Raw genomic sequence first — 52,911 nt, 5'->3', positions numbered from 1 at the left:
GTTGGCGACTTCGTTGTACTTGGTCACCATGCCGACGCCCTCTTCGACGAACTTCTGCCCCGCCTCGGCCAGCTTGGCGTAGCTGGGGAAGCCGAATCGATGCGCGTCGCGCAACTGCTTGTTCACCGCGATCAGGCGACCGGCGATCAGCACCATGCGGCCGAAGCCCTCGTGCGACATTTTCATCATCGGCGTCACCATGACCTTGGTTTCGCGTTCGATGGTGAGCCCCACGGCGTTGAAGAACAGCTCGATGCGCCACAGCGTTTCCGGGTCCGGATCGCCCATCAGCGGCAGCGCGCGGCGCGCCTCGGCGCTCAGGATGTAGGGTTCGAGCAGTTGCGCATCGCTCTTGCCTTCCCACGCGCCGTGCATGTCCTGCGCGCGGAACTGCTTGATCAGCTCGCTCAGGAAGGGGGTTGCCAGTGCCGCACTGTCTTCGGCGGTGATGTCCAGGGTTTCAGCCATTTTGTTCAGCCTCGTCTTCAAAATCGAAATCGCGCCGCGCGTCCTTGTCCAGTGCCTTGCGCAGCCACGGCGGCGGCGTACCGCGCAGCACTTCCTGCAACTTGTCCAGAATGTCCATGATGGGTTCCGGCTGGTTCACCTTGATCGGGTGGATCTTGCTGGCCACCACGCGCGCCGCCGCCGAGCCGCCGATGGCGGCGACATAGACGATGGCGACGTCCTTGATCGCTTCCAGCTTGGGCGCGAGCTTGTCCTCGTCGCCGTCCTCGTCGAGCTTGCCGCCGAAGTCGAAACTTTCGAGAAAGTGGTAGCCGTCGCGGTCGATCTCGTACACCGCGAGGTGTTTGGCCCAGCCGAAGTGCGCGTCGACGCACTGCTTGTCCTGGGTGGCGAAGGCGATCTTCATCATCATCTGCTCCTCAAGGTTTCGGTCGATGATCGGTGTCAGGCGCCGACCGCATCGGGTACGACATCGTCTGCCGGGGTGGCACTGCTGCCGCCACATCCACCGGTACTGCACGATGTGGCGTGTGCGCCGCTGGCCGCGCGCCGGCTCTCTTCCGGCAGCGGCCAGTCCTGCGGCGTGTTCTGGTGTTCGTCGGCGAGGAAGATGTTGGCCCAGCCGTTGATCAGTTCGCGTGTGCCGCGGTAGCCCACCATCAGCATGTGGGCGGCGCCCAGGCGGTCGAACATCGGAATGCCGACACGGTGCAGCGGCACGCCGAGCCGTTCGGCCGCCTGGCGACCGTGCGAATGGGTGATCAGCAGTTGCGCGCCGCCCGCCTTGGCGCGGATTTCGAGGTCTTCGAGGTCGCCCACCAGCACTTCGACGCAGGGCACGCCTTCGAGCACGCGCGAGTGCGTCGTGGTGACCGCGGCCACCACGTGCGCCCCCATTTCGGCGGCGGTGGTCGTCAGCGCGTAGAGCAGGTCGGGTTCGGCGGCGAAGGCCATGTTCTTGCTGCCGACCCAGAAGTGGGCGTCGAGCATCACGTCCTGCAGCTGGCTGCGCTGGCGCCGGTATTTGTGCGGCACCGGCCGGCCCGACAGCTCCGACAGGTATTGCAGGAAGTCGTCGACCGCGGCCAGCCCGGTCAGCCGGTCGAACACGCGGAAGGGCACGCCGCAACGTTCTTCGATCGCCGCGGCGGCGGCGTCCATGCGCGCGCCGATGGCCAGCGTGGCCTTGGCCGCGCCCAACTGGCGCAGCGCGTCGGGCGTGGTGCCACCGAGCGTGGTCGGCGTGAAGTTGTCCGGAATGTGGCCATCCATCGAGCCCGATATGTCGGGCAGCACGCGCGCCTGCAGGCCGAAGGCCTCGATCATTTCGCGCAGTTCGTCGATGTCGGCCGGCGTCAGGTGGGCGCCCGGCAGCAGGTTCACCAGGTGGTCGTCGCGCACTTCGCACGGCTGGGCGAAGGCATCGACCACGGCCAGCACGGCCTTGCCCCAGCCGTCCTCGAAGGCGCCGACGTAATCCGGCGTCGACACGTAGACGATGTCGGTGCCAACCAGCGTTTCGCCGTGCTTCTTGCGGATCAGGTTCAGGTAGCCGTCGACGTCGTCACCCTTGGTTTCGGTGAGTCCGGTCGAGGCGATGGCGATCAGCGACGGATTGGCGCGCTTCTTGATGTTGAGGACGGCCTGTTCGATGTTGTCCAGGCCGCCGAGGATGGTGCTCACCTCGTTCATCGCCGTGGTCTGCATCGGGATCGCCTCCTTGAAGTGGCGCACCAGCAGCACCAGTCCGAACGAGGTACAGCCCTGCGAGCCGTGCATCATGGGCATGCAGTTGTCCAGGCCCATGAAGGCGTAGCACGCCCCGAGCGGCTGGCTCATCTTCAGCGGATTGACCGTACAGGCCTTCTTCGAATCGATGACGGTAGCCATGGCGCGATCCTCAGGCGGCGACCACGTCCCAGGGCGCCGGCCGGCGCACCTGTTCCCAGATCGGGTTGTACAGCGCCTTGTCGATTTCGCGCACCAGATCGACCATGCCTTCGTAACCGGCGTAGGCGTGGTGGCGTTCCTGGTTGATGTCCAGCCAGGGCATCTTGGCCTTGAGCGCGATGAACTGGCTGCGGCCGCCGGACAGCATGATGTCGGCCTTGGCGTCCTTGAGCATCGCGTACATTTCGCGCGGCGTCATGTCGTCGATCATGTGGGCGTCCTGGCCCATGAGCTCCTTGATCTTTTCCTTGTCTTCCTTGGTCGACTTCTTGACGCTGGTGCCGACGATTTCCAGCCCGGCTTCCTGCAGCGCGGCGACCACCGACCAGCTCTTCACGCCGCCGGTGATCAGCAGCACCTTCTTGCCTTCGAGCCGCGGGCGATACGCCGCGATGCGTTCGAAGGCGCGCCTTTCCTCGACCGCGATCAGCGCTTCGGTGCGCGCCTTCAGTTCTTCCGGCGCGCCCTTTTCGACCAGCAGTCGCGCGATCTCGCGCAGCGTTTCCGACATGTCGCCGATGCCGTAGAACGAGCCTTCGAAGAACGGAATGTCGTAGCGCTCTTCCATCTTGCGCGCGATGTTGATCATCGACTTCGAGCACACCATCATCGCCGCCTTGGCGCGGTGGCTGTACGCGACCTCGCGGTAGCGGCCGTCACCCGATATGCACGACAGGATGCGCACGCCGAGCGCATCGAGCAGCGGCTTGATCTGCCACAATTCCCCGGCCAGGTTGTATTCGCCGATGATGTTGATGTCGTACGGCGTGACGAAGTCGGGCTCTTCGGTACCGATCACGTAGTCGAGCAGCGCTTCGGCGCCGAGCTTGTTGCCGAGGTTCTTCGGTCCGACGAAGCCGGGTGCATTCACCGGAATCACCGGCTTGCCGAACTTTTCGGTTGCCCGCTTGCACACCGCCTCGATGTCGTCGCCGATCAGCGCGGTGACGCAGGTCTGATAGACGAACACCGCCGGCGGGTCGTACTTCTCGATGATTTCCTTCACCGACCTGAACAGCCGCTTCTCGCCGCCGTAGATCACGTCCAGTTCATTGATGTCGGTGGTGAAGCCGGTGCGGTAGAGCTGCGAGGTACTGGACGAGGAATTGCGGTTGTCCCACGAATTGCCCTCACAGGCGATCGGTCCGTGCACCAGATGGGCGACATCGACGATGGGCTGCAGCGCGACCTTGGCGCCGTCGAAGGCACAGCCGCCAGCGGCCGCGCCGGGCGACAGCTGCTTGGTGCAGCCCTTCTTCTTTTCCTTGGCCGACTTGTTCTGGTTGTGCTCGCAGGCGGGTTCTTCGAACACGTCCTGGATCTTGGCGGATACACGGGCATCCATTGCACACCTCCCATTCGGTCATGGCATCCGTCGCTGGCGACGGCCCTGCAGCCACTTCAGCAGGAATGATGCCAAGCCGCTGCAGCGCACAAAGCGGCCATCGAATCAGCGCAGTAGCGGCACGACGCCTTCCGGCCCGACAAACCGTGAGCGGTTTGCGACAAGGCTTTGTCGGGTTTGGCAGGTGTCGCGCCGGCGGCTCACTCGATACCGTCCATTTTTGCCTTCTGATAGATGGCCGCCTGCAGTCGCCGTGCGATGCCGCCCGGGCTGGCGTCGAAATCGCGGCTCGCCGCATTGAGGGCGTCCTGCGCGATGGCCGATTCGGGCAGCGTCAGCGCAATGCGCCCGGCCATGTGCGTGGCCTGCGGCACCGCGCGCAGGATGGCCTGGCGGTTCGGGTGCTCGATCAGCGGCACCAGCTTCGTGGCCTCCGGCCTGCCGTCAAGGCACACGGCATCGTCGATCACTTCGACCTTGCGGCCGTCTTCCGTCGTCTTCACATGGATCGTCATTTCGCTTCTCCCGTCAGGATGGATTGCACACAGGGGTGTCGAAGCAGGAGACGTGCCGCGACGGGAACGAAGCTTGCTCATGTGTCGGCAGACACCCATCGACACGGAGGCAACCAGCATGCAGATCGGCGTAGACAGCCAGCGCGCGGTGGAGAACAAGCGCGTATTCGTGGTCGACAACGACGACGTCGTCAGCATGGCGCTGCAGTTCATGCTGGCCGACGAAATGGAAACCCATGTGCTGGCCGACAGCGCCGAGGCGCTGGCCAAGGGCCGCAGCGCGCCGCCCGACCTGCTGCTGCTCGGTGCCGGCGTGCTGGCGAGCGAAGGCGTTGGCGTGGTGACGCGCCTGAAGCAAGGGCTGGACGGCGTGAAGATGCTCGTGGTGTGCAGCGATGCCGACGACGAAGAGGTCAAGGCGGCGCTGGCGCTGGGCGCCGAGAGCACCTTGCTGCGTCCGCTCAAGGTGGAAACCGTGCGGCGCAAGGTCGACACCCAGCTGGGCCGTCGCACGCCACTCGAAATTCCGGTCGTGCTGCGCTGAGCGCCCGGCGATGAAAGTCCTGATCGATGCGCCGCACGTCGAGAGCATGATCGACGCCTTCCCGGATCTGGCGACGCTGCGCGAACAGCTGCGCTTCGGCAACCGGGTCGAAGTGCCGGTGTCGCGGCTGTCGGTCGATGCGCTGCGCTTTCTCGGCAAGCTCTACAGTGAGGCGGGGCCGGCCATGCAGTTGCGCGCTGCGCATCTGGCGACGCTGCAGCGCGCGCTCGAGGGCGACGGTCGCCGCTTTGCTGCCGGCGACCTCGAATCGCTGGTGCCGGCACTGGCGCGCCACCTGGCGACCGACGCCATCCGCGGCTGGCTGTTCACCGCCAACCAGATGACGCGACCGCTGCCCTGGGTGGTCAGCCGGCTCGACTACACGCCGGCCGGCAACGACGAAACCGGCAAGGTGTTCATCGAGCTGAAGGCCAACGTGAAGGCCACGCTGGCAACCGCCGTCATCCGCATCTACGGTGCCGACGTGGTCGACCGCACGGTCGGCGAAATACTGGCCGCCAAGGGCTTCCTCAAGGAGACGCCGGAACTGATCGCCGCGTACGACGACACCATCGGCCGCTACTTCGACTGGCGTGGCCGCTACGGCGAACAGTTCTCCGGCATCGGCACCGGCTTCCACGCCGAAGATCCGGCTGCCAGCCACCGCGACACCGACTGGACGCGCAAGGACGTGGTCGTGCTGTCGGCCAGCGGCGGCGCGGCGCGTCTGGTCAACGACGAAGGCATCCTGCCGGCGCGCACGCTGCTGCTCGACGCGCCGGGCGACATCCTCGGCCCGTACCTGCGCAAGGCTGCGAAGAGCAACCGCTACGACGCCGAAGAAGAGGTCGGCGCCTCGCGCGATGCGATGCCCGAAGGCCTGTTCTCGCAGTTGCCGGTGCATCCCTACATCCTGATGTTCCACCTCGACCTGCACCACTACCTGTGGGTGCACGTCGACGACATCACGCCCTGGGCCTACCAGCCTGCGCTGAAGCAGAAGCTGGTGCTGCCGCCGGAACAGACCGACCTGATCGACATCCTGACCGCCGAGATGGACGTACTGATGGACGACATCATCGCCGGCAAGTCGGGCGGCACCACCGTGCTGTGCGCCGGACCGGCCGGCGTCGGCAAGACGCTGACCGCCGAGGTGTATTCGGAAATCATCCGCCGTCCGCTGTACCGCGTGCATTCCGGCCAGCTCGGCCTGAACGTGGCGCAGATGGAAACCGCGCTGAAGGACGTGCTCACGCGCGCCCAGCGCTGGGGCGCGGTGATGCTGATCGACGAGGCCGACGTCTACATCAAGCGGCGCGACGACAACATCACGATGAACGCCGTGGTCGGCGTCTTCCTGCGCGTGCTCGAGTACTTCAACGGCCTGCTGTTCCTGACCACCAACCGCGTCGACGACATCGACGAAGCCATCGTGTCGCGCTGCATTGCGCTAATCAAGTACGCGCCGCCCGACCATGCGGCGCGCGCGCGCATCTGGCAGGTCATGGCGGCACAGTTCGCGCTCGACATCGACGACGCGCTGATCGAACAACTCACCGTTCTGTTCCCCGCCGCCACCGGACGCGACATCAAGGGACTGGCGAAGCTGGCCGCCAAGTACTGCCAGCACAAGGCCTGCCTGCCCACGCTCGACGTGTTCAAGCGCTGCGCGATCTTTCGCGGCATGGACCAGGCGCACGAAACCGGAACCGCTTCCTGACCCACCTCATCTGAATGGAAACCACCATGGCACGCATCGGACTTTTCTTCGGCACCAACAGCGGCAGCACACGCAAGATCGCCAAGCAGATCAAGAAGCGCTTCGACGACGACACGATGGCCGAACCGGTCAACATCAACAAGGCAACGCCGGCCGACCTCGCCGCCTACGATTTCCTGATCCTCGGCACGCCGACCCTGGGCGACGGGCTGCTGCCCGGGCTGGAAGCCGAGTGCGACGACGAAAGCTGGGCCGAGGCGCTCGACAAGCTCAAGGGCACCAGCTTCGCCGGCAAGACGGTGGCGCTGTACGGACTCGGCGACCAGGATACCTACGCGCACGAATTCGTCGACGGCCTGATCCTGCTGTACGACTTCTTCAAGGGCGCCGGCGCGAAGATCGTCGGCGCGTGGCCGACCGACGGCTACAAGTTCGACGTGTCGCAATCGATCATCGACGGCAAGTTCGTCGGTTTGGCCATCGACCAGGACATCCAGCCCGACCTGACCGCCGAGCGCGTCGACGCCTGGCTCAAGCTGATTGCCCAGGACTTCGGTTTGCCGCTCTGATCGAGGCCGCGCGGACAGGGCATCTTTGCGTTCAGCCCGACCTGCGCGGCGGGTCGGGTGCTTTGGCCGACGCGGGGTGTTGGGCATCGCTGCGCTCACCCCAACCTACGGGGATGGGGCGGGTTGCATCGGGCGGCGCTGGGTGGTGTCGGGCATCGCCTACGGGGGGGCTGGCGGGTGTTGCGTGTCGTCTCCGGCTCACCCGAAACCGCGTGGTTCGTAGGTTGGGGTGAGCGCAGCGATGCCCAACAACACGTCATCCGCACCCCGCGCGTTCACCCGCCCGTAGGTTGGGGTGAGCGCAGCGATGCCCAACACCCGCCCTCAACCCCCCCGACCACCTCAATCTTCGTCGTCAAGATCAATCTCGACCACGCCATCGACCAGGCGTATCGGGTACTCCTGCATCGCGCAACCTTCGGGCGCCACGCCCTCGCCGGTGTGACCGTCGAACACCCAGCCGTGGGCGATGCAAGTCAGGGTGTGGCCGCTGAACACGCCGCGCGCAAGCGACACGTCGTCATGCGGACAGGCGGCGTCGAAAGCGCGCGGCCGGCCGCCCTCCGGCCACATCACCACGACTTCCGTCTTGCCCACGATGCACGGCACGAGTTCGCCCTCATAGAGCAGGTTGCTTTTGCACAACGGCTGAAAAGCCATGTCGTTCTCCCGGGAACACTGTAGGTTTTCCGACCCGGCGGGCCGGATACCATGCACGAGCAAAATCGATACCGGATCGGCGTGTGGTCGGGTGTTGCGCCGAGCGACGTTGCGGTGTTGGGCATCGCTGCGCTCACCCCAACCTACGGGATGCGCCGTAGGTTGGGGTGAGCGCAGCGATGCCCAACACGAACGTTATTCCGCGATGCCCATACATCCAGTATGCCAAACGCAGTCGATGCATTTATCATTGCCCGATGCGCTACCGTCGTTCGTCCGCCCCCGGCGCGACCTTCTTCTTTACGCTGGCGTTGGCCGACCGGTCATCCGGTCTGCTGCTTCGCCACATAGGGGCGCTGCGCAAGGCCGTTCGCGTCACGGCGTTGCACCACCCCTTCCACATCGATGCGGCTGTTGTCCTGCCGGATCATCTGCACATGTTGTGGACGCTCCCGACCGGCGATGCCGACTACGCGACACGCTGGATGCTGGTCAAGGCGGCCTTCTCGCGCGCCCTGCCGCGCGACGAAACGATAGACGCCAGCCGCGCCCGCAAGGGTGAGCGCGGCGTGTGGCAGCGACGCTACTGGGAACACCTGGTTCGCGACGACGACGATTACGCGCGCCACGTCGACTACATCCACTTCAACCCGGTGAAACACGGGCTGGTCTCCCGCGTCGCCGACTGGCCGCATTCGTCGTTTCACCGCTATGTCGAGCGGGGTATCCTGCCTGCTGACTGGGGCGGCGAGGGTTCGCCGGTCGAAGGCCGGTTCGGGGAATGAGGTGGGTGCCGCCGGATCAGATTTGGTGTCGGGAATCGCCTTTTGCTCACCCGACCTACGGGGTGTGTCGGGTGGGATGCGAGGTGGCGGGTGGGTGTTGGGCATCGCCTTCGGCTCACCCCAACCTACGGTGGATCGCGGAATGCGGGGTGGCCGGGCATCGGCTCTGGCTCACCCGAAACCGCGTGGTCCGTAGGTTGGGGTGAGCGCAGCGATGCCCAACACCCGCCGTGGCTTCGTCGTGATGGAAAAACGGGCTGCCCGGTTTCCCGGGCAGCCCGTCCGGACTGCTCTGAGCGGACCGGGGTTGCCCCCGGTGCCGGTACTCAGCGGATGATGTCGTACGAGTAGTCGGTCTTGCCGGCGACGATCGTGTTCACGTCGATGGACTCGAAGAACTCGTCCAGCAGCATGACCAGCACGCGCAGGCCGCCTTCGTAACCCCAGATCGGGTAGCGGTGGTAGTGGTGGCGATCGAAGATCGGGAACACCATGCGGATCAGTGGTGTTCCGGTGTCGCGCTCGAGGTACTTGCCGTAGGTGTTGCCGATCAGGAAGTCCACCGGCTCGGTGAAGAGCAGCGAACGCATGTGCCAAAGGTCTCGCTTCGGGTACACCTTGCAGCCGGCACCGTAGGGCGACGCGTCCAGTACCTCCTGCACCCTCTTCGCCCACTCCTTCTCGCCGTTGGTGGCCAGGATGTGTGCCGGCTCAGCACCGAGTTCCAGCAGGAATTCGGTCAGGCCGAGCATCATGTCCGGGTCGCCGTACATGGCGTAGCGCTTGCCGTGCAGGTGAGCCTGGCTGTCGGCCATCGCGTCGACCAGCTGGCCGCGCTCCAGCTCGAGTTCGGCCGGGATCGGCTTGCCCGTGATGCGCGACAGTTCCATCAGGAACTTGTCGGTGCCGGCGACGCCGATCGGGCTGTTCAGCTTGACCACTTCCTGACCGTGGTCGGCGATGAACTTTGCGGTCTTCTCGCAGCAGAATTCCTGGAAGATGATGGTGGCCTTGGCGTTGAGCGCGCGCTCGACGGTGGCTTTGGTCGTGCCGCCTTCATACATGCGGAACTCGCCGTCGGTCGGCGTGTTCCACACTTCCGACGGATCGCAGATGATGTTGTAGTCGATGCCGAACAAACCGAGGATGCGCTTCATTTCCTTCATGTTGCCGACGACGAACCCGTCGAAGCCGAAAATGAAGTTGATCGACTCGTCGGGTACGCGCTCGAGCTTCGGTGCGGTGTCTGCCTTGCCGTCCCAGAAGTGGCGCACGATGCCGAGCAGCGCATTGTCGTAGCCGGTGATGTGGCTGCCGACGAAGGCCGGGGTGTGGGCGAACGGCACGTCGAAGTCGGCCGGCACGCTGCCTTTTTCCTTCGAGGTCTTGATGAAGGCGTTCAGGTCGTCACCGATGACTTCCGCCATGCAGGTGGTCGACACCGCGATCATTTCCGGCTTGTACAGGTTGAGCGTGTTGGCCAGGCCGTCGATCATGTTGTTCAGACCGCCGAACACGGCCGCGTCTTCGGTCATCGACGAGGACACGCACGAAGTCGGTTCCTTAAAGTGGCGCGAGAAGTGCGAACGGTAGTAGGCAACACAGCCCTGCGAGCCGTGCACGAACGACAGGGTCTTGGCGAAGCCGTTGGCGACGTAGACCGCGCCCAGCGGCTGGCAGGCCTTGGCCGGATTGACGGTGAGCGCTTCGCGGGCGAAGTTCTTCTGTTTGTAATCCTCGGTCTTCGTCCATTCGACGATTTCCTGGATCTTGTTGTCGGCATGGTTGAACTCGAATTCGGACTTCTTGTCCGCGAGCATCTTCTGGTACTCGGGCTCGCGGAAGAGCAGTTCGTGGTCGAGAATTTTGTCGGCTGATTGAGGCATGGTTGATAGCTCCTTGATGTAGGGTGGGCCGGCAGCATCAAGCCACCTGGCCCGTCGACACGCGGGTCGTTCGTGGTGGGTTTCGGTGCCCTCGGCCCACCCTGGGGTCTGCTGACAATTGATTCGTCCGTCGCGCACAGGCCGGGCGGCGTCCATGGCAAGGCGCGCCGACGCAGCCTGACTGGCCGTCAGGTCAGGAGGTGCAACGCCGCCATGGACGCCGCCCGGCCTGTGCCCTTCGGGTTGTCGTTGAGCCGCCCGCGCCCTGCGTTGCGCTTCTTGCCGAGACGGCCAGTCTCGGCTGCGTCGCGCGCCTTGTTCGCGATCGGCTCAACGGCAACGCGGCGGACGAATCAATTGTCAGCAGACCCCGTTTCACTGCAGATGCTTACTTCTTCCAGGGCGTCTTCGACAGGCCCCAGATGGGCGAGCTGATCGCCATGTCCATGTCGCGGGCGAAGATCGCGAAACCGTCGTAGCCGTGATACGGACCCGAGTAGTCCCAGCTGTGCATCTGGCGGAAAGGCACGCCCATCTTCTGGAATACGTACTTTTCCTTGATGCCGGAACCCACCAGGTCAGGCTTCACCTTCTCGACGAACTTCTCGAACTCGTGACCGGTGACGTCGTCATAGATCAGCGTGCCGTCCTTCACGTAGTGCGTGGTGCGCTGGTAGTCGTCGTTGTGGCCGAATTCATAGCCGGTTCCGACCACTTCCATGCCCAGATCTTCGTAGGCGCCGATGACGTGACGCGGGCGCAGGCCGCCGACGAACAGCATCACCTTCTTGCCTTCGAGACGCGGACGGTACTTGTCGATGACGGCCTGCATCAGCGGCTTGTACTTGGCGATCACTTTCTCGGCGTTGGCCTTGATCGTGTCGTCGAAGTGCGCAGCGATTTCGCGCAGCGACTCTTCGATCTTGGTCGGGCCGAAGAAGTTGTACTCGACCCAGGGCACCCCGTACTTCTCTTCCATGTGCCGGCTGATGTAGTTCATCGAGCGGTAGCAGTGCAGCACGTTGAGCTTGGCCTTCGGAGTGTTTTCCAGCTCGGCGATGGTGCCGTCGCCCGACCACTGGGCGATCACGCGCAGACCCATCTCTTCGAGCAGGATGCGACTCGACCAGGCATCGCCGCCGATGTTGTAGTCGCCGATGATGGCCACGTCGTACGGCGTCGACACGAAGTCGGGGCGCTTGTCTTCGGTCTTGTCGAACACCCAGTCGCGGATCGCGTCATTGGCGATGTGGTGACCGAGCGATTGCGACACGCCGCGGAAGCCTTCGCAGCGAACCGGCACAATGGTGTGACCGTCGTACTGCTTCGACTTCTTCTTCGACACCGCCTCGATGTCGTCGCCGATCAGACCGATCGGGCACTCGGACTGCACGGTGATGCCCTTGTTCAGCGGGAACAGGTCCTGGATCTCATCCATGATGACTTCCAGCTTCTTGTCGCCGCCGAAAACGATGTCCTTCTCCTGGAAGTCGGAGGTGAATTGCATCGTCACGAAGGTGTCCACACCGGTCACGCCGATGTAGTAATTGCGTCGCGCAGCCCATGAATACTGGCCACAGCCGACCGGGCCGTGCGAAATGTGGATCATGTCCTTGATCGGACCCCACACCACGCCCTTGGAACCTGCGTAGGCGCAGCCACGTATCGTCATCACGCCGGGCAGCGACTTGATGTTCGACTTGACGCCGCAGTCAGGCTTGCCTTCCTCGTGAACATTGAGGTGCTTGGCCCGCTTCTTGGCAGTCTTTTCCGGGTAGGCCTTCAGCACCTCTTCGATGAGAGCTGCGTTCTGGGCCTTCTTTTCGTCAATCGTCATGCTCATTTGATAACTCCTGTACGTATCGAGAGCGGAGGGAGGAGAACCGTGGGGTCGCCGGCGGAGGCCGGGAGCCTGCGGGCTTTGCGACCCGCGGCTCCCGACCCTCGACTCTCGGTTTCTCAGGCGACTTCTGCGGCCTTCTTGCCGACCTGCGACTCGTCGATCTGCTTCATGATGCCGTGCTCCATCAGCAGGTCTTCGAGCTGGTCCATCGTGATCGGCGTCGGGATCGTGCCGTTGCCGGCGTTGGCGTGGATCTTCTCCGCCAGCGTGCGGTACTCGCCCGCCTGCTTCGACTCCGGTGCGTACTCGAGCACCGTCATGCGACGCAGTTCGGCGTGCTGCACGATGTTGTCGCGCGGCACGAAGTGGATCAGACGCGAGCCGAGCATCTTGGCCAGCGATTCGGCCAGTTCCAGTTCCTTGTCGGTCTGGCGCTCGTTGCACACCAGGCCGCCGAGGCGCACGCCACCCGAATTGGCGTATTTCAGAATGCCCTTCGAAATGTTGTTGGCCGCGTACATGGCCATCATTTCGCCCGACATCACGATGTAGATTTCCTGCGCCTTGTTTTCGCGGATCGGCATGGCAAAGCCGCCGCACACCACGTCGCCCAGCACGTCGTAGCTGACGTAGTCGACGCCGTCATAGGCACCGTTTTCCTCGAGGAAGTTGATCGAGGTGATGACACCACGGCCGGCGCATCCGACGCCGGGTTCCGGGCCACCGGACTCGACGCAGCGAATGTCCTTGTAGCCGATCTTCATGACGTCCTCGAGCTCGAGGTCTTCCACCGAACCGGCTTCAGCGGCCAGCGACAGGATGGTGTCCTGTGCCTTGGCGTGCAGGATCAGGCGGGTCGAGTCGGCCTTGGGGTCGCAGCCGACGATGAGGATTTTCTGGCCCAGATCCGACAGCGCGGCCAGTGTGTTTTGCGAAGTGGTCGATTTGCCGATGCCACCCTTGCCGTAGAAGGCGATTTGCCGAAGTTTTGCCATTTCGATGTCACTCCTGAGTCGATGAACAGTTGGATGCCGCCGACCGTGTGGTCTTTGGCGCTTACCGTGCCACCGGATGCAGCCCCTCGTGCCTTTATTGGTCTTCGTGGTTGCCACTGCGGCGAGTCATGGTCGGTGCAGGGTCACTTCAGCAACTGCCGTGCCACTCGCTTTCAATATCGACCAAAGCCATCGCACACGCCATTTCGTGGCGTTGATCGGTGGTCTGGCGAATGAACGAACGGATGTGACAAACGCGACATTCATCGCAGCGCTGTGCGGAATGGCCGGGTCGGCGCACGGTCTGTCGCGAATGGCGCAAACGGCCTGCAGGCGGGCGTTGGTCATCCCGGACAGCGAGCGGGTACGGGGCTTGCTGTATGCCTGCATCAACACGCGTACCCGATGCCATGGAAACCCGCCCGCCTGCAGACAAGCCTGTCGCCCCCTCCGTCAGTTCAGTTTCTGCCGGCGGCAATCCGCACTTCGAGCGCATCGGTGGCGAAGCAGCGATCGAACGTCTGGTCGAGCGCTTCTATCACCACATGAACACGCAGCCAGCGGCCGCCGGCATTCGCGCGATGCATCCGCACGACCTGTCGTCGGTGCGCCAGATACTGGTGAACTATCTGGTCGAGTGGACCGGTGGCCCGCAGCGCTATTCGACCGAGCGTGGCCATCCGCGGCTGCGCCGCAAACACCTGGCATTTCCGATCGGCGCCGCCGAACGGGATGCATGGATGGACTGCATGCGACAGGCGCTGCAGGAAGTAGTGACCGACGCCGCGTTGCGGCAGCAGCTTGAGCAGGCTTTTTTCAAGACCGCGGATTTCATCCGCAATGATCAGGGGAACCATCATGAGCATCACCATAGCTAGCTCCGCATTTGCCACGCTGGAAAACGAGAAGCGGATGCTCAACGCCGTCTTCAAGGGGCCGACCCACAAGGCGGATCGGGTCGGCTTCCGCGGCGACATCGCGCTGAAGTTCGCCCAGCAGTTTGCCGACGAGGCGCGTCCGCCCGAAATCAGCATGGACCAGGTGATCGCCGCCGCGCACGAAGGCGAGCAGCAGATTCCCTTCCTGACCGGTTTCCTGCTGTCGTTCGAATACCTGAAGCTGCTGGCCGACGTGATGGGCGAGGCGCTGTCGCCGACCGGCAAGTACTTCCTGTTCTGCGACAACATCGACCTGTCGAAGAAGTACCAGGTGCAGTACGGCGGCGCGACCTTCTACATCCTGCCGATCGACGAGGCGACGGTGTACAACGAGCTTCTGGAACTGCTCTATCTGGAAAAGACCGAACTGAAGAAGTTCGACACCGCCGGCAAGGTGGATGCCGTGGCCGATGCCGCGCTCAAGTTCACCGGCAAGTTCCCGGAAATCACGTTCGAGGAAGGTCTGAAGCTGATGGGCCCGATCCGCAACCTGTACGAGAACCGTCCGGTCTGACGTGCCTGCGCCTGCGTCCGGCGGCAAGGCCGGGCGCAGGCGCAGCGCGGGGCATTCGGCTCATGAGTCATATCGTCTTCTACGAAAAGCCCGGCTGCGGCGGCAATGCGAAGCAGAAGCAGTGGCTGCTCGACGCCGGCCACACGCTCGACGTGCGCAGCCTGCTGGCGGAGCCGTGGGCGGCCGATACCCTGCTCGCATGGATCTCGCCGCTGCCTGTCGCCGACTGGTTCAACCGCGCCGCCCCGTGCGTGAAGTCAGGCGAGATCGTGCCGGAGGAAGTCGATCGCGATACCGCGCTCGCGCTGTTGCTGGCTGAACCGCTGCTGATCCGCCGTCCGCTGCTGCAGGTCGGTGATGAACGCCGGGTAGGGTTCGACCCGGCCGTTGTCGATGCCTGGATCGGCCTCGCCAGTCTCGCGGCGCAGCGCTCCCGCGCGCAGTCCGAAGGCTGTGCGGCCGGCATGCGCGAAGGCGGGTGTGCAGCACCGTGATCGGGACGGTGCGAGCGGAGCGACGCTGTTCGACCGCCGCTGTTGGGCATCGCTGCGCTCACCCCAACCTACAAATTACCGATCGCGCATCCCGTAGGTCGGGGTGAGCGCCGCGATGCCCGACACACGGCCTGCGCCCGCCGTGCCGTCAATCGGCACCCGCGGTGAACGCGAACAGAGCGGGCTGCTCTTCGCGGTACACCCGCAGCCACATCAGCGTGGCCGGGGCGAGGGAGCTGGCGGCGAACCACCGCGTGCCGTCGTGATCGGGCGCGCCATCCAGCACCCGGCGCGCGACGTCCCAGCCATCCCAGCCCAGTTCGGGCATCCGGCTGCGCGCCTCGGCGGGCAGCCCGTGCAGGCAGTCGGCGATGACCTTCAAGCGCTCGCACAGTGCAGTGCGGGTCAGGCGCGAACGTTCGAAGTCGTCGCGTGACAGGCCTTCGCCGAGGATGAGCACGTCGCCGCAGGCCTCTTCGAGGATGGCCAGCGATGCCGCACCGAACAGGGTATCGGCCAAGGCTCAGGCGCCGATGCGGTTCTCGAAGTTCAGCGCTTCGACCTTGCCGACGGCGCCGCAATTCACGCAGCGCCAGGCAGCCGAAAAGGCCTGACCGGTACAGGCATCGTCGTAGGTCTGGCGGCAGCCGACATGGCCGCATTCGCAGCGAAAGGTCTGGCCGTTGCACTTGCCGTTCAGGCCGGTGCGGTTGCCAAGGCACAGGCCGCGTTCGGCCTTGATGAGGTCATAGCTCATGGTGTTCTTCCTGTAATCGGTTCTTGAGAGGTTCAGACGAAGCTGAGGATTTCCACCGTCACGTTCTCTTCGCCCATCTGGGCCTGACAGGCCAGACGTGACTTGGAACTGACGCCGACGATTTCATCGAGCTTCGCGTTCTCGGCCCGCTGGATCTTCGACAGGCTCTTGCGTCCTTCATTGATGGCGACGTGGCATTCGCCGCATTTCGCTTCGCCTTCACACTTGCTGACCAGCTTTTCGCCGGCGGCCAGGATGGCGGCCAGCAGCGTGGTGCCGGCGGCGACTTCACTGGTGCGTCCGGACGGCATGATGGTGAGGGTGGCCATGGTGTGTTTCTCCTTTTCTGCGAGGGGGTGGAAAGTCAGGCCGCTTCGCTGAGCGGTGCCATGCGGGCCGCAAATTCAGCCAGCGACATGTCGATGCGGGTGATGTTCTGTTCAGCCAGGAATTTCGCTTCCATGCGCGTCGGCTCCTCGGACAGCAGCGCCCAGTGCGTGTCGCTCGAACGCTTCATGATCTGGCGCGCGAAGGTGCGCGTGAGCTGGTCGTTGAAGCGGCAGCCGATGAACAGGAAGTGGCGGCCGGTGCGCAGCGCCTGGATTTCGGCCGGGATCGGTGTCTGGATGTCGATCTCGGTCAGCACCTCGACATAGTCGGAGTCCGATACCAGGTAGTTGCCGGCCGGGTTGCTGCTGCCGATCGGCTTGTACAGGATGGTCTGCCAGTCCGGCGTGCGGTCGGGCAGCGGATTGCCGTCGCTGTCGTACCAGCCGGTCCAGGTGCCGAAGTGTTCCGATTGCGACAGACCCTGCACCTCGCCCCACTTGACGCCAGCCGCCTGCAGCGCAGCCGCCATCGCTTCGTCGTACCAGGTGTCGACGATCAGCGGTACGCCGAGCGAAGCCAGCCAGCTGTGCATGGCCGAGTAGTGCGGCGCTGCCGCGAATGCGGTATTCATCTGGTCGACCAGCGTCTTGCGGTGCTTGAAGTTTTCGATGAACTGCGCTGCCTGGGTGAGCCGGCCGCGGATCTTGTGCGGCACCGACACCTTTGCCGTGAGCAGCGCAACCAGTGCTTCGGGCGAGCCAGGCACGGCGTAATCGGGCACCAGCGACAGCACGTGCTGGCCCAGGTAGGGCACGATGCGGCCTGCGCGCAGGCCCTGTTCGAGTTCGGCGGGCAGGTCGGTGAGAGTGCGGGTCATGATGGGTCCTTGAGCGATGCGTCGGGTTCAGTAGATGGCGGCGCCGGCGCCGACATTGGTCGCCGCGTCCTTCAGCGTCTTCACCACGAAGCGCACTTCGTCCTCTTCGATGAAGCCGTGGAAGGGCAGCGCCAGCGAGCGGTCGCCGATGCGGTCGGTGTTCTTGAGCTGGCCGCGCTTGTAGCCGTACTGCTGGTAGTGGAACTGGTGGTGCAGCGGCCGGCAGTAGGCGGCCACCTCGATCGCTTCGGTGTCGAGGTCCTCGACCAGTTGCGCGCGCGCGCTCAGCGTGAAGCGCTTGCCCAGGTGCACGACGTAGAGCATCCAGTGCACCTCGTCGACGTCCTGCGCCAGATAGGGCGGCTTGATGCCTTCGAAGGTCTGCATCTGCTGGTGGTACCAGACCTCGACCTGCTTGCGCCGGGCGTGGATTTCGTCGATGCGTTCGGCCTGCGCGATGCCGATGGCCGCGGCGATGTCGCTCATGTTGGCCGCCAGCGGCACGCGGCTGCCGACCGACACCGAATTGCGGTCGGCCAGCGCGTGCGAGCGCAGGTAGCGCAGTTCGCTGGCGAGCTTCGCATCGTCGGTCAGCACCATGCCGCCTTCGCCGCAGTTCAGCGCCAGCGGCTGCGAAAAGTCGAAGATGGACATGTCGCCGAAGGTGCCGACCAGCCGGCCCATGTAGCGTGAGCCGATGGCTTCGGTCGAATCCTCGATCAGCGCGACGCCGTGCCGGTCGGCCAGTGCGCGCAGTTCGGCCCACGCCGCCGGATGACCGTTGCAGTTGTTGGCGAGGATGGCGCGCGTGCGCGGTGTGATGACGTCGGCCACGGCCTGCGGGGCGACGGCACCCGACCAGTAGTCGATGTCGGCCAGCACCGGGGTCGCGCCGGCATGCACGATGGCATTGGCCACGTGGTGCCAGCTGTAGGCGCTGGCGATCACCTCGTCGCCGGGGCCGATGCCGAGCGCGCGCAGTGCCAGCCAGGCACCCATCATGCCGCTCGACACGGCCACCGCGTACTTGCGGGCGTGCAGGTCGGCGAATACGGACTCGAAGGCCTCGACCATCGGACCGCCGGACAGCCGGCCCGAGTCCATGACCTGCGCCACCAGTTGCGCTTCGCGTGCGCCGAGATCGGCAATCGAAAGTGGAATCCAGTCGCTGTCCATGGGCGTCTCCGGCGTCAGGGGTTCTGCGTCAGCACGATGCCGTCGGCGACCAGCGGATCGCTGGTCACCGACCAGCAGTGGCCGTCGGTGTGCATCAGGAAGAGGTCGCGATCGCCGATGCGCAGCGCCGGTGTTTCGCCGCGCATGTCGAAGGCATCGACGGTCGAGGCGCGCAGGCCGGGAATCACCCGGCGCACGCCGTCGACCGCCTCGCGCAGGCTGCCCGCGGCAAGCGTGATGCGCGCCACCTGCGTCAGTTGTTCGGCGTCGAGTGCCATGTCAGTCGCGCCCCCCGGTGAGCCGGGCCTCGACCGTGATCGGCAGCCGCGTGTCGGCCGCCATTTCCGGCAGGTCCAGCGTCCAGCCGTTGGCCAGCGTGATCTGGCCGCCCCACATTTCCGGCCGCTCCATCTGCACGATGGGCTCTTCGAGATCCTTCTTCGGCACGTAGAGCGACAGTTCTCCCTTGTTGCTCTTGCGGATCATCACTTTCATTGCCGGCTCCGTTCAGGATGGTTCATCGATGTTCAGTGGGTGGTCGCGGCGGGCGCGACCAATGGCTGCTGCTGTGCGAGCGAGGACAGCGCCTGCACGACGCGGGCAATATGTTCGGCATCGCTGTCGCGGCCGAGCGACAGGCGCACCGCACCCAGCGCGTCGGCGGCCGGCACGCCCATCGCGCGCAGCACGTGCGAAGCTTCACTCCCGCCTGACGAACAGGCCGCGCCGGACGAGGCGAAGATGCCCTGCCGTTCCAGGCAGTCGAGTACGCGGTCGGCCGACTGCCCGGCGATGGCCAGCATCAGCGTGTTCGGCAGTCGCGGTGCCGCGGCGCCGAACACGGTCAGACCGGGCAGCGTTTCGCGCAGGACGGTTTCGAGCGTGTCGCGCAGCGCGCCCAGGCGCAGCGCGTCCGGCTGCATCGTCGCGCGGGCTGCGCGTGCCGCCACGGCGAAGCCGGCGATGCCCGGCATGTTTTCGGTGCCGCCGCGCCGGCCGCGTTCCTGCTGGCCGGACAGCAGCGGCGGCCAGCTCAGTCCCTTGCGCACGATCAGCGCGCCGCAACCTTTCGGGCCGCCGAACTTGTGTGCCGACATCGACATCAGATCGGCACCCCAGCCGGCGAAGTCGAGCGCCAGCTTGCCGGCCATCTGTGTGGCATCGACATGGAAGGGCACGCCGGCGGCGCGCGCCTGCGCAGCGATGTCGGCCACCGGCTGCAGCACGCCGGTTTCATTGTTGGCGGCCATCACCGACAGCAAGGCGGCCGGCTCGGCCAGCGCTGTCGCCAGCGCATCCCGCTGCAGCCGACCCTGAGCGTCCACCGGCAGCAGTTCGACCTCGATGCCGACTTCGCGCAGCCGCAGCGCCGCCTTCAGGAAGCCGCTGTGTTCGGTCGCCGACAGCAGCACGCGCGGCGCAGCCCCGGCACGGGCCAGCGCACCGCTCAGCGCGTGGTGATTGGCTTCGGTGGCGCCGCTGGTGAACACCACCTCGACCGGCTGCGCGCCGGCCAGCGCGGCCACTTCGGCGCGGGCCGCTGCCAGCGCACTGCGCGCCTGCTGGCCGAAGCCATGTTTGGACGACGGATTGCCCCAGCCGCTGCGCAGGCAGTCGGTCACCGCTTCGATCACTTCGGGCAGCGGCGGCGTGGTGGCGTTGTGGTCGAGATAGATCATGGCCAGAACACCCGTTGCGGGTCTTCGCACAGCACGTCGAGCAGGGTGTCCAGCCGGACGCCCTTCGAGTGCCTGACCCAGCTCGCACTGGCATGGTCGCGCCGGCTCAGCGTCCAGCCACCCGCCGAGCGCTGCAGCAGCGCGATGTCGATGACACCGCCGTCCGGATCAACATTGCGCGAACAGCACGGGCTGGTGACCACCCAGCCTTCGGCCGATGCATGCACCTCGGGCCGGACGTAGCGGTAGCGCTCGCGCCGCTCCAGTGCGCGCAGCACGCGCCGGCGCAGCAGTTCGCTCTCCGCGACCACGGCGTGCGGTGCGTGCTGCGGCTGCCGGGCGGGCGGGCGGGGGCGCGGGTTCATGGGAAGACGCGCGGCGGTCAGGCCGGCGCGATTTCCTCTTCCAGCACGCCGACCACGCAGGGTCGCGGCTTGTCGTCGGCGCCCGCCGGCCCGTCGGCGAACTCGACCATGTAGACCGGCAGATTGGCTTCTTCGTGATGCCCGATCTGGACGATTTCCCCGGCCGAACCTTCGGCCACCAGCAGGGCGTCCAGCGGCACCTCGGGGTGCGAGCCATCGTTGAACAGATCGGTCAGCGCGGTCACGCGCTGGCCCCATTCGAATTTCGCTTCGCGCATTTCAAACACGTTCGTCTCCCGCCTTGATGGCAGCCAGTTGTGTGACGCGGTCGCCGAGCATTTCGATCACGTGCGGCGGCAGGTTGTCGAGCGATACCAGCTCCCGACCCCGCATGCCGACGCGATGGCCGGTGCCCAGGAACTCGACCGCATAGATGTAGTACTGCTGCAGGAAGGTGCCGATCGACGTGACGAATCCGACGTCGCCCTTCTTTGCCAGGACCTCGCCGATGTCCTTGCCGCAGTACGTTCCGTCGTTGCGGATCGTGAAGCGGCTGACCACCTTTTCGCCGTACTGGAATACCGGGTCGGCGGTCAGTTCGACCGTGTCGCTGTCGCGGCTGATGTCACTCATGCTGTGCTCCCGTCTGCTGGTCCAGAACCTCGAGGCGCGCGAGCGCTTCGTCCCTCACCTCTGCTTCCTCGTCGCCATGCGCCATCAGGCGCGCAAGCTCGCGGCCGGCGCGCTGCGCCACTTCCCAGCGCACTTCCCACGCCGGGTCGTGCGCCATGCGGTACAACTGCGCCACCGGCAGCCGCGCCACCACCTCGCGCCGCACCGCGATCTCGCGGTCGTCGCACATGCGCAGCAGCGCCGGCATGCCGACCCGCTTGACCGCTTCGAGGCGCACTTCCCACTCGCGGTCGTCGAGCATCCGCGGCGCCAGTGCTTCGGGCAGCCGGCGCGCCACCAGCTTGCGCACGTAGTAGTCGTCGTCGTTGGCCATCGCCAGCAATTCGCGCCCTTCCAGGCGCATCGCCACGCGGATGCGCACTTCGCGGTGCGGGTCGTTGCGCAGGCGCACCGCCTGCGCCAGCGGCAGACGCACGGCCACCGACAGGCGCACCGTTTCGTCTTCGTCGTCGATCAGCGGCGGCAGGCGGAACACGTCGGCCTGCCGACAGGCGATGGCGCGCACTTCGAAATAGGGGTGTGTCAGGTAGTCGTTGCTGACCTGCGGATTCCAGCGGAAGAAGCGGTCGATGCGCTTGGCGTAGCGGTCCTGCACGCAGGCGTGGCCGCGTTCGCAGCGGATCAGTTCGCTGCGCGTGCCGCAGACCGTACAGTCGAGCGGCACACCGTTCCAGTCGACCGGCGGGATGTCCTCCTCGACGCCGACCGGATCCGTGGGTCCGGTGATCATCCCGCCACCACCCCGCCCGTCGCGGCCACGTCGGGGCAGTCTTCGTAGCCGATGTCGTCGCGTCCCATGCGGGCGAGTACGTCGTCAAGCACACGATGACCGACCTTGTTCGCCGGATCGAGTACCGTCAGTCTGGCGAGTGCGGCGCGACCGGTGTCGAGATCGCCCAGACGCAGGCTCAGATAGGCAAAACCCTTGAGCGAAAACAGATAGAAGCGCGGCAGCGCCTCAAGTGCGCCAAAGCGTGCGTCCGCGCCCACCTGCCGCCAGTCGGACGGCAGCCCGAGGGCGGTGGACGCCATGGCGAGTGCGCGCAGTGAAATGGCGCGCGCGTCGTCGAGCCGGTTGCCGTAGAAGTGGAAGCGGTACAGCGCGATCAGCGTGGCCGGATGTTGCGGCGCCAGGGCGTGCGCCTGGTCGAGCAGCGCGAGCGCTTCATCGACCTGGCCCCGGATGAGGCCGGCGCGTCCGATCAGGCGCTCGGCTTCGGCGGGCAGGCCGCCGCCGAGTACCGCCAGATCGAAGTCGGCGATGTCATCCGCACCGATGTCATCCGCTCGTTTCTCCGACCACATCGCCGTACCCTCAGCCGCGCCGGATCGCGTCGATGCCGACCGACACGACGCCGGGCATCGCATGGCTGTCGCCATGACCGCTGGCGTGGCTGTGCGTGGCCTGCGTGCCGGTCGAACTGCTGCTGCACGCGCACGGCGCCTGGTTCGGGTTGATGAAGGTGAGGCCGCTCTTGATCGGCGTGTCCGAAAAGTCGATCGTCACGCCTTCGAGCAGCAGGCGCGACTCAGCCGGCAGGAACATGCGCACGCCGGAGACATCGACCACGGTGTCGCCCGCCTGTGGCAGCGACTCGACGGTGAATTCCGAGTTGAAGCCGGAGCAGCCGCCCGCGCTGACCTGAAGGCGGAAGCCGGCGCCTTCGGGCTCGCCGGAAAAGCGCACGAGGCGCGACATGAACTTTGCTGCTGCGGGTGTCAGGGTTACGTTTGTCATTTGTCTTTCCTCACGCTGCCAGGGGAAGAATGCAATGGTCGACCGGACATACCGCCACACATTGCGGTGTGTCGTAGTCGCCTTCGCATTCGGTGCATTTATCGGGGTCGATGATGAAGAGGTTCTTTTTTTCGCTGATGGCTTCGTTCGGACACTCCGGCTCGCAGGCCGAACAGCCGGTACAGAGGTCGGCAATGATCTTGAGTGACATGGTGATCTCCCTTCGGAAGTGACCGCGGCACGCCGCCGCGGTCGCGTGGGTCATCGGGTCATGCAGCAGCCGTGAAGGCACCCTGGCGGATCGATGCGTCGCCGCGCGCCTGGTGCACCGTTTCGCCGCGGGCGACGCGGCCGGTGTAATCGGCGAACCACGACAACGCGGCTTTCTCGATGAACTCATCGACGTAGTTGTCGACCGGTTCGATGCCGGCGGCCTTCAGTTCGTCGCGCGGGCAGGCGCCGATCTTCGACACCAGCACGGCGTGGCAGTCGTTGATCGCGGTGACGATGGACGGCAGCTTTTCGTCTTCGCCATAACCGCCCTGGCAGAACAGGTCCACCCGGCGGTGACCGACGAACAGCGCCTCGCCAGCCGACACTTCGAAGATCTGGAATTCGTCGGCGTGGCCGAAGTGCTGATTCACCCGCCCACCACCCGTCGTGGCCACCGCGACCAGCACCTTGATGCCATCGGCCGCACCGGCGTCCTGCGTCGCGGCCAGTGCCTCGACCTTGGCGGCGTGCTGCGCCTGGCGTTCCGCCTCGACGCGGTCCTGGTAGGAACGGCGACGATCCAGGTCGTACACCACTTCCATCTCTTCGATCTTGTCGAGCGTAAATTCCTCGCTGCGGTCTTCACCCAGCAGGCCGACCGCGTCGGCACGGCACTGCCGGCAGTGGCGCATCAGGTTGGCGCCGCCCATGCAGGCGTCCTGCACCGCCTTCAGTTCCTGCGCCGTCGGGCCGCGCTGGCCGGTCAGGCCGAACACCGTGCCGTGTTCGGCTTCGGAGATCAGCGGCATGATGTTGTGCAGGAAGGCGCCGCGCTTCTTCACCTCGCGGTTCACCTCGATCAGGTGCTCGTCGTTGATGCCGGGGATCAGCACCGAATTGATCTTGGTCAGCACGCCGCGCGCGGTCAGCATTTCCAGCCCGAGCATCTGCTGCTGGTGCAGGATGGTGGCCGCCTCGACGCCGGTGACGCGGCGGTGGTCCCAGAAGATCCACGGATAGATCTTGGCGCCCACTTCCGGATCGACCATATTGATCGTGATGGTCACGTGGTCGATGTTGTACTTGCAGATTTCATCGACCAGACCGGGCAGCGCAAGGCCGTTGGTGGACAGGCACAACTTGATGTCCGGCGCCTGTTCCTGAAGCATGCGGAAGGTTTCGAAGGTCTTCTTCGGACTGGCCAGCGAGTCACCGGGGCCGGCGATGCCGAGCACCGTCATCTGCGGGATTTCGCTGGCGACCGCGACCACCTTCTTGACCGCCTGTTCCGGCGTCAGCTTCTGCGACACCACGCCCGGACGCGATTCGTTCGAACAGTCGTACTTGCGGTTGCAGTAGTTGCACTGGATGTTGCAGGCTGGCGCCACAGCCACATGCATGCGTGCGTAGTGGTGGTGCGCCTCTTCCGAATAACAGGGGTGGTTCTTGACCTTGTTCCACACGTCGGCCGGCATGTCGTCCGGACCGTCGGACGTGCCGCAACTGGCCTTGCCTTCACCGCCGGAGGTACCGCAGCCGGCGTGGGCGGGCGCGTCGACCGGTTCGGCCAGCGCATTGCGGTTGGATTTCAGGGCATCCAGGCTGACGTAACTCGCTGCTGCACTTTGCATGACGAACTCCTTGTTCTGCTGATGCGCCAATGGGCAATCAGGGCGATCCAGGCGAATTGGGCGGTGTGGGCTGGCAGAGTGTGTTTAGCCATTTCCGTGCCACCGACGGTTTTCCTGTTTATTCAATTACTTGGCCTGCCTCACCCGGCGTGGCCGGAACCTTACGCTTGCGACAAAACCCACACTTGCGCGGTGCGGGTGCGACACGCACATCAACCTGAAAACCTGGGTTGTCAGATTCAGTGCAGCGCCTTGGGGTTGTCCGCCTTGTCGAGCAGCAGCGCATTGACCGACTGCGCGAAGGCGCGCCAGGCCAGTGCGAGATCGCGCCGGATGTCATGCCGGTAACGGGCCGACGGCTGGGCCTCGTCCGGGAAGTTCGACAGCGCACAGGAGGTGCCGTTGTGCTTCAGCGCCTCGCCCAGCAATTCGTCGCTGAGGCCGGAAAAGGGCGCCAGCACGGCGGGTGTCAGCGCGGAGCGGCCTTGCTCGATGGCCACGCCACGGGTGTCGAAGGACAGGCTGATGAGTTCGGCCAGGGCGTCGGCATACAGTTGGTCGATCACGTCGAGCAGCACGTTGCGCGTCAGGTCCGCGCTGCTCTGCGCCGCCAGCGCGCGCGCGATGCGCTGCCGGTACAGATTGGCGCACAGCCTGCGCTGGTCGGCCACCCAGTCGGTGAAGTGGCGCACGCTGCCTTCGTTGGCCGGTGAAAGCAGCGCGTGCGAGGTGGCCGCGCGCGCCAGCAGGCGGTTGGCAATGCGCGTCGCGGCGTCGAGTGCGCCTTCCAGATAACCCGCGCCGCGCGCCGCGGTTTCGCTGCCGCCCAGCAGCAATCGGCCGTCCCAGCGATCGGCAGCCAGCGCTTCGCAGCCGTCCTCCGGGTGCTGGCTCGGCGCTGCCGCGTCGCGCGCGCTGCAGGTCAGCGGATCGCTCGCCCAGTCGCGCAGGTGCAGTTCGCCCTCGTCGGCAGTCGGACCGAACAGCTGCGCCAGCTGGCTGCGCACCAGCAGTTCCAGCGAAGCAGCGTAGGTCTTGCGCTGTGCCGGCGACAGCGCGACGAAACCGCCGAGTGCAGCGGCGTCGCCGCCGGCATCGCAGGCGTCGAAGATTTCCGCCAGCACCGCCTGCGGATGCGACACGAAGGCGTTGCCCGACAGGCCGGCATCGCGCCAGAAAGCGTCGCCATAGCGCATCGCCGCCTTGGCCTGGGCGGACATCCAGGTCGGTGTGTCCTGCAGCGCCTGCATCAGCGGCGCGTCGAGCGCCGGTTCGAAGGCGATGTGCTCGGCCACCAGCCGCGGCGGCATCGCCAGCACCACATGGCGCACAGCGATGACGAAATCTTCCTGCGGACTGCGGCAGTGCGCTTCGACGAAGTCGCCGCGGTCGACCAGTCGCAGCAGCCTGCAGCCGGTGCGCAGGCGGTCCGGCGCCAGCCCCTGCACCAGCGCGGCGACGATGGCACCCATGCCACCGGCGACGCGGTGCGCGCCGTTGTGCACGCCATCCTGGGCCAGCGCTTCCGGACTCGAATCCGTACTGGCCAGATGCAGGGTGACGCCGCTGTCGTGCTGCGCATGGCTGTCGAGCCCAAGTTCGGCGAGCAGCTTCACCATGCGCGGCTGCGTCTGCGGCCAGAACCAGCCAGGTCCGAGGTCAAGCGCGGCCTTGCCGACCGTGCCCGGCACGGTTTCGATGCGCCCGCCGGCGCGGGGCCGCGCATCGATCAGCAGGAAGTCGCGTCCGGCCGATTGCAGCCGGCCGGCGATGCTCAGGCCGCACAGTCCGGCGCCGACGATCAGGGTATCCAGCATGGTGCGGTCCTCCGCGTGGCAATCAGATGCATTGCGTTCAGCAAGCATCGTTCCACGGCGCCTTGTCGCGCCGCATGGCCGCGCTGCGGGGGCGACCGGCGGACGCGACGTCGGCTTTGTCGCGTTTGGCACATCGCCACCGCGCAGGCGCAATGCAATCGTCCGCTTGCCGGGCGTGCGCGATTCTTGCTAGGTCACTGTGATGACAGCAGGCCCGACATGAATGCACCTCTAAACAGACCTTCCGGTGTTCCGCTCGACGCGCTGGAATTCGACAACCGCTATGCCGCGCTGCCCGCCGCCTTCCATACGCGGCTGCCGCCGTCGTCGCTGCCTGCGCCGCATCGGGTTGTCGTCAGCGAGGACGCGGCGGCGCTGATCGGCCTCGACGTCGCGCAGACGATGCGGCCGGACTTCGTCGACGCCTTCGCCGGCAACGCGCTGCTGCGCGGCAGCGAACCGCTGGCGGCGGTCTATGGCGGGCATCAGTTCGGCAGCTGGTCGGGGCGCCTGGGCGACGGCCGCGCCCACCTGCTCGGTGGCGTGCGCACGTCGTCCGGCACGCTGGAGCTGCAGCTCAAGGGGGCGGGACCCACGCCGTACTCGCGCTTCTCCGACGGTCGTGCGGTGCTGCGTTCGTCCATCCGCGAATTCCTCTGTTCCGAGGCGATGGCCGCGCTCGGCATACCGACCACGCGTGCGCTGTGTGTCATCGGCTCGTCGCTGCCAGTGCAGCGTGAAACGATGGAAACGGCCGCGGTGCTGACGCGCATCGCCCCCACCTTCGTGCGCTTCGGCAGTTTCGAGTACTTCGCCGACAAGGACGATGTCGCCAGCCTGCGCACGCTGGCCGATCATGTGATCGACGGCTTCCTGCCGCATTTGCGCGATGCGCCGAAGCCGTTCGAAGCGCTGCTGGCCGAGGCCGCCCGCTGCACCGGCGAACTGATCGCACACTGGCAGGCGATCGGCTTCATGCACGGCGTGATGAACACCGACAACATGTCCATCCTCGGCCTGACGCTGGACTACGGCCCGTTCGGCTTCATGGAAGCGTTCGACGCCGGGCACATCTGCAACCATTCCGACACCTACGGGCGCTATGCCTTCCGTGCGCAGCCGCGCATCGGCCTGTGGAACCTGTATGCACTGGCCGACGCACTGGGGCCGCTGATCGGCCATCCCGACGTCACGCGTGCGCTGGCGGACGACCATTACACGCCGGCCTTCGACGCGCACTTCGCGCAACGGATGCGCGGCCGCCTCGGTCTGGCGACGGCGCAGCCCGGCGATGCCGACTTCATCGGCGCCACCCTCGGCCTGCTGCAGCTGCAGCGCATCGATTACACGCTGTTCTTCCGCGCGCTCTCAGGCCTGCCCGGAGCAGTCCTGCGCGAGGCGCGCGCCGTCATTGACGCGCCGCTGCGCGACCTGTTCGCCGACCGCGAGGCGTGCGACGCCTGGCTGCTCGGCTGGCGTGCGCGACTCGCCCGCGAAGGCAGTCGCGATGCGGTGCGCAAGCCGGCAATGCGCGCGGTCAATCCGCGCTACGTGTTGCGCAACTGGATGGCCGAGGCGGCGATCCGCCGCGCCCGCGAGGGCGACTTCGGCGAAGTGCGCGCCGTGTTCGACTGCCTGCGCCGGCCTTTCGACGACCAGCCCGCCAGCGCCCGCTACGCTGCACCCCCGCCGGACTGGGCGGCCGGCATGTCGGTCAGCTGTTCCAGCTGACCCCCTTCTTCATCACTCACCGGGAACTGCCATGGACCTCATCTACAAAACCCGCGTCTTCAGCCAGGGCGGCCGCAACGGCCGCGTGCAGAGCGAAGACGGCGCACTGAAGCTCGACCTCGCCGCGCCCGCCGAAATGGGCGGCAAGAAACCCGGCAGCAATCCGGAGCAGCTTTTCGCGGCCGCCTGGGCCGCCTGTTTCGAGAACTCGGTGCGGCACATCGTGCGCGCCGACCGGCTGCCGGTGAAGGGCTGCATGGTCGAGGCGGAAATATCGCTGTTCAAGAACTTCGAGGAGGCCTACCGGATGGCGATCCGCTTCACCACGGTGCTGCACGGCATCGACCAGCCGACCGCCGACTCGCTGGTCGAGCGCGCGCTGAAGGTGTGTCCGTACACCGATGCGACGAAGAACAATGTCACCGTCAGCGCGGTCGCGGTGCTCGAAGCACCGGCGACGGCGTGAAACCGGGAGAAATGTGATGACCAGTGAAAACGGCTATTTCATCGACTGGAACGGCAAGGCGCGCAGCGTGCAGGACCCGGGTGGCGATTTCGTCATCGAAATCGACCTGCCGTCGAAGTACGTCGCCCTGTACACCACCAGGGGCACGCTGATGCACGAGGCGACTTTCTACCGGACGCTGGAAGACATCGCGAACAAGGGGCTCAAGGTCGAGCTGGTGCCCGGTTCGCATCCCTGGGGCATGCAGAAGGAGTGGTAATCCGAAAAAAGTGCGCGGCGAAAGTGCCCGGAAGGCGTTTCCGCCGCGCAACGAACATGCCCCGTTTCACCGTGCTCGTTCGACCGAGCACGTTTCACCGCGCGCGGGTTACCGGGCGCCTTACTCGCGCGCGAGATTGCGCGTGTGCATCGGCAGTTCTATCGTCAGGTCCGCCTGGCCGAGGCGCACGCAACAGGCGAGCCGCGAGGCGGATTCCAGGCCCCAGGCGTCGTCGAGCTGGTCCTCCTCGTCGTCGTCCGGCTGATTGACCGACGACGCGCCCTGCCGCACGTAGATGTGACAGGTGGCGCAGGCGGCCACCTTTTCGCAGGCATGCTCGATCGCGATGTCGTGCGCCAGCAGCGCATCGCACACGGTCGTGCCGGCCGTTGCTTCGAAGCTGGTGCCGGTCGGGCACAGCTGTGGGTGAGGCAGTACGGTGATCAGGCTCATGTCTGCAGCGCCGAGATCCGCGTGCCGGCCAGCGCACGGCGGATGCCGGCATCCATACGCAGCCCGGCAAAGTGGGTGGTGGCGGTGTTCAGCGCCTCGCTGGCGCGCTTCAGGCGCGGCAGGTCGCCGCCGCTTTCCAGTTCGTCGGCCAGCGCGAACATCGCGGATTGCACGGCCACGAATTCGTCGTGCGTCAGCAGGGCGTGACCGTCTTCCGCCAGCGCAGCTTCGGTCGCATCGACCAGACGGCGGGCATCCACTTGTGCCTCGCGCAGCATGCGAGCCGCCATGTCGACGTCGGCCTTGCCCCAGGCGTCGGTCAGCATGTCGGCGATCTGCGTGTCGCTCAGACCGTAGGACGGCTTGATTTCGATGTGCGCCTCGGTGCCGCTGGTCTGCTCCCGGGCCGACACCGACAGCATGCCGTCGGCGTCGATCTGGAAGGTGACGCGGATGCGTGGCGCGCCGGCAACCATCGCCGGAATGCCGCGCAGCTCGAAGCGCGCCAGCGAACGGCAGTCGCTCACCAGTTCGCGTTCGCCCTGCACGACGTGAATGGCCATCGCGGTCTGGCCGTCCTTGTAAGTGGTGAATTCCTGCGCGCGTGCGGCCGGCAGCGTGGTGTTGCGCGGGATGACCTTCTCGACCAGCCCGCCCATCGTTTCCAGACCGAGCGACAGCGGGCAGACATCGAGCAGCAGCCAGTCGCTGTCGCCGCCGGGGTGGTTGCCGGCGAGCACATTGGCCTGCATGGCCGCGCCGAGCGCCACCACTTCGTCCGGATCGAGATCGCTCAAGGGCTCGCGGCCGAACAGCTTGCCGACCGCGTCGCGGACCTGCGGCATGCGGGTCGAGCCGCCGACCAGCACCACGCCGTCGACCTCGTCGGCGGCGATGCCCGCGTCGCGCAGCGCGCGACGTACCGGTGTCATGCTGCGTGCCACCAGATCGGCGGTCAGGCTTTCGAACTGTTCGCGCGTCAGTTCGAAACTGAAGTTGCGTCCGTCGTCCAGCCGGCCGGCGATCGATGTCACCGGTGCACTCGACAGCGCCTCCTTGGCGCTCCGCGCCCGCGCCAGCATCATGCGCGTTTCGCCGGCGGAGGTCGCTGCGAGTGCCAGGTTCTGCCGCAGCCAGTCGGCGATGCGATGGTCGAAATCGTCGCCGCCAAGTGCGGCATCGCCGGCGGTGGACAGCACTTCGAACATGCCCTGCGAAAGCTTCAGGATCGAAATGTCGAAGGTGCCGCCGCCGAGATCGTAAATGGCAAACACGCCCTGTGCCGCGTTATCCAGCCCGTAGGCGATGGCGGCTGCCGTGGGTTCGTTGAGCAGGCGCAGCACATTGAGGCCGGCCAGGCGCGCCGCGTCCTTGGTGGCTTGACGCTGCGCGTCGTCGAAATAGGCCGGCACCGTGATGACGGCGCCCACCAGATCGCCGCCCAGGCCGTCTTCGGCGCGCTGGCGCAGCGAACGCAGGATGTCGGCCGACACTTCGACCGGCGAGCGCACGCCGCTGCGGGTGGCCAGACTGAGCATGCCCGGCGTGTCCACCAGCGTATAGGGCGTGTGCACCGATGCGTCGAGATCGGACAGCGTGCGGCCCATGAAACGCTTCACCGACACGATGGTGTTGCCGGGGTCTTCGACCTGCGCGGCCTGTGCGTCATGACCGACCACGACGTCGTTCTCGGCGTAGCGCACCACCGACGGCAGCAGCCGGCGCCCGTGTGCATCGGGCAGCACGCGCGACAGTCCGCTGGCTACCGTGGCGACCAGCGAGTTGGTGGTGCCCAGATCGATGCCGACCGCCAGCCGATGCTGGTGCGGTGCGGCGCTGAGGCCCGGTTCGGCAATCTGCAGCAAGGCCATGATGGGCTACTCCCGTTTCGGTGGTGACGCTGGCGCAGCAGGCTTCAGACGCCGAAGCTTTCGCCGCAGCCGCAGGCGGCCTTGACGTTGGGATTGTTGAACTTGAAGCCTTCGTTCAGGCCTTCACGCACGAAGTCGAGTTCGGTGCCGTCAAGAAAGGGCAGGCTCTTGGGATCGACCAGCACGGTGACGCCATGGCTTTCGAAGCTCACGTCCTCCGCTTCGGCGGCGTCCGCGAATTCCAGCGCGTAGGCCAGCCCGGAACAGCCGCTGGTCTTCACCGCCAGCCGCAGGCCGACGCCCTGGCCGCGTTTGGCCAGGCTTTTCTGCACATGCCGCGCCGCGGCTTCACTGATGGTGATGGTCATGGCCGGCCTCCGATCACATCGAGAAGGAACTGCCGCAGCCGCACGACGAGGTCGCATTCGGGTTGCGGATGATGAAGCGCGAGCCTTCGAGACCGTCCTCGTAATCGATTTCGGCGCCCATCAGGTACTGCAGGCTCATTGAATCGGCGAGCAGCGTGACGCCGGACTGCACGATGTGCGTGTCGTCCTCGTTCACCGTCTCTTCGAAGGCGAAGCCGTACTGGAAACCGGAACAGCCGCCGCCGGTCACATAGACGCGCAGCTTCAGCGCGGGATTGCCCTCTTCGGCGATCATTTCGGCCACCTTGCTGGCAGCCGCTTCGCAGAAGGTGATCGGCGACAGGGCGGGTGCGCTCGCCAGCGCGACGGGGGTATCGGAAAGCGTGTTCATGACAGGTCCTTTCAGGCGGCTTCGACGGCCGTGTTGGCGGCGGTCTGCTTGGTGCGGTAATCGGCGACGGCGGCCTTGATTGCGTCTTCGGCCAGGATCGAGCAGTGGATCTTCACCGGCGGCAGCGCGAGCTCTTCGGCGATTTCGGTGTTCTTGATCGCCAGTGCCTCATCCAGCGTCTTGCCCTTGACCCATTCGGTCACCAGCGATGACGAGGCGATGGCCGAGCCGCAGCCATAGGTCTTGAACTTCGCGTCTTCGATGATGCCGTCGGCACCGACCTTGATCTGCAGCTTCATGACGTCGCCGCAGGCCGGCGCGCCGACCATGCCGGTGCCGACGTCTTCGTCCTGGTTCGAGTAGCCGCCCACGTTGCGCGGGTTGTCGTAGTGGTCAAGCACCTTGTCGCTGTATGCCATGGTGGTTCTCCGAAAAGGGTAAGTGAGGGGTGTTGCCTGCGCCGCTCAGTGGCTGGCCCACTGAACCGACGCCAGATCGATGCCTTCGTTGTGCATGTCCCACAGCGGCGACAGTTCGCGCAGCTTGTTCACCGCGGCGCTGACCTTCTCGATCACCGTATCGACCTCCTGCTGGGTCGTGAAGCGACCGATCGAGAAGCGGATCGAGCTGTGCGCGAGTTCGTCGCTGCGGCCCATGGCACGCAGTACGTAGGACGGTTCCAGGCTGGCCGAGGTACAGGCCGAGCCGGACGACACGGCGACATCCTTCATGCCCATCAGCAGCGATTCGCCTTCGACGAAGTTGAAGCTGAGGTTGAGGTTGTGCGGCACGCGCTGTTCGAGGTCGCCGTTGACGAACACCTGATCGAGCGTCATCAGGCCGTTCATCAGGCGATCGCGCAGCGAGCGGATGCGCTCGTTCTCGCTGCCCATGCTGTCGCGTGCCAGCCAGTAGGCTTCGCCCATGCCGATGATCTGGTGGGTCGCAAGTGTGCCGGAACGCATGCCGCGCTCGTGGCCGCCGCCGTGGATGATGGCGTCGATGCGCACGCGCGGTTTGCGGCTGACGTAGAGGGCGCCGATGCCTTTCGGGCCGTAGGTCTTGTGTGCCGACAGCGACATCATGTCGACCGGCAGCTCGTCCAGACTGAACGGCACCTTGCCGGTCGCCTGCGCGCCATCGACATGGAACAGCACACCCTTTTCGCGACAGATGGCGCCCAGTGCGGCGATGTCCTGGATGACGCCGGTTTCGTTGTTCACGAACATGACCGATGCGATCACCGTGTCCGGCCGCAGTGCGGCGCGGAACGCTTCAAGGTCGAGCAAGCCGTTCTCCTGCACGTCGAGCACCGTTACGTCGCAGCCGGCGCGTTCGAGTTCGCGCACCGTGTCGAGCACCGATTTGTGTTCGGTCTTCACGGTCACGACATGCTTGCCGCGACCGGCGTGGAACTGCATCGCGCCCTTGATGGCCAGGTTGTTCGATTCCGTGGCGCCTGAGGTCCATACGATGGAGCGCGGATCGGCACCGACCAGCGCGGCCACCTGTTCGCGGGCCAGTTCCACGGCTTCTTCCGCGGCCCAGCCGAAGGCATGCGAGCGGCTGGCTGGATTGCCGAAGTTGTCGAACAACCAGGGCATCATTTTTCCGACCACCCGAGGATCGACGGGTGTGGTGGCGGCGTAGTCCAGATAGATCGGGCGGTTCATGTCGGACTCTCCTGCATGGAAGGGTTTTGCAGGGACTACGCAACTTGCGGGCCAGTTTGAAAACTTTCGATGGATCAACGACTTGCTTTCTTGTTCGTCGCGCGCCGCCCGAAGGTCAGACAAGTCATGTCGAATTTGTAGGGTTGCCGACGCGCTGCAGCACGACATGCGCCGAACCGCCGGATCGGCTTCCCGACCGGGCGGCCAACGGCCGGAAAGCGCGCAGGCACGGCCGTTGCGGCGGATTCGCCGGGTGGCGCCGGCGACGGCGCGGCATGCCGGGGCGGGCATGGCACGCCGCATGCATTGAGACCTGCAACAAGGAGATCGCAATGCGTGATGTCTTGCTCGCAGTAATCGGCATAGCGCTGGTCAACAACGTGGTGCTGGTCCGCTTCCTCGGCCTGTGTCCCTTCATGGGCGTGTCGAAGAAGATCGATAGCGCCTTCGGCATGGGGCTGGCGACCACCTTCGTCATGACGCTGTCCGCGCTGGCGGCCTGGGTACTGGAGCACGCGCTGCTGCTGCCGTTCGATCTGGGCTATCTGCGCATCCTGTCCTACATCGTCGTCATCGCCGCGGTCGTGCAGTTCGTCGAAATGGCGATGCGCAAATCCACCCCCGACCTGCACCGCGTGCTCGGCATCTACCTGCCGCTGATCACCACCAACTGCGCAGTGCTCGGCATCCCGCTGCTCAATGCCCAGTCGGCGCTCGGCGTCGGCATGAGCGTGCTGACCGGCTTCGCGTCGGGGGTCGGCTTCACATTGGTGATGGTGCTGTTCGCCGGACTGCGCGAGCGGCTGCAGCTGGCGCGCGTGCCTGACAGTTTCGAAGGCGCGCCGATCGCGTTCGTCACAGCCAGCCTGCTGGCGCTGGCATTCATGGGTTTTACCGGGCTCGTACCGGCGGGAGGAGTTTGATGGCCCCCACGCTCTCCTTGTTCGCGGTGGGCCGGCTTTGCACAGCCGGCCCGTTCGGCCGGCGCCGCGCATGCGCTGCGAAACCCCGGCCTCACCCCCGCCCCGGGGGCTGCGCTCGCCCTTGGGGCGGCCCGGCGTGCGGCGCGCGCCTCCGTTCTGCGGCTTCACGTTCGCGTTGCATCAAATGGGAGGTAGCGAAATGGAACAGATGATTACAGCAGTGATGAGCCTGGCCGCCATCGGCTCTGGTCTCGGTGTCGTGCTCGGCGTAGCGGCGCGCAGGTTCGCCGTGGAAGGCGACAGCCGGGTCGAGGAAATCGTGGCGATGCTGCCGGCGGCCAATTGCGGTCAATGCGGCTTCCCCGGATGCGAAGGTGCGGCGCAGGCCATCGTGGAAGGCGAGGCGTCGCCGACCTGCTGCCCGCCCGGCGGCAAGGTGGTGGCGCTGGCGATTGCCGGACACCTCGGCATCACGCTGGGCGACGACGACATGGAAGAGGCGCCGAAGATCGCGGTCATCGAGGATGCGATCTGCATCGGCTGCACCAAGTGCTACCGGCTGTGTCCGTCCGATGCCATCGTCGGCGCGATGAAGCAGCTGCACGGCGTGTTCGCCGAAGCCTGCACCGGCTGCAACCAGTGCGCCGAGAAATGCCCGACCGGTGCCATCACGATGCAGGAACTGCCGGCCACCGCAGGTACCTGGGTGATGCCCAAGCCACCGATGGCGGCCTGACGTCATGGCTCACGTCGTCATCCCGCCGATCCGGCGCCTGCTCACGCGCTGGGGCATCCATCCGGACAGCCACAAGTTCCCGGCGGCCGGGCTGGACATCGTCGATGCCGGGCTGCCGCCGCTGCTGGTGCTGCCGCTGTCGCAGCAGGCCGGCGCACCGGCGCGGGCGGTGGTGAAGGTCGGTGACCATGTGTTGCGCGGTCAGCTGGTGGCCGAAGCGGTCGGTCATGTGTCGGCGCACGTGCACGCGTCGACGTCGGGCACGGTGCTGGCGATCGGCGACGCGCCGATGCCGCATCCGTCGGGGTTGCCCGGGCAGGGCATCACGCTGCGCCCGGATGGTCTCGACCGTTGGGCGCCGCGCGAAGTCGAACCGTATCCGATCAACCTGGCGCCGGAAGAGATTGCCCGTCGCGTCGCGGCCGCCGGGGTCGTCGGCATGGGTGGTGCCGCGTTTCCGGCAGCGGTCAAGCTGGCACTGGGCCAGCGCAGCGGCATCCACACCGTCATCCTCAACGGCAGCGAATGCGAGCCCTACCTGTCGTGCGACGACCGGCTGATGCAGGAGTGCGCCGGCGACATCATCGAGGGCGCGCGTCTGCTGCTGCGTGCCACCGGGGCGCAGCACCTGCTGGTGGGCATCGAGGACAACAAGCCGGATGCCATCGACGCCATGAAGGTGGCGGCGCATCCCTACCCCGAAATTTCGGTTGTGCGCATTCCGAGCCGCTATCCGATGGGCGCCGAACGCCAGCTCATCCACACCCTGCTCGGTGTCGAGCCGCCGGCGGGCGGGCGGGCGGCCGACGTCGGCGTCGTGGTGCACAACGTGGGCACGGCGGCGGCGGTGTGGCGAGCGTTGCGCCACGGCGAAGCGCTGACCGAGCGGGTGATCACGGTGGCTGGCGGTGCCGTCGCGGCGCCGCGCAACATGCGCGTGCGTGTCGGCACGCCGCTGTCATGGCTGGTCGAGCGCGCCGGCGGACTGACGCGCGAGCCGGCCCGGCTGGTGGTCGGCGGGCCGATGATGGGCGTGGCCGTGCCCGATCTCGACGTACCGGTCGGCAAGGGCGCCAGCGGCGTGCTCGCGCTGACCGCGGCTGAGGTCGGCGAACGCGAGCCGAGCGCCTGCATCCGCTGCGGCAGCTGCGTCGTCGCCTGTCCGGTCGGCCTGATGCCACTGGAAATGGCCAACCGCATCAATGCCGGCGAACTGGGGCAGGCCGAGGACATCGGCCTGCGCGACTGCCTCACCTGTGGCGCCTGCGGTTATGTGTGCCCGTCGCGCATACCGCTGGTGCAGTATTTCGCGCACGCCCGCGGCGAACTGATGGCGCGCGAACGCGAACGAAAGCGGCTCGACGAAGTGCGCGAACTGACCGAGGCGCGCGCCGCGCGCCACGAACGCGAAGCGCGTGAAAAAGCTGAAATGCACGCCCGCCGCAAGGCCGAGCGTGCCGCCGCGCAGGCGGCCGAGGCAGCGGCGAAGGCGGCTGCCACGCAGGAGGAATCGGCATGAACTCGCCAGTCCAGGCGTCGCCGCACGCGCTGTCGCGGCGCACCAGCGGCCACATCATGGCGCTGGTCATGGCGGCTCTGGTGCCGGCGACCCTGGCCGGCTTCTGGCAGTTCGGCTGGCCGGCCTTCTGCCTGTGGGCGGTCACCGTGCTGTCCTGTGTGCTGGCCGAAGCACTGTGCCTGCAGTGGTCCGGCCGGCGCGTTGCGCCAGTATTGTCCGACGGCTCGGCCGCGCTGACCGGCTGGCTGCTCGCCATGTCGCTGCCGCCCTGGGCACCCTGGTGGATCGGCGTGCTTGGCGGCTTCATTTCCATCGTCATCGCCAAGCAGGTATTCGGCGGACTGGGCTGCAATGTGTTCAATCCGGCCATGGTCGGACGCACCGTGCTGCTGGTGTCGTTCCCGGTTCACATGACGCAGTGGGTGAGCCCGCAGGTGCTGGCCCAGGGCACCGACCTCGCGCAGGCGATTGCCATCGGCCTGAACGGCGGCATTCCCGATGCGCTGACCAGTGCCTCGCTGCTCGGTCACGTGAAGACCGAACTGGGACGCGGCCTGCCGCTGGTCGATGCGATGCACGGTTTTCTGCCGGAACAGTCGATGCTGGGCCTGCGCGCCGGCAGCCTGGGCGAAACGTCGGCGCTGCTGATCGGCGCCGGCGGACTGTTCCTGGTGTTCAAGCGCGTCATCGGCCTGCGCATTCCGATCGGCTTTCTCGCCGGCCTGTGCATTCCGGCGGCCATCGCGCACGCGGCGGCGCCGCAGGCCTTCCTGCCGGCGACCACCCATCTGCTGTCGGGCGGTGCGCTGCTGTGCGCCTTCTTCATCGCCACCGATTACGTGACGTCGCCCAGTGCGCCGTTCGGGCAGTGGATATTCGCCCTCGGTGCCGGCCTGCTGACCTGGTTGATCCGCACCTGGGGCGGCTATCCGGAGGGCGTCGGTTTCGCCATCCTGCTGATGAATGCCGCCACACCGCTGCTCGACCTGTGGGCCCGGCCGCGCATTTTCGGCCGGCGCATCGGCGGCAAGCCGCTTGACGCGCGCCGCGCTCGGGAGGTCACGCGATGAGCGGTTCGCGCGCACCCGATGCGCTGTGGTTTCCGGGCGCCTCGCTGGGCGTGGTGATGCTGGTGACCACCGCTTTCCTCGCCTTCGGTCAGTTCGCCACCCGCGACCGGATTGCGCAGGCGCAATCCGATGACACGCGGCAGCAGCTCGAACAGATCCTGCCGACCGGCTATGCCGACAACAACCTGCTGACCGACACACTGCAGCTGGCCGGGCCGGATGGTGCGCCGCTGACCGTGCATCGCGCGCGCAAGCAGGGCGCGCTGCGCGCGCTGCTGTTTGAAATGTCGGGCTACGGCTACGGCGGGCGCATCGTGCTGCTGATGGCGGTCGATGTCGACGGTCGCATCGTCGGCGTGCGGGTGACGAAGCACAACGAAACACCGGGCCTGGGCGACAAGATCGAGGTCGCGCGGCATGACTGGATACGTTCTTTCGACGGCAAGTCGCAGCAGCAGCCGGCACCGACGCGCTGGGCGGTGAAGAAGGACGGCGGCGACTTCGACCAGTTCGCCGGCGCAACCATCACGCCGCGCGCGGTCGTCGCGACAGTGAAGAAAGGCCTCGAATTTCTCGCCGCGCACCGCGCTGAACTGACGGCTGAGGCGAGCGGCGAGGCGGTGCCGGTCAGCGGAGAGAAACCATGAGTGACAGCCCGACAGCCAAGGCGGTCGCACGCGACGGCCTGTGGGACAACAATGCGGTGCTCGGCCAGATGCTCGGGCTGTGTCCGGCCATGGCGGTAACGAGCAGTGCGACCAACGGTCTGGGCATGGGGCTGGCGACCATGGTCGTGCTGGTCATGTCGAATGCGCTCATTTCGTCGCTGCGTCACTGGGTCAGCGACGAGGTGCGCATTCCGATCTTCATCGTGCTGATCGCCGGCATGGTGACGCTGGTCGATATGTGCCTGAACGCCTGGTTCCACGACCTGTACAAGGTGCTCGGCATCTTCATCGCGCTGATTGTCGTCAATTGCGCGGTGCTGGGCCGCGCCGAGGCCTTCGCATCGCGCCAGTCGGCGGCGCTGTCGGCGTTCGACGGTCTGGCCACTGGCCTTGGTTTCACGCTGGCGCTGACCGTGATGGGTGCGCTGCGCGAAATCACCGGTGCCGGCACGCTGTTCGCGAATGCACATCTGCTGCTCGGGCCGCATTTCGCCTTTCTCGAAACGAAGGTGCTGCCGGCGGATTCGGGCGCGTTGTTCATGATCCTGCCGCCGGGCGGATTCCTGGCGCTCGGCCTGCTGATCGCCGGCCGCCGCTGGTTGCAGCGACGCGCCGATCGGCGTGCCGCGGCGCTGGCCGGCGCTCAGGCGGCTCACTGAAGGAGGCGCGCCATGCGGATCGCCGTAGCCTATGCGGGCAGTGTCGCCAACCACTGGCTGAAGATCGACGTGCCGGACACCTGCACGGTGGCCGAAGGCATCGAGCTGTCGGGCATCCTGAAGCTGTGTCCGGACATCGACCTCAGCCGGCAGAAGGTCGGCGTGTTCGGCAAGGTGGTGAAGAAGGACGCACCGCTGCGTCCGGGCGACCGCATCGAAATCTATCGACCGATCATCTGCGACCCGGAAACGGTGCCGCGCAAGAACGGCGTTTCGGACGACGATGACGACGACTGAAATGTGGCCGGCGCCGGACGCGACCGCGTCGGCTGCCGACGTCGTGCGCGCCTATCACCAGCGCACCCGCCACCGCTACGCCGCCTATGCAGCCGGCCCGGAAACGCTGGACTGGGACGCGCAGCCGGCGCCATTCCGGCACTTCGAAGGCGCGCCGCGCAGCGCGCTGCCGCTGGCGACCGACGACGCCAATCCGGCCCGGCTGCGCCTCGACCAGGATTTCGCCGCGCTCGACACGCCGTTGCCGCCGTTGCCACTGTCGCTGCACACGCTGGGCGCGCTGCTGCACCTGTCGCTCGGCCTGACGGCGTGGAAGTCGAGCGGCCCGGACCGCTGGGCGGTGCGCGCCAATCCGTCCAGCGGCAATCTGCACCCGGTGGAGGCCTATCTGGTGATACGCGGTCTCGATGTGCTTGCAGACGGGCTGTACCACTACCTGCCGGAGACGCACGAGCTGGAATGCCGCGCCCGCCATGGCAGCTGTGCCACCGGGGGCGCCGGCGTGCACGTCGTGCTGACGTCGGTCATGTGGCGCGAGGCATGGAAGTACGGTGAACGCGCCTTCCGTTACTGCCAGCTGGACACCGGTCACGCGGTGGGTGCGTTGCGCTATGCGGCGGCAGTGCTCGGCTGGACGCTGCAGGCGGAGCCGGACATCGACGGGGCGTCGCTGGCGGCGCTCGCCGGCACCGATCGCCTGCAGGACTTTCCGGCACGCCGCGCCATCGACACCGAAATCGAAGAGGCTGAACTGCTGCTCGCCATCGGCTGTGCGAGTGACGACGGTCCGCCACTGCCCGAGCTCGGACACGTGCAGTGGTACGGCACGGCGAGCACGGTGGATCGCCATCCGATGTATCGCTGGGCGGCGGTGGGCGAGGTGGCGGCCGCAACCCGCGGCGCCGTGCAGGGCGCAGTACCTGTTGCCGACGAGCATCCGGCGGGCGCGCGCGCGACACGCGGGGCAGCCGCGCTCACAGCACGCGGGCGATCGGTCGGCGAGGTATTGCTGGGGCGGCGCAGCGCGCAGCGCTTCGATGCGCGGGAGGTGCTGGCGCGCGACGCCTTCGAACGTCTGCTGGAACGGCTGCAGCCGTCCGGGGCCATGCCCTGGGACGCGCTGCCGGGTGGCTGGCGCATTGATCTGCTCTTGTTCGTGCATCGCGTCGAAGGCCTGTCGCCCGGTGTCTATCTGCTGTCGCGCGGTCGCGTCGAACAGGGCGTGCCGGCGCGGCTGGCCCGCCAGCACGACCTGGTGCCCGTGGAAGGTGTCGCCGTGCCGCTCTACCGGCTGGCGGCGATGGAACCGATGGCGCTCGCGCGTTTGGCACGCAGCCTGCACTGCCATCAGGACATCGCCGCCAACGCCTGCCTTGCGCTCGGCATGCTGTGCGAGTTCGAAGCCGCGCTGGCGGCGTCCGCCGCCAACTATCGCGATCTGCACCGGCAGGCCGGACTCATTGGCCAGGTGCTCTACGCCGAGGCGGAGGCGATGGGCCTGCGCGGAACCGGCATCGGCTGCTTTTTCGACGACGCAGTGCACGAGCTGATCTGCCTCGAAGGCACGGCGCACCAGACGCTGTACCACTTCACCCTCGGGCGCGCGATCGACGATGCGCGCATCGAATCATCGCCGGCCTACGCGCAGCGCGCACCGGCAGCACCGGAACTTACGCCATGAACGAAACCGCGACCGCTTCCCGCTATCGCTGCATTCCCGCCGACCAGGCGGCCGACCTGCTGCTGCGCCATCGCAGCGGCGGCCTCGCGTCGCTGGCGGTGTTCGACACACGCGACCGTGCCAGCTACGAACGCGCGCACATCGCCGGCGCGCAACACCTGACCGAAGCCGGCTTCGGCGACGCCCTGCAGGCGGTCGGCCGGTCGATGCCGGTGCTCATCTACTGCTATCGCGGCAACGCCAGCAAGACCTGGGCAGGCATGTTTGCCGACTTCCGCTACGCCGAGGTCTACAGCGTCGACGGCGGCCACGATGCGCTCGCCGCGGCGCTTGGCCGGCGCGCGTCGGCAGGTGCCGGGCAGCCTCCGTCGGCTGGCGGTTCGGCTGCGCTGCAGGCCTTCGTGGCCGAACACGGCTTCGACGCCAGCGATCTCGATGTTTCCCGCGAACACGGCCTGACGCCGCTGATGCGCGCGGCGCTGTCCGGCCGGGCCGATCTCGTGGACGAACTGCTGGCGCTCGGGGTCGCCGTCGACCGGCGCAACGGTGACGGCAACAACGCGCTGTGGCTGGCCTGCGTGTCAGGTCAGGCCGGCATCGTGCGTGCGCTGGTCGCGGCAGGCATCCGTGTCGACAACCGCAATGACACCGGCGCCACCGCACTGATGTACACGGCGTCCAGCGGCAAGCACGACATGCTGGCACTGCTGCTTGAGTGCGGTGCGGATCCGATGATCCGCACCGACGACGATTATCTCGCCGCCGATCTGGCCGCCGCCGTCGAATGCCTGCGCCTGCTGCGCCACACCGTGCGCTGAACTGATCCGGGCCCCTGCAGCGACCGTTCGGGCTTCGTCCGCGAATCCGGCCGGCAGCGCGCATCACGTCGCGACGATGTGTCATCGTCGACGCCTGCGCAAGTCTGTCGGGGGAATGCTGTGAGTGAGTTGCTGGCCCAGTACGGCCTGTGGTTGCTGTTTGCCGTGGTGCTGGCGGAACAGCTCGGGTTGCCGATTCCGGCCATGCCGCTGGTCATGCTGGCCGGCGCGCGCGTGGCCGACGATCCGCTGTATGGCGTGATCGCGCTGCTGGTGGCGGTGCTGGCATCGACCCTGGGCGATCTGGCCTGGTATGTCGCCGGCCGCCGGCACGGCCATCGCGTGCTGAAGCTGCTGTGCCGCATTTCGCTGTCGCCCGACACCTGCGTGCGTACCAGCGAATCGACCTTTACCCGCTACGGTCTGGCGACGCTGGTGATCGCCAAGTTCGTGCCCGGTCTGTCCACGCTGGCGCCGCCGCTGGCCGGTGCGCTGGGCATGCGGCCGGGCGCCTTCATGCTGTTCAATACCGCCGGTGCGCTGCTGTGGGCGGGCGCCGCGCTGGCCATCGGGCTGGTGTTTCACGCACAGATCGGTGCCGTGCTCGACTACCTTGCCGGCCTGGGGTCGGTGGCGGCCGCCTTGATCGGCACGCTGCTGGCGTTGTACATCGGGTACCGGTGGTTCGACCGCCAGCGCGCGATGAAGGCGCTGCGCGCGGTCAGGCTTGCGCCCTCCGAACTGCTGGACATGATCGACAGCGGCGTCGACGTGACGGTGATCGACGTGCGCTCCGGGTTGATCGCCGACGCCGAACCGGTGCGCATCCCGGGCGCGCTGCTTATCGCGCTCGAACGGATCGATGCGGAGGCGCACCGGCTGCCGCGCGACCGTCCGGTCATCGTGTATTGCGCCTGCCCGAACGACGTGTCGGCGGTGCGCGCCACATTCAAGCTGCGCGCGGCAGGTATCGTTGACGCGCGCCCGTTGCTCGGCGGCATCGACGGCTGGAAGGCGGCCGGCTACCGGCTGGAAGCGATCGAGCCGGCCGCCAGCGTTTGACCCGGCCTGCGCAGCGCCGTAGGCTGCGCGCCCGTGTTGTCCATGCACTGAACCTGAAGACCTCAGTTGATCGCTTGAAACATCGATGGAAGACATTGCCCTTGCAACTTTCCTGCTTTCGCCCGGCCTTCGCCCTCAGGGTGAGCGCGCTTCGCCGCCCTGTGCACGGCCGGCGGGGTGCCCGGCTGCGTTGCTCGTCCTTGCAGGGAGCCATCCTGCCGCGTCCTCGCGCCTTGCCGTGCACCCCGCCACCCTTACCCATGGCGTCGATCAAATGAGGTTTTCAGGTTGAACGCATCATGAGCCTGACCGCCTGCGGCATCGATTTCGGTACGTCCAACTCCACCGCCGCGGTGCACGACGGCGCAATCGCCCGTCTGTTGCCGCTGGAAGCGGGTCGGCTGACGCTGCCGTCGGCCGTGTTCTTCAATCTCGACGAAGACACGATGTCGTTCGGCCGCGCGGCGCTGAACGAATACCTCGAAGGTTACGAGGGGCGGCTGATGCGCTCGATGAAAAGCCTGCTCGGCAGCGGCCTGATGGACACCGGCACCGACGTGGGCGGCCGTCACCTCGCGTTCCGCGACCTGATCGGCGGCTTTCTCGCCGAAATCCGCAAGCGCGCCGAAACCGCGGCGCGCTGCGGCTTCGATCAGGTGGTCATCGGCCGGCCGGTGTATTTCGTCGACGATGACCCGGAAGCCGACCAGCTGGCCGAGGACACGCTGGCGCAGATCGTGCGCGGCCTGGGTTTTCGCGACGTCAGTTTCCAGTTCGAACCGATCGCCGCAGCGCATGCTTTCGAGCAAACGGTGGACCGGGAATCGCTGGTGCTGGTGGTCGACATCGGTGGCGGCACGTCCGACTTCTCCCTCGTCCGCCTGTCGCCCGAGCGGCGCAACGCAACCGACCGCAGCGCCGACCTGCTGGGCACCAGCGGCGTGCATATCGGCGGCACCGATTTCGACAAGCGGCTGTCGCTCGCCTGCGTCATGCCCGAACTGGGCATGGGCGGCCTGCTGGCCAGCGGCGCCATCCTGCCCAACACCACCTACTTCCAGCTGGCCACCTGGCACACCATCCATCTCGCCTATCCGCGCGCCGTGCTGGCCAGCCTGCAGGACATGCGGCTCGATGTGGTCGACACCAAGCGCTTCGACCGCCTGCTGCGCGTGGTGCGCGAACGCAGCGGTCACCGCATCGCCATGCGCTCTGAAGCGGCGAAGATCGAACTGTCGCAGTCGCTCTCGTGCGTACTCGATCTCGATGTGGCCGAAGCCGGACTGGCGGTGACCCTGACGCGCCCCCAGTTCGAAGCCGCCATCTCAGCCGAGATCGAACGCGTGTGTGCCGCCGCGCAGCGCTGCCTGGATCACGCCGGTGTGCGTGCGGATACGCTCGACACGCTGTTCTTCACCGGCGGCTCGAGCGCCGTGCCGGTACTGCGCGACGCGCTGTCGCGGCGCTTCCCGAAAGCACGTCCGGTCGAGGGCGACCTGTACGGTAGCGTCGGCTGCGGCCTGGCCGTCGTGGCAAGGCAGCGCTACGGTTGATCCGGCGTTGCCGGGCCGCTGGCTGTGGGAGAGCTTACCCTGCGTGGCCAGCCCGCTTTGCGGGCGGTGAGCAGTGCGCGCCGAAACCCCCTCAACGCGATCCGCGCAGTTTCTGTGGGAGCGGCGTCCTCGCCGCGATACTCACTTTGATCAGCGACCATCGCGGCACTGATCGCGGCGGGGACGCCGCTCCCACAGCGAGCACCCCACAGCGAGCACCCCACAGCGAGCACCCCACAGCGAGCACCCTACAGCGAGCACCCTACATCCAGCACCCTACATCCAGCACCCCCACGCCAAGCTCTCCCGGACCAAGGCGTCGGCTCACGTACCGGCACGTGGCCCTTCGGTGCCGAGCTTTTTCATGCGGGAGCGCAGTGTTCCGGGTGCCACATCGACACAGGGGCTGGACCCTCGATCAGACCGCCGCGATGGTGCCAACCTTACCCGTCGGTGGCTATTGTGCCCGCGACCGGCTGCGGTTGTGTGTCATCTGTCCCGGCCGGTTGCCAGCCGCCGCCAAGCGCGCGGAACGACGCCACCGCAGCGCGCGCGGCTTCGGCTTCAGCCTGTATGCGCGCGTCGCGCGTGCGCAGCAAGCGGCTGTCCGCGTCGAGCACCTCGACCAGACTGACCACGCCACCCTGCCAGGCCGTGAAGGCACGCCCTCGCGCGCGGTTCAGCGCCGCTTCGCCGGTGCTCAGCGTTGCGGCCTGCGCCTCGCGCTTGACCAGCGCCGTGAAGGCGTTTTCGACCTCTTCTGTGGCGCGCAGCACGGCCTGCCGGTAGTGCGCCAGCGCTTCGGCTTCGCCGCCGCGCGCCGCGGCCACTTCGGCATCGACGCGCCCGAAATCGAACAGACGCCAGCGCAGGCCGGCGGCCAGACGCGCCTGCGCGGCGCCCGACGCGATCAGGCTGCCGCCGCCCGCCGTGGCAAAACCGAGCAGGCCGGTCAGTGCCATGCGCGGGTAGTAAGCGGCGATGGCTTCGCCGATGCGTGCATTCGACGCGGCCAGCCGGTATTCGGCCGCCATCAGGTCGGGCCGGCGCCGGATCAGGCTGGCCGGACCGCCCGCCGTGGCGACGGCCGGCGCACGCGGCAGCGCAGCGGGCGGCTCCAGTTCGGCGCGCCAGTGGCCGGGGGTATCGCCGGTCAGCACGTCGAGTGCGAACATCGCGGCGTCACGCCCGGCTTCGAGTGCGGGCAGCGCGGCTTCGACTTCCGCCAGCGCGCCCTGCGCCTGATCGTGCTGCAGTTCGGCGGCCAGACCGCGCGACACCTGCAGCGCAATCAGCCCGACCAGCCGGCGCTGCGTATCGATCTGTTCATGCAGCACCTGCAGGCGCGACTGCAGCGCCCTCACATGGATGTAGGTGTCGGCCGCCTGCGCCACAACCGCCAGTCGCGCGCCGGCCACGCCGGCACCGGCGGCCAGATAGTCGGCGCGGGCGGCGTCCTCGGCGCGCTGCAGGCCGCCGAACAGGTCCAGTTCCCAGCTCGACCCTGCATTGAGCGCGTATTCGTCAGCCGTGCGGTCGAAGCCGGGGCGCGCGTCGAGCAGGCGGCCCAGCGGCGTCTGCACCGACAGTCGGCCGGACGCCGCTTCGGCGCCCAACTGGCCGGACGGGCGCTGGATGGCCGAACGCACCGCCAGCCCCGCACGCGCCTGTTCGAGCCGCGCCGCCGCCACCGTCAGGTCGAGGTTGCCGGCCAGCACGCGGGCGACGATGCGGTCGAGCAGCGGGTCGTCGAAACCGGTCCACCAGCGCGCGGGATCATCGGCGCCCACCGGTGCGCTGCGCAAAGCCAGCGCATCGGCCGACACGAACTGCATGCTGGCTGGGGGTTCGGGGCGCCGGAAGTCGGGGCCGACCGTGCAGCCGCCCAAAGTGAGGATGGCCAGCATCCAGACGGCAGCGCCCGGCAGGCGACGGATCGATGACGGCATGGCGCGCTCCTGATAAAGAGTTACAAGTTTATATACTCGTTACTCGTTGTCAATGCGGGGGCGACCTTGTAACCTTGCTTCATGAATGACAGCGCAGCCCACGACACCCCTCTGGCGACCGGTCAGCGCGGCCCGGTCGAACACGAACGGCGCGAGCAGATCATCGCCGCGGCCGACGAACACTTCCGTCACTTCGGTTACCAGAAGACCACGGTGGCTGATCTGGCGCGCGCCATCGGCGTGTCCAGCGCCTACGTCTATCGTTTCTTCGAGTCCAAGCAGGCGATCGGCGAAGCGGTCTGCAGGATGACGCTGCAGCCGCTGGACGAGCGGCTGATGGCCATTGCGAGCGAGGACACGTCGGCATCCGATCGCCTGAGACGCTTCTACCGAGCGCTTTTCGAAGAAGGCTTCGAGTTGTTTTTCAACGAGCGGCGGCTGCACGACATCGTGGTCGCGGCGGTTGAAGAGGGCTGGGGCTCGGTGGCGCAGCACAAGGGCGCCATCCTGCAGGCGTTGTGCCGCATCGTCGCCGATGGCCGCGAGCGAGGCGAATTCGAGCGCAAGACGCCGCTCGACGAGGTGTGCCGCGCCATCTTCGTCACCACGTCGCCGTTCTGTCATCCGGTGATGCTCGAGCAGACGCCGCGCGAGGAGATCGCAGTGAACGCGGCGGCGGTGTCCGGCCTGGTGCTGCGCAGCCTTTCGCCCTGAGCGGTTGTTTTCAGGTTACGGGTTGACTTATTCGTAACTTGTTACGAAACTGGGCGCTCTCTTTCCGAAAGTGCCCGGTCATGGATGCCCGCCTGCTTCGCCTGCCCGCCGTTATCGGCATCGTCTTTGCAATCCCGGCCGTTCTTGCTCTCGCCGCGTGCACCCAGCCGGCACAACCCGACCCGCGCACCGGTGTGCCGCGCGTGGCTGTCGCCGTCGTGCAGCCGGATCGGGCCGCGTCGCAGTCCTACACCGGCGTGGTGACGTCGCGCGTGGTCGGTGATCTCGGTTTCCGGGTCGCCGGCAAGGTGGTCGAGCGCCTGGTCGATACCGGTCAGACCGTACGGCGCGGCCAGCCGCTGATGCGCCTCGATGCCGCCGATCTCGATCTGGCGCTCGCGGCGCAGGCCGCGGCGGTCGAGGCGGCGCGGGCGCACGCGGTACAGGCGCGCGCCGACGAGCAGCGGCTGCGCGGAATGGTGGAGCAGGGTGCCGTGTCGGCCCAGGTGCGCGATCAGGCGGTCGCCGGCGCCGACAGCGCGCAGGCCCTGCTCGACGCGGCACTGGCGCAGCAGCAGGTGGCGCGCAACGCGGCCGGCTACACGCTGCTGGTGGCCGACAGCGATGGCGTGGTGGTGGACACCCTCGTCGAACCGGGCCAGGTGGTGCGCGCCGGCGAGCCGGTCGTGCGGCTGGCGCGCTCGGGCGCGCGCGAGGCGCTGGTCAACCTGCCCGAATCGGTGCGCCCGGCCGTCGGCACGGGCGCCACCGCCACCTTACACAGCCTGCCGGGCACCACCTTCACGGCCCGCCTGCGCCAGTTGTCCGATGCAGCCGACCCGCGCAGCCGCACCTTCGAAGCGCGCTACCTGCTCGACGGCGCCGCGGCGCAGGCACCGATCGGCAGCACGGTGACCCTTGCGCTCGACCGCATGTCGGGCGACGCAGCGGGCGAGCGGGTGCGGGTGCCGATCGCCGCGCTGCACGACGCCGGCCAGGGCCCGGGCGTGTGGGTGATCGAACGGGTCGGCGATGCCAGCCGCGTCGCCTTCCGCCCGGTCACGCTGGCCGGTCTGGGTCACGACAGCGCGTCGATTTCCGCCGGCCTGCGCGTCGGCGAACGCATCGTCGCGCTCGGCGCCCACCTGCTGCGCGATGGCAGCACCGTGCGCGGCCTCGACACGGCACTCGCTGGCGTGGAGCGCGCGCCATGAACCGCCTCAACCTGTCGGCGCTCGCCGTGCGCGAACGCGCGGTCACGCTGTTCCTGATCATTGCGGTGGCGGTGTCGGGCGTGTTCGCCTTCTTCAAGCTCGGGCGCGCCGAAGACCCGGTGTTCAGCATCAAGGTGATGACCTTCAGCGCCGCCTGGCCCGGTGCCACCGCACAGCAGATGCAGGATCTGGTGGCCGAACCGCTGGAAAAGCGCATGCAGGAACTGGCTGGCTATGACCGGGTGGAAACCTTCACCCGGTCCGGCCTGATGTTCGCCACGCTGACGCTGAAGGATTCGACCCGTCCGGCCGACGTGCCGGAGCAGTTCTACCAGGCGCGCAAGAAGCTCGGTGACGAGGCGCGCCGCCTGCCGCCCGGCGTCTACGGACCGTTCATCAACGACGAATATTCCGATGTGAATTTCGCGCTCTATGCGCTCAAGGCGCGCGACCTGCCGCAGCGCGATCTGGTGCGCGAGGCGGAGCGGCTGCGCGAGCGGCTGCTGCGCGTGCCCGGTGTGAACAAGGTGAACATCATCGGCGAGCGGCCGGAGCGGGTGTTCGTCGAGTTGTCGTACGAGCGACTGACCACGCTGGGCATCGATGCGCGCGACATTTTCGATGCGCTGGCGCGGCAGAATGCGGTGACGCCGGCCGGCTCGGTCAGCACCGACGGCCCGCGCGTTTTCCTGCGGCTCGACGGTGCCTACGCCGGTGTCGACATGCTGGGCGACACACCGGTGCGCGCCGGCGATCGTACCTTCCGGCTGGGCGACATCGCCGACATCCGGCGCGGCTTCGAAGACCCGGCCACCTTCCTGATCCGTCACGACGGTGAGCCGTCGATGATCGTCGGGGTGGTGATGCGGCCCGGCTGGAACGGCCTGGAGCTTGACCGCGCACTCGCCGCCGAAGAAACGGCCCTCGCCGCCGAACTGCCGCTCGGCCTGAGCTTCACGAAGATTTCCGACCAGGCGGTGAACATCACCCAGGCGGTGGACGAATTCATGCTGAAGTTCTTCGTCGCGCTGGCGGTGGTGACCGGCGTGAGCTTCCTGTCGCTCGGCTGGCGCGAGGGCGTGATCGTCGCCGCGGCGGTGCCGCTGACGCTGGCGGCGGTGTTCATCGTCATGCTGATGACCGGGCGCGAATTCGACCGCATCACGCTGGGTGCGCTCATCCTGTCGCTCGGCCTGCTGGTGGACGACGCCATCATCGCGATCGAAATGATGGTGGTGAAAATGCAGGAAGGCATGGCGCGCGTCGAAGCCGCTGCACACGCGTGGACGGTCACTGCCGCGCCCATGCTGTCCGGCACTGCGGTGACGGTGATCGGCCTGATGCCGGTCGGCTTCGCCGCGTCGAGCGCGGGCGAATACGCCGGCAATATTTTCTGGATCGTCGCCTTTTCGCTGCTGATGTCCTGGCTGGTCGCCGTGGTGTTCACGCCCTATCTCGGGGTGAAGCTGCTGCCGGCCGTGGCCGCCGTGCCCGGCGGCGCCCGCGCCATCTACGACACGCCGCGCTACCGCCAGCTGCGTGCTCTGGTCGCGTGGTGCGTGCGGCGCAAGGGCACGGTGGCGCTCCTCGTGCTGCTGATGTTCGGTGCATCGGTGGCTGCGATGGTCGTCGTGAAGAAGCAGTTCTTCCCGGTGTCCGAGCGGCCGGAACTGATCGTCGAGGTGACGCTGCCGTCGGGCAGCGACATCGCCGCCACGCAGCGCACGACCGAAACGGTCGAGGGCTGGCTCAGGCAGCAGCCGGAGTCGCGCGTCGTCACCGCCTACATCGGGCAGGGCGCGCCGCGTTTCTTCTTTTCGCTGTCGCAGGAACTGCCCGACCCGGCGTTCGCCAAGATCATCGTGCTGACGCCCGGTGCTGCGGAACGCGACCGTCTCAGGCAGCGCCTGCGCGAGCGCGTCGCCGAGGGCCTCGCGCCGGAGGCGCGCGTGCGCGCCACGCAACTGCTGTTCGGCCCGCCGGTGCCGTTCCCGGTGTCCTACCGCGTCAGCGGCCCGGACCTCGACCGGCTGCGCGCCATCGCCAGTGACGTCGAGGCGGTGATGCGCGCCCACCCGGACATGCGCGAGGTGCATCGCGACAATACCGGGCCGGCGGCCACGCTACATTTCGTGCTCGATCAGTCGCGGTTGCGCCAGATCGGCCTGTCGCCGGCCGAGGCGGCGCAGCAGCTGCAGTTCCTTCTCGATGGCGTGACGGTGACCGAGCTGCGCGAAGACATCCGTTCGGTGGCCGTGGTGGCGCGCGTCGGCGGCTCGATGCACGGGTTTGTTCGCAGTGACCCGCGAAGCGACCCGGCCACGCTCGACGCCCTGTCGCTGATCGCTGCGGACGGCCGGCGCATTCCACTGGCGCAGATCGGGCGCACCGAGGTGCGGCAGGAAGAGCCGGTGCTGCACCGGCGCGACCGCCACCCGACCATCGTGGTGCGCGGCGACATCGCCGAGCATGTGCAGCCGCCGGACGTGTCGGCCGGCATCGACCGCGCGCTGACCGACCTGCGCGCCGCACTGCCGGAAGGCTACCGCATCGACACCGGTGGCTCGATCGAAGAAAGCAACAAGGCCAATCTCGCGCTGGCGGCGGTGTTCCCGGTGATGCTGCTGCTGATGCTCACGGTAATCATGATCCAGGTGCGCTCCTTTTCCGCGATGACCATGGTGTTCCTGACGGCGCCGCTCGGCCTGATCGGTGCGGCGCCCGCGCTTCTGCTGTTCGACCAGCCGTTCGGCTTCAACGCCATCCTCGGCCTGATCGGGCTGGCCGGCATCCTGATGCGCAACACGCTCATCCTGGTCGGCCAGATCGAAGCCAACAGTGCCGCCGGCATGGATCGCCACGACGCCGTGGTCGAAGCGACCGTGCAGCGCGCCCGGCCGGTGCTGCTGACTGCAGTGGCCGCGGTGCTGGCGTTCATCCCGCTGACCACCTCGACCTTCTGGGGTGCGCTGGCCTATACCCTGATCGGGGGGACGGCGGTCGGCACCGTGCTGACGCTGCTGTTCCTGCCGGCGCTGTTCGCGCTGTGGTTCCGCATCGGCGCACCGGCTGCCGGACACGCCCCTTCGCGTCCCCCTGGCTTGCAGACGGAGCACTGACATGCAGATAACGAACACCGGTAATTGGGCACTCATCACGGGCGCATCCAGCGGTCTGGGCGTCGAATTCGCCCACATCCTGGCGGACCGGCGCATGAACCTCGTACTGGCCGCGCGCGGCGTCGCCGACATGGAACGGCTGGCCGAGGCGCTGCGCAGCGCGTACGGCATCGAAGTGGTCGTGGAAGGCATCGACCTGTCGGCGCCCGGTGCCGCCGCCGAGCTGAAGCGGCGCACCGATGCGCGCGGGCTGCGCATCGAAACGCTGATCAACAACGCCGGCTTCGGGCTGCATGGTCCACTGCTTGACGCCGATCCGGTGCGGCTGCCGCAGATGCTGCAGCTCAACATGGTCACACTGACCGAACTGACGCAGCAGTACGGGCAGGACATGGCGCGCCGCGGGCGCGGCCGCATCCTGCTGGTGGCCAGCCTGCTCGGCTTCATGCCGGCGCCGTTCTACGCCGCGTACGCGGGCACAAAGCACTATGTGCTGGCGCTGGGTGAGGCGCTGCACGACGAACTGGCAGCGGCTGGCGTGACCGTTACCGTGCTGTCGCCCGGCGTCACGAAGACCGCCTTTTTCAAGAGCTCCGGCCACCATGTGTCGGCCACGTTGAACCTGATGATGATGGCGCCGCGCCCGGTTGCCGAAGCGGGCATCCGCGCGCTGATGCAGGGCCGCGCCGGCGTGGTGCCCGGGCTGGCGAACAAGCTGTCCGCCTGGTCCGCGCGCCTCACCCCACGCAGCATGCAGCGCCGCATCATGCAGGCGCTGCTCGCCTGAAATGGCCCGGCTGAGCGTCGACCGCTGTTGGGCATCGCTGCGCTCACCCCAACCTACAATTCGCCGCGCCGCCGTCCGTCGCTGTTGTAAGTTGGGGTGAGCGCAGCGATGCCCAACACCCAACGCCAAACCCGCCAAGTCCGATACGCAAACCCGCCCCCGTAGGTTGGGGTGAGCGCAGCGATGCCCAACACCCAACGTCACCCCCGCGCAGCCCCATCGAGCGCCGCAACCCAGCCCGCCGTAATACCGCAGCGTGACGCCCGCGCAACAAGTCCCGTAGGTTGGGGTGAGCGCAGCGATGCCCAACATCCCAACGCCAACCCGCACGACCCCGCCAAGTACATCACCCCCGCCCGCCGCATCACGCCGGCATTCGCAATCGAAGCGCAACTCCGCCCCGGTAGGTTGGGGTAAGCGAAGCGATG

Annotated in this window: 58 protein-coding genes (1 of these 58 only partly in view); 25 read left to right on the top strand and 33 right to left on the bottom strand. The window is 66.9% G+C overall.

Annotated elements, in window-relative coordinates; translation table 11 throughout:
* From Q8R75_RS09225 to Q8R75_RS09205, 5 genes are all read right to left on the bottom strand, one after another.
* A protein-coding gene (locus Q8R75_RS09225; protein WP_305613782.1) for a NifX-associated nitrogen fixation protein crosses the window boundary here: on the bottom strand, positions 1-468 show its 5' portion. 9 nt of this gene lie to the left of the window's left edge; only the first 468 of its 477 coding nucleotides appear in the window; its start codon is at positions 466-468; its stop codon lies off the left edge, out of view.
* On the bottom strand, positions 461-874 hold the full coding sequence (gene nifX / locus Q8R75_RS09220) for a nitrogen fixation protein NifX (protein ID WP_305663643.1): 414 nt from the start codon (positions 872-874) through the stop codon (positions 461-463). Before nifX ends, Q8R75_RS09225 begins: the two co-directional genes overlap by 8 nt.
* A gap of 38 nt (positions 875-912) precedes the next feature.
* Complete coding sequence (nifN, locus tag Q8R75_RS09215) at positions 913-2,358, bottom strand: nitrogenase iron-molybdenum cofactor biosynthesis protein NifN (RefSeq protein WP_305613784.1); 1,446 nt, start codon at positions 2,356-2,358, stop codon at positions 913-915.
* A gap of 10 nt (positions 2,359-2,368) precedes the next feature.
* Positions 2,369-3,763, bottom strand: a complete 1,395-nt coding sequence (gene nifE, locus Q8R75_RS09210) for a nitrogenase iron-molybdenum cofactor biosynthesis protein NifE (RefSeq protein ID WP_305613785.1) — start codon at positions 3,761-3,763, stop codon at positions 2,369-2,371.
* Between the two features lie 200 nt (positions 3,764-3,963).
* A complete protein-coding gene (locus tag Q8R75_RS09205; protein ID WP_257080228.1) occupies positions 3,964-4,278 on the bottom strand; it encodes a hypothetical protein in 315 nt (104 codons plus the stop codon).
* A gap of 118 nt (positions 4,279-4,396) precedes the next feature.
* Between Q8R75_RS09205 and Q8R75_RS09200 the strand changes: the two genes are divergently transcribed.
* From Q8R75_RS09200 to Q8R75_RS09190, 3 genes are read left to right on the top strand one after another with little or no spacing between them, the layout of a single operon-like run.
* Positions 4,397-4,822, top strand: coding sequence for a response regulator (locus Q8R75_RS09200; RefSeq protein ID WP_305613786.1), 426 nt, complete (start codon positions 4,397-4,399; stop codon positions 4,820-4,822).
* Positions 4,823-4,832: 10 nt separating this feature from the next.
* Entirely contained in the window at positions 4,833-6,542 is a 1,710-nt protein-coding gene (locus Q8R75_RS09195; protein WP_305613787.1) for an ATP-binding protein, read from the top strand.
* Positions 6,543-6,568: 26 nt separating this feature from the next.
* Positions 6,569-7,111, top strand: coding sequence for a flavodoxin (locus tag Q8R75_RS09190; protein ID WP_305627054.1), 543 nt, complete (start codon positions 6,569-6,571; stop codon positions 7,109-7,111).
* A 342-nt stretch (positions 7,112-7,453) separates the two neighbouring features.
* Here the strand turns inward: Q8R75_RS09190 and Q8R75_RS09185 are convergent, their stop codons facing one another.
* Complete coding sequence (locus tag Q8R75_RS09185) at positions 7,454-7,771, bottom strand: Rieske 2Fe-2S domain-containing protein (RefSeq protein WP_305615498.1); 318 nt, start codon at positions 7,769-7,771, stop codon at positions 7,454-7,456.
* Positions 7,772-8,028: 257 nt separating this feature from the next.
* On the opposite strand from Q8R75_RS09185, the gene Q8R75_RS09180 reads away from it, so the two are divergent.
* Positions 8,029-8,556, top strand: coding sequence for a transposase (locus Q8R75_RS09180; RefSeq protein ID WP_305615500.1), 528 nt, complete (start codon positions 8,029-8,031; stop codon positions 8,554-8,556).
* 326 nt (positions 8,557-8,882) lie between these two features.
* Here the strand turns inward: Q8R75_RS09180 and nifK are convergent, their stop codons facing one another.
* From nifK to nifH, 3 genes are all read right to left on the bottom strand, one after another.
* Positions 8,883-10,442: a nitrogenase molybdenum-iron protein subunit beta gene (gene nifK / locus Q8R75_RS09175; RefSeq protein ID WP_305615502.1), complete on the bottom strand. Its 1,560-nt coding sequence runs from the start codon at positions 10,440-10,442 to the stop codon at positions 8,883-8,885.
* Between the two features lie 388 nt (positions 10,443-10,830).
* Positions 10,831-12,285 carry a nitrogenase molybdenum-iron protein alpha chain gene (nifD, locus tag Q8R75_RS09170; RefSeq protein WP_305615504.1) on the bottom strand — a complete coding sequence of 485 codons (1,455 nt, stop codon included), beginning with the start codon at positions 12,283-12,285 and terminating at the stop codon, positions 10,831-10,833.
* A 116-nt stretch (positions 12,286-12,401) separates the two neighbouring features.
* Entirely contained in the window at positions 12,402-13,280 is an 879-nt protein-coding gene (nifH, locus tag Q8R75_RS09165) for a nitrogenase iron protein (RefSeq protein WP_305615506.1), read from the bottom strand.
* A 380-nt stretch (positions 13,281-13,660) separates the two neighbouring features.
* On the opposite strand from nifH, the gene Q8R75_RS09160 reads away from it, so the two are divergent.
* From Q8R75_RS09160 to Q8R75_RS09150, 3 genes are all read left to right on the top strand, one after another.
* Positions 13,661-14,158, top strand: a complete 498-nt coding sequence (locus Q8R75_RS09160) for a group II truncated hemoglobin (RefSeq protein ID WP_336623620.1) — start codon at positions 13,661-13,663, stop codon at positions 14,156-14,158.
* Positions 14,159-14,192: 34 nt separating this feature from the next.
* Entirely contained in the window at positions 14,193-14,732 is a 540-nt protein-coding gene (locus tag Q8R75_RS09155) for a hypothetical protein (RefSeq protein WP_305615591.1), read from the top strand.
* 62 nt (positions 14,733-14,794) lie between these two features.
* Complete coding sequence (locus Q8R75_RS09150) at positions 14,795-15,226, top strand: ArsC/Spx/MgsR family protein (protein WP_305615508.1); 432 nt, start codon at positions 14,795-14,797, stop codon at positions 15,224-15,226.
* Positions 15,227-15,374: 148 nt separating this feature from the next.
* On the opposite strand, the gene Q8R75_RS09145 is transcribed toward Q8R75_RS09150, so the two are convergent.
* The 17 genes from Q8R75_RS09145 to Q8R75_RS09065 form a co-directional block, all read right to left on the bottom strand.
* The gene (locus tag Q8R75_RS09145; RefSeq protein WP_305615510.1) at positions 15,375-15,746 is read right to left on the bottom strand and encodes a hypothetical protein; all 372 of its coding nucleotides are present in this window, start codon (positions 15,744-15,746) and stop codon (positions 15,375-15,377) included.
* A 3-nt stretch (positions 15,747-15,749) separates the two neighbouring features.
* Positions 15,750-15,983 carry a hypothetical protein gene (locus Q8R75_RS09140; protein WP_305615512.1) on the bottom strand — a complete coding sequence of 78 codons (234 nt, stop codon included), beginning with the start codon at positions 15,981-15,983 and terminating at the stop codon, positions 15,750-15,752.
* Positions 15,984-16,015: 32 nt separating this feature from the next.
* Positions 16,016-16,312 carry a 2Fe-2S iron-sulfur cluster-binding protein gene (locus Q8R75_RS09135; RefSeq protein ID WP_069038334.1) on the bottom strand — a complete coding sequence of 99 codons (297 nt, stop codon included), beginning with the start codon at positions 16,310-16,312 and terminating at the stop codon, positions 16,016-16,018.
* Between the two features lie 35 nt (positions 16,313-16,347).
* The gene (locus Q8R75_RS09130) at positions 16,348-17,190 is read right to left on the bottom strand and encodes an SIR2 family protein (RefSeq protein WP_305615515.1); all 843 of its coding nucleotides are present in this window, start codon (positions 17,188-17,190) and stop codon (positions 16,348-16,350) included.
* Between the two features lie 27 nt (positions 17,191-17,217).
* Positions 17,218-18,366, bottom strand: coding sequence for a DegT/DnrJ/EryC1/StrS family aminotransferase (locus Q8R75_RS09125; protein ID WP_305615517.1), 1,149 nt, complete (start codon positions 18,364-18,366; stop codon positions 17,218-17,220).
* Between the two features lie 14 nt (positions 18,367-18,380).
* Positions 18,381-18,644: a hypothetical protein gene (locus Q8R75_RS09120; protein WP_305615518.1), complete on the bottom strand. Its 264-nt coding sequence runs from the start codon at positions 18,642-18,644 to the stop codon at positions 18,381-18,383.
* Between the two features lies 1 nt (position 18,645).
* Positions 18,646-18,861: a putative nitrogen fixation protein NifT gene (gene nifT, locus Q8R75_RS09115; RefSeq protein ID WP_305615520.1), complete on the bottom strand. Its 216-nt coding sequence runs from the start codon at positions 18,859-18,861 to the stop codon at positions 18,646-18,648.
* A 32-nt stretch (positions 18,862-18,893) separates the two neighbouring features.
* Positions 18,894-20,045, bottom strand: a complete 1,152-nt coding sequence (locus Q8R75_RS09110) for a cysteine desulfurase family protein (RefSeq protein WP_305615522.1) — start codon at positions 20,043-20,045, stop codon at positions 18,894-18,896.
* Positions 20,042-20,410 (bottom strand): hypothetical protein, encoded by a 369-nt coding sequence (locus Q8R75_RS09105; protein WP_305615524.1) that lies wholly within the window; start codon positions 20,408-20,410, stop codon positions 20,042-20,044. The genes Q8R75_RS09110 and Q8R75_RS09105 overlap by 4 nt, the downstream gene beginning before the upstream one ends.
* A 17-nt stretch (positions 20,411-20,427) precedes the next feature.
* On the bottom strand, positions 20,428-20,688 hold the full coding sequence (locus tag Q8R75_RS09100; RefSeq protein WP_305615593.1) for a nitrogen fixation protein NifZ: 261 nt from the start codon (positions 20,686-20,688) through the stop codon (positions 20,428-20,430).
* Position 20,689: 1 nt separating this feature from the next.
* The gene (locus Q8R75_RS09095; protein WP_305615526.1) at positions 20,690-21,043 is read right to left on the bottom strand and encodes a nitrogen fixation protein NifZ; all 354 of its coding nucleotides are present in this window, start codon (positions 21,041-21,043) and stop codon (positions 20,690-20,692) included.
* Positions 21,036-21,833, bottom strand: coding sequence for a 4Fe4S-binding leucine-rich repeat protein (locus Q8R75_RS09090; protein ID WP_305615528.1), 798 nt, complete (start codon positions 21,831-21,833; stop codon positions 21,036-21,038). The genes Q8R75_RS09095 and Q8R75_RS09090 overlap by 8 nt, the downstream gene beginning before the upstream one ends.
* Positions 21,830-22,408: a tetratricopeptide repeat protein gene (locus tag Q8R75_RS09085; RefSeq protein WP_305615530.1), complete on the bottom strand. Its 579-nt coding sequence runs from the start codon at positions 22,406-22,408 to the stop codon at positions 21,830-21,832. The genes Q8R75_RS09090 and Q8R75_RS09085 overlap by 4 nt, the downstream gene beginning before the upstream one ends.
* A 10-nt stretch (positions 22,409-22,418) precedes the next feature.
* Positions 22,419-22,841, bottom strand: coding sequence for an iron-sulfur cluster assembly accessory protein (locus tag Q8R75_RS09080; protein ID WP_305615532.1), 423 nt, complete (start codon positions 22,839-22,841; stop codon positions 22,419-22,421).
* Between the two features lie 10 nt (positions 22,842-22,851).
* Positions 22,852-23,106: a 4Fe-4S binding protein gene (locus tag Q8R75_RS09075; RefSeq protein WP_336623619.1), complete on the bottom strand. Its 255-nt coding sequence runs from the start codon at positions 23,104-23,106 to the stop codon at positions 22,852-22,854.
* A gap of 4 nt (positions 23,107-23,110) precedes the next feature.
* Positions 23,111-24,685: a nitrogenase cofactor biosynthesis protein NifB gene (gene nifB, locus Q8R75_RS09070; RefSeq protein ID WP_305615534.1), complete on the bottom strand. Its 1,575-nt coding sequence runs from the start codon at positions 24,683-24,685 to the stop codon at positions 23,111-23,113.
* Positions 24,686-24,924: 239 nt separating this feature from the next.
* On the bottom strand, positions 24,925-26,502 hold the full coding sequence (locus Q8R75_RS09065) for an FAD-dependent oxidoreductase (protein WP_305615536.1): 1,578 nt from the start codon (positions 26,500-26,502) through the stop codon (positions 24,925-24,927).
* Positions 26,503-26,721: 219 nt separating this feature from the next.
* Between Q8R75_RS09065 and Q8R75_RS09060 the strand changes: the two genes are divergently transcribed.
* The 3 genes from Q8R75_RS09060 to Q8R75_RS09050 are packed head-to-tail and all read left to right on the top strand — an operon-like array spanning position 26,722 to position 28,958.
* A complete protein-coding gene (locus Q8R75_RS09060) occupies positions 26,722-28,233 on the top strand; it encodes a YdiU family protein (RefSeq protein WP_305615538.1) in 1,512 nt (503 codons plus the stop codon).
* 31 nt (positions 28,234-28,264) lie between these two features.
* Positions 28,265-28,699, top strand: a complete 435-nt coding sequence (locus Q8R75_RS09055; protein ID WP_305615540.1) for an Ohr family peroxiredoxin — start codon at positions 28,265-28,267, stop codon at positions 28,697-28,699.
* A 16-nt stretch (positions 28,700-28,715) separates the two neighbouring features.
* Positions 28,716-28,958 (top strand): hypothetical protein, encoded by a 243-nt coding sequence (locus tag Q8R75_RS09050; RefSeq protein WP_305615542.1) that lies wholly within the window; start codon positions 28,716-28,718, stop codon positions 28,956-28,958.
* A gap of 120 nt (positions 28,959-29,078) precedes the next feature.
* Here the strand turns inward: Q8R75_RS09050 and fdx are convergent, their stop codons facing one another.
* The 6 genes from fdx to Q8R75_RS09020 are packed head-to-tail and all read right to left on the bottom strand — an operon-like array spanning position 29,079 to position 33,714.
* Positions 29,079-29,411: an ISC system 2Fe-2S type ferredoxin gene (gene fdx, locus Q8R75_RS09045; protein ID WP_305615549.1), complete on the bottom strand. Its 333-nt coding sequence runs from the start codon at positions 29,409-29,411 to the stop codon at positions 29,079-29,081.
* On the bottom strand, positions 29,408-31,282 hold the full coding sequence (hscA, locus tag Q8R75_RS09040) for a Fe-S protein assembly chaperone HscA (protein ID WP_305615550.1): 1,875 nt from the start codon (positions 31,280-31,282) through the stop codon (positions 29,408-29,410). The genes fdx and hscA overlap by 4 nt, the downstream gene beginning before the upstream one ends.
* 44 nt (positions 31,283-31,326) lie before the next feature.
* Positions 31,327-31,650: an iron-sulfur cluster assembly protein IscA gene (iscA, locus tag Q8R75_RS09035; protein ID WP_257092580.1), complete on the bottom strand. Its 324-nt coding sequence runs from the start codon at positions 31,648-31,650 to the stop codon at positions 31,327-31,329.
* A 13-nt stretch (positions 31,651-31,663) separates the two neighbouring features.
* Complete coding sequence (erpA, locus tag Q8R75_RS09030; protein WP_305615554.1) at positions 31,664-32,041, bottom strand: iron-sulfur cluster insertion protein ErpA; 378 nt, start codon at positions 32,039-32,041, stop codon at positions 31,664-31,666.
* An 11-nt stretch (positions 32,042-32,052) separates the two neighbouring features.
* Positions 32,053-32,460, bottom strand: a complete 408-nt coding sequence (gene iscU, locus Q8R75_RS09025) for a Fe-S cluster assembly scaffold IscU (protein WP_257080262.1) — start codon at positions 32,458-32,460, stop codon at positions 32,053-32,055.
* A 45-nt stretch (positions 32,461-32,505) separates the two neighbouring features.
* Positions 32,506-33,714: an IscS subfamily cysteine desulfurase gene (locus Q8R75_RS09020; RefSeq protein WP_305615556.1), complete on the bottom strand. Its 1,209-nt coding sequence runs from the start codon at positions 33,712-33,714 to the stop codon at positions 32,506-32,508.
* Between the two features lie 332 nt (positions 33,715-34,046).
* On the opposite strand from Q8R75_RS09020, the gene rsxA reads away from it, so the two are divergent.
* The 11 genes from rsxA (at position 34,047) to Q8R75_RS08965 (ending at position 44,700) form a co-directional block, all read left to right on the top strand.
* A complete protein-coding gene (gene rsxA / locus Q8R75_RS09015) occupies positions 34,047-34,637 on the top strand; it encodes an electron transport complex subunit RsxA (protein WP_305615558.1) in 591 nt (196 codons plus the stop codon).
* Positions 34,638-34,836: 199 nt separating this feature from the next.
* A complete protein-coding gene (locus tag Q8R75_RS09010; protein ID WP_305615560.1) occupies positions 34,837-35,373 on the top strand; it encodes an RnfABCDGE type electron transport complex subunit B in 537 nt (178 codons plus the stop codon).
* A gap of 4 nt (positions 35,374-35,377) precedes the next feature.
* Positions 35,378-36,892, top strand: a complete 1,515-nt coding sequence (gene rsxC, locus Q8R75_RS09005; RefSeq protein WP_305615562.1) for an electron transport complex subunit RsxC — start codon at positions 35,378-35,380, stop codon at positions 36,890-36,892.
* Positions 36,889-37,962 (top strand): RnfABCDGE type electron transport complex subunit D, encoded by a 1,074-nt coding sequence (locus Q8R75_RS09000; RefSeq protein ID WP_305615564.1) that lies wholly within the window; start codon positions 36,889-36,891, stop codon positions 37,960-37,962. Before rsxC ends, Q8R75_RS09000 begins: the two co-directional genes overlap by 4 nt.
* Complete coding sequence (rsxG, locus tag Q8R75_RS08995; RefSeq protein ID WP_305615567.1) at positions 37,959-38,609, top strand: electron transport complex subunit RsxG; 651 nt, start codon at positions 37,959-37,961, stop codon at positions 38,607-38,609. The genes Q8R75_RS09000 and rsxG overlap by 4 nt, the downstream gene beginning before the upstream one ends.
* Positions 38,606-39,289: an electron transport complex subunit E gene (locus tag Q8R75_RS08990; protein ID WP_305615569.1), complete on the top strand. Its 684-nt coding sequence runs from the start codon at positions 38,606-38,608 to the stop codon at positions 39,287-39,289. The genes rsxG and Q8R75_RS08990 overlap by 4 nt, the downstream gene beginning before the upstream one ends.
* A 12-nt stretch (positions 39,290-39,301) precedes the next feature.
* The gene (locus Q8R75_RS08985; RefSeq protein WP_305615570.1) at positions 39,302-39,586 is read left to right on the top strand and encodes an RnfH family protein; all 285 of its coding nucleotides are present in this window, start codon (positions 39,302-39,304) and stop codon (positions 39,584-39,586) included.
* A complete protein-coding gene (locus Q8R75_RS08980; protein WP_305615571.1) occupies positions 39,573-41,267 on the top strand; it encodes a SagB family peptide dehydrogenase in 1,695 nt (564 codons plus the stop codon). Before Q8R75_RS08985 ends, Q8R75_RS08980 begins: the two co-directional genes overlap by 14 nt.
* Positions 41,264-42,085, top strand: a complete 822-nt coding sequence (locus tag Q8R75_RS08975; RefSeq protein ID WP_305615573.1) for an ankyrin repeat domain-containing protein — start codon at positions 41,264-41,266, stop codon at positions 42,083-42,085. The genes Q8R75_RS08980 and Q8R75_RS08975 overlap by 4 nt, the downstream gene beginning before the upstream one ends.
* Before the next feature lie 120 nt (positions 42,086-42,205).
* On the top strand, positions 42,206-43,147 hold the full coding sequence (locus Q8R75_RS08970; protein ID WP_305615575.1) for a VTT domain-containing protein: 942 nt from the start codon (positions 42,206-42,208) through the stop codon (positions 43,145-43,147).
* Between the two features lie 299 nt (positions 43,148-43,446).
* The gene (locus Q8R75_RS08965; RefSeq protein WP_305615577.1) at positions 43,447-44,700 is read left to right on the top strand and encodes an Hsp70 family protein; all 1,254 of its coding nucleotides are present in this window, start codon (positions 43,447-43,449) and stop codon (positions 44,698-44,700) included.
* A 443-nt stretch (positions 44,701-45,143) separates the two neighbouring features.
* Here the strand turns inward: Q8R75_RS08965 and Q8R75_RS08960 are convergent, their stop codons facing one another.
* A complete protein-coding gene (locus tag Q8R75_RS08960) occupies positions 45,144-46,649 on the bottom strand; it encodes an efflux transporter outer membrane subunit (protein ID WP_305615579.1) in 1,506 nt (501 codons plus the stop codon).
* 81 nt (positions 46,650-46,730) lie between these two features.
* Between Q8R75_RS08960 and Q8R75_RS08955 the strand changes: the two genes are divergently transcribed.
* The 4 genes from Q8R75_RS08955 to Q8R75_RS08940 all read left to right on the top strand — a co-directional run bounded on the left by Q8R75_RS08955 (position 46,731) and on the right by Q8R75_RS08940 (position 52,483).
* The gene (locus tag Q8R75_RS08955; protein ID WP_305615581.1) at positions 46,731-47,363 is read left to right on the top strand and encodes a TetR family transcriptional regulator; all 633 of its coding nucleotides are present in this window, start codon (positions 46,731-46,733) and stop codon (positions 47,361-47,363) included.
* Between the two features lie 80 nt (positions 47,364-47,443).
* Positions 47,444-48,577 carry an efflux RND transporter periplasmic adaptor subunit gene (locus tag Q8R75_RS08950; protein WP_305615583.1) on the top strand — a complete coding sequence of 378 codons (1,134 nt, stop codon included), beginning with the start codon at positions 47,444-47,446 and terminating at the stop codon, positions 48,575-48,577.
* Entirely contained in the window at positions 48,574-51,696 is a 3,123-nt protein-coding gene (locus tag Q8R75_RS08945; protein ID WP_305615585.1) for an efflux RND transporter permease subunit, read from the top strand. Before Q8R75_RS08950 ends, Q8R75_RS08945 begins: the two co-directional genes overlap by 4 nt.
* Before the next feature lies 1 nt (position 51,697).
* Complete coding sequence (locus tag Q8R75_RS08940; protein ID WP_305615587.1) at positions 51,698-52,483, top strand: SDR family oxidoreductase; 786 nt, start codon at positions 51,698-51,700, stop codon at positions 52,481-52,483.
* Positions 52,484-52,911 lie beyond the last annotated feature (428 nt).

Source organism: Methyloversatilis sp. (assembly GCF_030696805.1).
GTDB lineage: Bacteria > Pseudomonadota > Gammaproteobacteria > Burkholderiales > Rhodocyclaceae > Methyloversatilis.
Note: the sequence above shows the minus strand (reverse complement) of the source record. Positions and strands in the feature narration are given on the sequence as shown.

What these genes read in the sequence shown, in the direction of transcription:
- nifX (WP_305663643.1), bottom strand. Translation starts at nt 874, where the DNA reads ATGAAGATCGCCTTCGCCACCCAGGACAAGCAGTGCGTCGACGCGCAC.
- nifN (WP_305613784.1), bottom strand. Translation starts at nt 2,358, where the DNA reads ATGGCTACCGTCATCGATTCGAAGAAGGCCTGTACGGTCAATCCGCTG.
- nifE (WP_305613785.1), bottom strand. Translation starts at nt 3,763, where the DNA reads ATGGATGCCCGTGTATCCGCCAAGATCCAGGACGTGTTCGAAGAACCC.
- Q8R75_RS09205 (WP_257080228.1), bottom strand. Translation starts at nt 4,278, where the DNA reads ATGACGATCCATGTGAAGACGACGGAAGACGGCCGCAAGGTCGAAGTG.
- Q8R75_RS09200 (WP_305613786.1), top strand. Translation starts at nt 4,397, where the DNA reads ATGCAGATCGGCGTAGACAGCCAGCGCGCGGTGGAGAACAAGCGCGTA.
- Q8R75_RS09195 (WP_305613787.1), top strand. Translation starts at nt 4,833, where the DNA reads ATGAAAGTCCTGATCGATGCGCCGCACGTCGAGAGCATGATCGACGCC.
- Q8R75_RS09190 (WP_305627054.1), top strand. Translation starts at nt 6,569, where the DNA reads ATGGCACGCATCGGACTTTTCTTCGGCACCAACAGCGGCAGCACACGC.
- Q8R75_RS09185 (WP_305615498.1), bottom strand. Translation starts at nt 7,771, where the DNA reads ATGGCTTTTCAGCCGTTGTGCAAAAGCAACCTGCTCTATGAGGGCGAA.
- Q8R75_RS09180 (WP_305615500.1), top strand. Translation starts at nt 8,029, where the DNA reads ATGCGCTACCGTCGTTCGTCCGCCCCCGGCGCGACCTTCTTCTTTACG.
- nifK (WP_305615502.1), bottom strand. Translation starts at nt 10,442, where the DNA reads ATGCCTCAATCAGCCGACAAAATTCTCGACCACGAACTGCTCTTCCGC.
- nifD (WP_305615504.1), bottom strand. Translation starts at nt 12,285, where the DNA reads ATGAGCATGACGATTGACGAAAAGAAGGCCCAGAACGCAGCTCTCATC.
- nifH (WP_305615506.1), bottom strand. Translation starts at nt 13,280, where the DNA reads ATGGCAAAACTTCGGCAAATCGCCTTCTACGGCAAGGGTGGCATCGGC.
- Q8R75_RS09160 (WP_336623620.1), top strand. Translation starts at nt 13,661, where the DNA reads ATGCCTGCATCAACACGCGTACCCGATGCCATGGAAACCCGCCCGCCT.
- Q8R75_RS09155 (WP_305615591.1), top strand. Translation starts at nt 14,193, where the DNA reads ATGCTCAACGCCGTCTTCAAGGGGCCGACCCACAAGGCGGATCGGGTC.
- Q8R75_RS09150 (WP_305615508.1), top strand. Translation starts at nt 14,795, where the DNA reads ATGAGTCATATCGTCTTCTACGAAAAGCCCGGCTGCGGCGGCAATGCG.
- Q8R75_RS09140 (WP_305615512.1), bottom strand. Translation starts at nt 15,983, where the DNA reads ATGAGCTATGACCTCATCAAGGCCGAACGCGGCCTGTGCCTTGGCAAC.
- Q8R75_RS09135 (WP_069038334.1), bottom strand. Translation starts at nt 16,312, where the DNA reads ATGGCCACCCTCACCATCATGCCGTCCGGACGCACCAGTGAAGTCGCC.
- Q8R75_RS09130 (WP_305615515.1), bottom strand. Translation starts at nt 17,190, where the DNA reads ATGACCCGCACTCTCACCGACCTGCCCGCCGAACTCGAACAGGGCCTG.
- Q8R75_RS09125 (WP_305615517.1), bottom strand. Translation starts at nt 18,366, where the DNA reads ATGGACAGCGACTGGATTCCACTTTCGATTGCCGATCTCGGCGCACGC.
- Q8R75_RS09120 (WP_305615518.1), bottom strand. Translation starts at nt 18,644, where the DNA reads ATGGCACTCGACGCCGAACAACTGACGCAGGTGGCGCGCATCACGCTT.
- nifT (WP_305615520.1), bottom strand. Translation starts at nt 18,861, where the DNA reads ATGAAAGTGATGATCCGCAAGAGCAACAAGGGAGAACTGTCGCTCTAC.
- Q8R75_RS09110 (WP_305615522.1), bottom strand. Translation starts at nt 20,045, where the DNA reads ATGATCTATCTCGACCACAACGCCACCACGCCGCCGCTGCCCGAAGTG.
- Q8R75_RS09105 (WP_305615524.1), bottom strand. Translation starts at nt 20,410, where the DNA reads ATGAACCCGCGCCCCCGCCCGCCCGCCCGGCAGCCGCAGCACGCACCG.
- Q8R75_RS09100 (WP_305615593.1), bottom strand. Translation starts at nt 20,688, where the DNA reads ATGCGCGAAGCGAAATTCGAATGGGGCCAGCGCGTGACCGCGCTGACC.
- Q8R75_RS09095 (WP_305615526.1), bottom strand. Translation starts at nt 21,043, where the DNA reads ATGAGTGACATCAGCCGCGACAGCGACACGGTCGAACTGACCGCCGAC.
- Q8R75_RS09090 (WP_305615528.1), bottom strand. Translation starts at nt 21,833, where the DNA reads ATGATCACCGGACCCACGGATCCGGTCGGCGTCGAGGAGGACATCCCG.
- Q8R75_RS09085 (WP_305615530.1), bottom strand. Translation starts at nt 22,408, where the DNA reads ATGTGGTCGGAGAAACGAGCGGATGACATCGGTGCGGATGACATCGCC.
- Q8R75_RS09080 (WP_305615532.1), bottom strand. Translation starts at nt 22,841, where the DNA reads ATGACAAACGTAACCCTGACACCCGCAGCAGCAAAGTTCATGTCGCGC.
- Q8R75_RS09075 (WP_336623619.1), bottom strand. Translation starts at nt 23,106, where the DNA reads ATGACCCACGCGACCGCGGCGGCGTGCCGCGGTCACTTCCGAAGGGAG.
- nifB (WP_305615534.1), bottom strand. Translation starts at nt 24,685, where the DNA reads ATGCAAAGTGCAGCAGCGAGTTACGTCAGCCTGGATGCCCTGAAATCC.
- Q8R75_RS09065 (WP_305615536.1), bottom strand. Translation starts at nt 26,502, where the DNA reads ATGCTGGATACCCTGATCGTCGGCGCCGGACTGTGCGGCCTGAGCATC.
- Q8R75_RS09060 (WP_305615538.1), top strand. Translation starts at nt 26,722, where the DNA reads ATGAATGCACCTCTAAACAGACCTTCCGGTGTTCCGCTCGACGCGCTG.
- Q8R75_RS09055 (WP_305615540.1), top strand. Translation starts at nt 28,265, where the DNA reads ATGGACCTCATCTACAAAACCCGCGTCTTCAGCCAGGGCGGCCGCAAC.
- Q8R75_RS09050 (WP_305615542.1), top strand. Translation starts at nt 28,716, where the DNA reads ATGACCAGTGAAAACGGCTATTTCATCGACTGGAACGGCAAGGCGCGC.
- fdx (WP_305615549.1), bottom strand. Translation starts at nt 29,411, where the DNA reads ATGAGCCTGATCACCGTACTGCCTCACCCACAGCTGTGCCCGACCGGC.
- hscA (WP_305615550.1), bottom strand. Translation starts at nt 31,282, where the DNA reads ATGGCCTTGCTGCAGATTGCCGAACCGGGCCTCAGCGCCGCACCGCAC.
- iscA (WP_257092580.1), bottom strand. Translation starts at nt 31,650, where the DNA reads ATGACCATCACCATCAGTGAAGCCGCGGCGCGGCATGTGCAGAAAAGC.
- erpA (WP_305615554.1), bottom strand. Translation starts at nt 32,041, where the DNA reads ATGAACACGCTTTCCGATACCCCCGTCGCGCTGGCGAGCGCACCCGCC.
- iscU (WP_257080262.1), bottom strand. Translation starts at nt 32,460, where the DNA reads ATGGCATACAGCGACAAGGTGCTTGACCACTACGACAACCCGCGCAAC.
- Q8R75_RS09020 (WP_305615556.1), bottom strand. Translation starts at nt 33,714, where the DNA reads ATGAACCGCCCGATCTATCTGGACTACGCCGCCACCACACCCGTCGAT.
- rsxA (WP_305615558.1), top strand. Translation starts at nt 34,047, where the DNA reads ATGCGTGATGTCTTGCTCGCAGTAATCGGCATAGCGCTGGTCAACAAC.
- Q8R75_RS09010 (WP_305615560.1), top strand. Translation starts at nt 34,837, where the DNA reads ATGGAACAGATGATTACAGCAGTGATGAGCCTGGCCGCCATCGGCTCT.
- rsxC (WP_305615562.1), top strand. Translation starts at nt 35,378, where the DNA reads ATGGCTCACGTCGTCATCCCGCCGATCCGGCGCCTGCTCACGCGCTGG.
- Q8R75_RS09000 (WP_305615564.1), top strand. Translation starts at nt 36,889, where the DNA reads ATGAACTCGCCAGTCCAGGCGTCGCCGCACGCGCTGTCGCGGCGCACC.
- rsxG (WP_305615567.1), top strand. Translation starts at nt 37,959, where the DNA reads ATGAGCGGTTCGCGCGCACCCGATGCGCTGTGGTTTCCGGGCGCCTCG.
- Q8R75_RS08990 (WP_305615569.1), top strand. Translation starts at nt 38,606, where the DNA reads ATGAGTGACAGCCCGACAGCCAAGGCGGTCGCACGCGACGGCCTGTGG.
- Q8R75_RS08985 (WP_305615570.1), top strand. Translation starts at nt 39,302, where the DNA reads ATGCGGATCGCCGTAGCCTATGCGGGCAGTGTCGCCAACCACTGGCTG.
- Q8R75_RS08980 (WP_305615571.1), top strand. Translation starts at nt 39,573, where the DNA reads ATGACGACGACTGAAATGTGGCCGGCGCCGGACGCGACCGCGTCGGCT.
- Q8R75_RS08975 (WP_305615573.1), top strand. Translation starts at nt 41,264, where the DNA reads ATGAACGAAACCGCGACCGCTTCCCGCTATCGCTGCATTCCCGCCGAC.
- Q8R75_RS08965 (WP_305615577.1), top strand. Translation starts at nt 43,447, where the DNA reads ATGAGCCTGACCGCCTGCGGCATCGATTTCGGTACGTCCAACTCCACC.
- Q8R75_RS08960 (WP_305615579.1), bottom strand. Translation starts at nt 46,649, where the DNA reads ATGCCGTCATCGATCCGTCGCCTGCCGGGCGCTGCCGTCTGGATGCTG.
- Q8R75_RS08955 (WP_305615581.1), top strand. Translation starts at nt 46,731, where the DNA reads ATGAATGACAGCGCAGCCCACGACACCCCTCTGGCGACCGGTCAGCGC.
- Q8R75_RS08950 (WP_305615583.1), top strand. Translation starts at nt 47,444, where the DNA reads ATGGATGCCCGCCTGCTTCGCCTGCCCGCCGTTATCGGCATCGTCTTT.
- Q8R75_RS08945 (WP_305615585.1), top strand. Translation starts at nt 48,574, where the DNA reads ATGAACCGCCTCAACCTGTCGGCGCTCGCCGTGCGCGAACGCGCGGTC.
- Q8R75_RS08940 (WP_305615587.1), top strand. Translation starts at nt 51,698, where the DNA reads ATGCAGATAACGAACACCGGTAATTGGGCACTCATCACGGGCGCATCC.